Origin of the sequence: Gilliamella sp. wkB195 (assembly GCF_001690445.1) — a bacterium.
In the GTDB taxonomy this organism is placed as follows: Bacteria; Pseudomonadota; Gammaproteobacteria; order Enterobacterales; family Orbaceae; genus Gilliamella; species Gilliamella apicola_E.
Map to the genome: position 1 here is coordinate 57672 of NZ_LZGP01000035.1, position 42220 is coordinate 99891.

Annotated in this window: 34 protein-coding genes and 1 pseudogene (1 of these 35 running past the window's edge); 9 read left to right on the forward strand and 26 right to left on the reverse strand. The window is 35.5% G+C overall.

Annotation, left to right across the window (positions count from 1 at the left end):
* The 3 genes in view from hisA to hisIE are tightly spaced (each overlapping or abutting the next) and all read left to right on the forward strand, a layout consistent with a single transcriptional unit that may run on beyond the window.
* Positions 1–145 carry the 3' end of a 1-(5-phosphoribosyl)-5-[(5-phosphoribosylamino)methylideneamino]imidazole-4-carboxamide isomerase gene (gene hisA, locus A9G08_RS09545; RefSeq protein ID WP_065563509.1) on the forward strand. Its footprint begins 593 nt before the window's first position, so 145 of the gene's 738 nt are visible here — the last part of the coding sequence; the start codon falls outside the window, past its left edge; the stop codon is at positions 143–145.
* The gene (gene hisF, locus A9G08_RS09550) at positions 127–903 is read left to right on the forward strand and encodes an imidazole glycerol phosphate synthase subunit HisF (RefSeq protein ID WP_065563475.1); all 777 of its coding nucleotides are present in this window, start codon (positions 127–129) and stop codon (positions 901–903) included. The genes hisA and hisF overlap by 19 nt, the downstream gene beginning before the upstream one ends.
* Positions 897–1523: a bifunctional phosphoribosyl-AMP cyclohydrolase/phosphoribosyl-ATP diphosphatase HisIE gene (gene hisIE / locus A9G08_RS09555; RefSeq protein ID WP_065563476.1), complete on the forward strand. Its 627-nt coding sequence runs from the start codon at positions 897–899 to the stop codon at positions 1521–1523. Before hisF ends, hisIE begins: the two co-directional genes overlap by 7 nt.
* A gap of 75 nt (positions 1524–1598) precedes the next feature.
* On the opposite strand, the gene cysB is transcribed toward hisIE, so the two are convergent.
* The 3 genes from cysB to matP all read right to left on the reverse strand — a co-directional run bounded on the left by cysB (position 1599) and on the right by matP (position 5829).
* Positions 1599–2570, reverse strand: a complete 972-nt coding sequence (cysB, locus tag A9G08_RS09560) for an HTH-type transcriptional regulator CysB (RefSeq protein WP_065563477.1) — start codon at positions 2568–2570, stop codon at positions 1599–1601.
* 164 nt (positions 2571–2734) lie between these two features.
* The gene (gene topA, locus A9G08_RS09565) at positions 2735–5335 is read right to left on the reverse strand and encodes a type I DNA topoisomerase (protein ID WP_065563478.1); all 2601 of its coding nucleotides are present in this window, start codon (positions 5333–5335) and stop codon (positions 2735–2737) included.
* Positions 5336–5364: 29 nt separating this feature from the next.
* Positions 5365–5829, reverse strand: a complete 465-nt coding sequence (matP, locus tag A9G08_RS09570; protein WP_065563479.1) for a macrodomain Ter protein MatP — start codon at positions 5827–5829, stop codon at positions 5365–5367.
* 149 nt (positions 5830–5978) lie between these two features.
* On the opposite strand from matP, the gene A9G08_RS09575 reads away from it, so the two are divergent.
* The gene (locus A9G08_RS09575) at positions 5979–7661 is read left to right on the forward strand and encodes an amidohydrolase (protein WP_065563480.1); all 1683 of its coding nucleotides are present in this window, start codon (positions 5979–5981) and stop codon (positions 7659–7661) included.
* 54 nt (positions 7662–7715) lie between these two features.
* Here the strand turns inward: A9G08_RS09575 and A9G08_RS09580 are convergent, their stop codons facing one another.
* Both A9G08_RS09580 and A9G08_RS09585 read right to left on the reverse strand, forming a co-directional pair.
* Positions 7716–9122 carry a PTS fructose transporter subunit IIC gene (locus tag A9G08_RS09580; protein WP_065563481.1) on the reverse strand — a complete coding sequence of 469 codons (1407 nt, stop codon included), beginning with the start codon at positions 9120–9122 and terminating at the stop codon, positions 7716–7718.
* Positions 9115–9549, reverse strand: coding sequence for a PTS sugar transporter subunit IIA (locus tag A9G08_RS09585; RefSeq protein WP_065563482.1), 435 nt, complete (start codon positions 9547–9549; stop codon positions 9115–9117). Before A9G08_RS09585 ends, A9G08_RS09580 begins: the two co-directional genes overlap by 8 nt.
* Before the next feature lie 723 nt (positions 9550–10272).
* Here A9G08_RS09585 and A9G08_RS09590 point away from each other — a divergent pair.
* Together A9G08_RS09590 and A9G08_RS09595 are read left to right on the forward strand one after the other, a co-directional pair.
* Positions 10273–11157 carry an SDR family NAD(P)-dependent oxidoreductase gene (locus A9G08_RS09590; protein ID WP_218058467.1) on the forward strand — a complete coding sequence of 295 codons (885 nt, stop codon included), beginning with the start codon at positions 10273–10275 and terminating at the stop codon, positions 11155–11157.
* Positions 11154–12683 (forward strand): AMP-binding protein, encoded by a 1530-nt coding sequence (locus A9G08_RS09595; protein WP_065563483.1) that lies wholly within the window; start codon positions 11154–11156, stop codon positions 12681–12683. Before A9G08_RS09590 ends, A9G08_RS09595 begins: the two co-directional genes overlap by 4 nt.
* A 179-nt stretch (positions 12684–12862) precedes the next feature.
* On the opposite strand, the gene A9G08_RS09600 is transcribed toward A9G08_RS09595, so the two are convergent.
* The 8 genes and pseudogenes from A9G08_RS09600 to A9G08_RS09620 all read right to left on the reverse strand — a co-directional run bounded on the left by A9G08_RS09600 (position 12863) and on the right by A9G08_RS09620 (position 20320).
* Positions 12863–13306 carry a hypothetical protein gene (locus tag A9G08_RS09600; protein WP_065563484.1) on the reverse strand — a complete coding sequence of 148 codons (444 nt, stop codon included), beginning with the start codon at positions 13304–13306 and terminating at the stop codon, positions 12863–12865.
* 650 nt (positions 13307–13956) lie between these two features.
* The gene (locus A9G08_RS11920; protein WP_081299558.1) at positions 13957–14094 is read right to left on the reverse strand and encodes an SEL1-like repeat protein; all 138 of its coding nucleotides are present in this window, start codon (positions 14092–14094) and stop codon (positions 13957–13959) included.
* Between the two features lie 21 nt (positions 14095–14115).
* A pseudogene (locus tag A9G08_RS11925) lies at positions 14116–14276 on the reverse strand (tetratricopeptide repeat protein); the annotation flags it as partial.
* Positions 14277–14282: 6 nt separating this feature from the next.
* Positions 14283–14447, reverse strand: coding sequence for a hypothetical protein (locus A9G08_RS11750; RefSeq protein ID WP_176701545.1), 165 nt, complete (start codon positions 14445–14447; stop codon positions 14283–14285).
* Positions 14429–15040, reverse strand: coding sequence for a tetratricopeptide repeat protein (locus A9G08_RS09605; RefSeq protein ID WP_065563485.1), 612 nt, complete (start codon positions 15038–15040; stop codon positions 14429–14431). The genes A9G08_RS11750 and A9G08_RS09605 overlap by 19 nt, the downstream gene beginning before the upstream one ends.
* A gap of 326 nt (positions 15041–15366) precedes the next feature.
* Positions 15367–16566: a tetratricopeptide repeat protein gene (locus A9G08_RS09610; RefSeq protein WP_065563486.1), complete on the reverse strand. Its 1200-nt coding sequence runs from the start codon at positions 16564–16566 to the stop codon at positions 15367–15369.
* 324 nt (positions 16567–16890) lie between these two features.
* On the reverse strand, positions 16891–18519 hold the full coding sequence (locus tag A9G08_RS09615; protein WP_065563487.1) for an SEL1-like repeat protein: 1629 nt from the start codon (positions 18517–18519) through the stop codon (positions 16891–16893).
* Positions 18520–18826: 307 nt separating this feature from the next.
* Positions 18827–20320, reverse strand: coding sequence for an SEL1-like repeat protein (locus tag A9G08_RS09620; protein WP_065563488.1), 1494 nt, complete (start codon positions 20318–20320; stop codon positions 18827–18829).
* A 582-nt stretch (positions 20321–20902) separates the two neighbouring features.
* Between A9G08_RS09620 and A9G08_RS09625 the strand changes: the two genes are divergently transcribed.
* Positions 20903–22288 carry an APC family permease gene (locus A9G08_RS09625; protein ID WP_141673964.1) on the forward strand — a complete coding sequence of 462 codons (1386 nt, stop codon included), beginning with the start codon at positions 20903–20905 and terminating at the stop codon, positions 22286–22288.
* Between the two features lie 120 nt (positions 22289–22408).
* On the opposite strand, the gene A9G08_RS09630 is transcribed toward A9G08_RS09625, so the two are convergent.
* From A9G08_RS09630 to A9G08_RS09665, 8 genes are all read right to left on the reverse strand, one after another.
* Positions 22409–22672 (reverse strand): HPr family phosphocarrier protein, encoded by a 264-nt coding sequence (locus tag A9G08_RS09630; RefSeq protein ID WP_065563490.1) that lies wholly within the window; start codon positions 22670–22672, stop codon positions 22409–22411.
* 147 nt (positions 22673–22819) lie between these two features.
* Positions 22820–23755: a phosphatidate cytidylyltransferase gene (locus tag A9G08_RS09635; protein WP_065563491.1), complete on the reverse strand. Its 936-nt coding sequence runs from the start codon at positions 23753–23755 to the stop codon at positions 22820–22822.
* A gap of 38 nt (positions 23756–23793) precedes the next feature.
* Positions 23794–24252: a hypothetical protein gene (locus A9G08_RS09640; protein ID WP_065563492.1), complete on the reverse strand. Its 459-nt coding sequence runs from the start codon at positions 24250–24252 to the stop codon at positions 23794–23796.
* Complete coding sequence (locus tag A9G08_RS09645) at positions 24246–25550, reverse strand: phosphatase PAP2/dual specificity phosphatase family protein (protein ID WP_065563493.1); 1305 nt, start codon at positions 25548–25550, stop codon at positions 24246–24248. Before A9G08_RS09645 ends, A9G08_RS09640 begins: the two co-directional genes overlap by 7 nt.
* Positions 25551–25552: 2 nt before the next feature.
* Positions 25553–27304: a bifunctional alpha/beta hydrolase/class I SAM-dependent methyltransferase gene (locus A9G08_RS09650; protein ID WP_065563494.1), complete on the reverse strand. Its 1752-nt coding sequence runs from the start codon at positions 27302–27304 to the stop codon at positions 25553–25555.
* 3 nt (positions 27305–27307) lie between these two features.
* Entirely contained in the window at positions 27308–27925 is a 618-nt protein-coding gene (locus A9G08_RS09655) for a CDP-alcohol phosphatidyltransferase family protein (protein ID WP_065563495.1), read from the reverse strand.
* A gap of 20 nt (positions 27926–27945) precedes the next feature.
* Positions 27946–32220, reverse strand: coding sequence for an acyl-CoA dehydratase activase-related protein (locus A9G08_RS09660; RefSeq protein ID WP_065563496.1), 4275 nt, complete (start codon positions 32218–32220; stop codon positions 27946–27948).
* A 161-nt stretch (positions 32221–32381) separates the two neighbouring features.
* Positions 32382–33098 carry an epoxyqueuosine reductase QueH gene (locus A9G08_RS09665; RefSeq protein WP_065563497.1) on the reverse strand — a complete coding sequence of 239 codons (717 nt, stop codon included), beginning with the start codon at positions 33096–33098 and terminating at the stop codon, positions 32382–32384.
* Positions 33099–33731: 633 nt separating this feature from the next.
* Between A9G08_RS09665 and A9G08_RS09670 the strand changes: the two genes are divergently transcribed.
* Positions 33732–35138 carry an EmmdR/YeeO family multidrug/toxin efflux MATE transporter gene (locus A9G08_RS09670; protein ID WP_065563498.1) on the forward strand — a complete coding sequence of 469 codons (1407 nt, stop codon included), beginning with the start codon at positions 33732–33734 and terminating at the stop codon, positions 35136–35138.
* Between the two features lie 224 nt (positions 35139–35362).
* The gene (locus A9G08_RS09675; RefSeq protein WP_065563499.1) at positions 35363–36034 is read left to right on the forward strand and encodes an OmpW/AlkL family protein; all 672 of its coding nucleotides are present in this window, start codon (positions 35363–35365) and stop codon (positions 36032–36034) included.
* Positions 36035–36077: 43 nt separating this feature from the next.
* Here A9G08_RS09675 and A9G08_RS09680 read toward each other — a convergent pair whose 3' ends face one another.
* From A9G08_RS09680 to A9G08_RS09700, 5 genes are all read right to left on the reverse strand, one after another.
* Entirely contained in the window at positions 36078–38936 is a 2859-nt protein-coding gene (locus tag A9G08_RS09680) for a valine--tRNA ligase (RefSeq protein ID WP_065563500.1), read from the reverse strand.
* A 182-nt stretch (positions 38937–39118) separates the two neighbouring features.
* Positions 39119–39964: a pantoate--beta-alanine ligase gene (gene panC / locus A9G08_RS09685; protein WP_065563501.1), complete on the reverse strand. Its 846-nt coding sequence runs from the start codon at positions 39962–39964 to the stop codon at positions 39119–39121.
* An 18-nt stretch (positions 39965–39982) separates the two neighbouring features.
* Positions 39983–40825: a 3-methyl-2-oxobutanoate hydroxymethyltransferase gene (gene panB, locus A9G08_RS09690; protein WP_065563502.1), complete on the reverse strand. Its 843-nt coding sequence runs from the start codon at positions 40823–40825 to the stop codon at positions 39983–39985.
* Positions 40822–41664: a Rossmann-like and DUF2520 domain-containing protein gene (locus tag A9G08_RS09695; protein ID WP_065563503.1), complete on the reverse strand. Its 843-nt coding sequence runs from the start codon at positions 41662–41664 to the stop codon at positions 40822–40824. The genes panB and A9G08_RS09695 overlap by 4 nt, the downstream gene beginning before the upstream one ends.
* 218 nt (positions 41665–41882) lie before the next feature.
* Positions 41883–42182 carry a hypothetical protein gene (locus A9G08_RS09700; protein WP_065563504.1) on the reverse strand — a complete coding sequence of 100 codons (300 nt, stop codon included), beginning with the start codon at positions 42180–42182 and terminating at the stop codon, positions 41883–41885.
* Positions 42183–42220 lie beyond the last annotated feature (38 nt).

Genomic DNA, 42220 nt, shown 5'->3' on the forward strand with positions numbered 1-42220 from the left:
TTTTCAAGCTTCTGGTGGAATCGGACAGTTGAACGATGTAAAGGACTTAAAAGACAGTGGTGTTGCTGGTGTCATTGTGGGTCGGGCATTACTAGAAGGTAAATTTACAGTTCAGGAGGCAATTTCATGTTGGCAAAAAGGATAATACCTTGCTTGGACGTTCGTAATGGTCAAGTTGTTAAAGGCGTGCAATTCCGTAATCACGAAATCATTGGTGATATTGTACCATTAGCTAAACGCTATGCGGAAGAAGGTGCAGATGAACTGGTTTTCTATGATATCACTGCTTCATCTGATGGGCGTGTGGTTGATAAAAGTTGGGTGGCTAAAGTTGCTCAAGTTATTGACATACCCTTTTGCGTTGCTGGTGGTATAAAAACGGTTGAAGATGCTGGGCAGATTTTAACTTATGGGGCAGATAAAATTTCAATCAACTCCCCTGCATTAGCTAATCCAAACTTGATTACTCAATTAGCTGATTGCTTTGGTGTGCAATGTATCGTTGTTGGAATCGATACTTGGTATGATAAAGATTCAGATAGTTATCATGTTTATCAATTTACTGGTGATGAAAAGCGTACTGTAGCCACCAAATGGAATACAATTGATTGGGTACAAGAGGTCCAAAAGCGAGGTGCCGGTGAAATTGTATTGAATATGATGAACCAAGATGGTGTTCGTAATGGTTATGATCTTAAGCAACTTAAAACGATTAGAGAAGTTTGCCAAGTACCACTGATTGCTTCTGGCGGTGCGGGTTCTATGGAGCATTTTTTACAAGCTTTTAAAGAAACTAATGTTGATGGTGCTTTAGCGGCTTCAGTCTTTCATAAACAAATTATTAATATTGGCGAACTTAAACAATATTTAGCTCAACATGGAGTAGAAATACGATTATGTTAACTCAACATTCCCAAATACAGATAGATACAAAATCACTTGATTGGCAAAAAATCGATAATTTAATGCCAGTTATTATTCAGCATTATATTTCTGGTGAAGTGCTCATGCTGGGTTATATGAATCAGGAAGCTTTAGCTCAAACTCTAAGTAGCGGAAAAGTAACGTTTTATTCTCGAACTAAACAACGTTTATGGACCAAAGGCGAAACCTCCGGTAACTTTTTAAATGTCGTTAATATCTCAACCGATTGTGATAACGATACGCTGTTAATTTTAGTCAATCCGATTGGACCAACTTGTCATACTGGAACAAACAGCTGCTTTAAGAATTCTAAAACTGAATGGGGCTTTCTATACGATTTAGAACAATTACTTGGCTCTCGTAAGCAAGCTGATCCTAACACCTCTTATACTGCAAAACTCTATCATGATGGTACTAAGCGTATTGCTCAGAAAGTCGGAGAAGAAGGTGTAGAAACCGCCCTTGCTGCCACTGTACGAGATAAAGAAGAATTGAAAAATGAATCGGCAGATTTGATTTACCATCTATTAGTCTTACTACAGGATCAAAATCTATCACTCCAAGATGTGATTGGCATTTTAAAAGCTAGACATAAATAATATTAAAAAGAAACCAAGCGAGGCACAATCTTTGAGCTTGGTTTCTTAAAATACATTTCAAAATGACCTATCGGTTTATCTAACAGGTAATTTAACTCCATTAAACATAGCTTGCACTGCTACATTGTTTTCACAAAGACTAATTTTATCTATTGTTTGTCTATTTAAATGTGGAGAAAATTGACTAATAAAATCATACATATAATTACGCAAGAACAGAGATCGCGCAAAGACGATATAAGTTGTACTGTAAGGGAATATATGGCCGGCATTTAGCACCACAAATTCACAATCTGAACTTTCATCAACCGCCATTTTAGCCACAATGCCAACACCAACACCTAATTTGACATAGGTTTTAATCAAATCAGCATCAGTAGTGCTAAATACAATATTTGGGACTTGATTAGCTTTAATAAATGCCTGATTAAGATCGGAACCATCATTAGAAAAATCATAACTAACTAATGGATATTTAGATAGCTCATCAATTGTAACTAAACTGCTTTTAGCTAAAGGGTGATCTTTCATGACAATGACAGCTTGGTTCCAATGATAACAAGGTAATGCAATCATATCATCACTAAGATCTGATAAATCGGTCACGATAGCAAAATCAGCTTGTCCAGTTTGTACTTGCATCAGGCATTGAGGAGATGACCCTTGTTCCATATGAAGAGTGATACTCGGGTACTGTTGCATAAATTGTTGGATAACAAGAGGTAAAGTATAACGAGCTTGAGTATAAGTGGTTGTTATCGTTAATGAGCCTTGATTTGGTTGACTAAACTCTTTAGCTAAAATTTTAATATCTTGTGCTTTATTTAAAATTTCACGGGCTAAAGCTATAATCTGCTCACCAACTGGTGTAACTTCTGAAAGATGTTTACCTACACGGGTAAAGATTTGTACATTTAGCTCATCTTCCAATAATTTAATCTGCTTACTTATTCCAGGTTGAGAGGTATAAAGTTTTTCAGAGGTAAGCGATACATTGAGATCATTATTAACAACCTCAACAATATAACGCAGCTGTTGCAACTTCATGACAAAGGCTCCTTTAACTATATACCTTTCCCTTTTCTCAAAAAAACTTGAGGAAAGGGGTTTTTTAAGGTAATTCCCTTCACACCTTACCACATAAACGGCTTTTTATATTAAACAGCTACTGAACCTGAGCTATTCTTTATAAAATGATTAAGTGTTATTACCTATTTTTTACTATTAACCCATTTACCATGAACATATTGCATGACCCAACCAGTAGATTTGCCGTTAACTTCAGAAGTAACATACTGTTCTTTATTCTTTCGGCTATAACGAACAATACTTGGATTACCATTTGGATCATGGCTTGGTGCTTCAGTTAAATAAATAAATTTTTCTGGTAAACGATATTTAAAGCGTTGTAACTCTTCAACTAATGGTGCACGAGTTTCCCGTGATTTTGGGAAATTATGCGCTGCTAAAAATATACCTGATGCACCATCTCTAAGGACAAAATGTGCATCTGATTTAGTACATTGTAATTCAGGCAAATCAACTGGATCTTCTTTAGGAGGAGCCACATCACCATTTTTCAAGATTTTACGTGTATTTTTACAATCTTGATTAGTACAGCCCATATAGAGTCCAAAACGACCTGATTTAAGGTGCATTTCTGATCCACATTTTTCACATTCGATAATGGGCCCATCATAACTTTTTACTTTAAATGTACCCTTTTCAACCAAAGAACCATCACAAATAGGATTATTACCACAAATATGCAGCTTACGCTCATTATCAAGCAGATAGCTATCCATAGCGGTATGACATTTAGGGCAACGCTTAAGTGCTCTTAAGGCGTTGGTTTCAGCTGTTTCAGCTTCTTCCAAAATGTTTAAGGTTTCATGTTCTGGAATTAAGTTAATTGTCTGCTTACAACGCTCTTTTGGCGGTAATGCATAACCAGAACAAGCTAAAAACACGCCAGTTCCTGCAGTTTTAATCCCCATTTCACGACCACAATTAGGACATTTTATTTCTGGAGTTAAGACTAAAGGATTTAATTGCATTCCACCATGATCTGGATCTTGTTCAGCGATTTCAAGATGCTGGCTAAAATCTTCAAAAAATTGATCTAAAACTTCGCGCCATTCTTGTTTTTTATTAGCGATCTCATCAAGTGCATGTTCCATACGAGCGGTAAAATCATAACTCATAAGATCATTAAAATTTTCACTTAATCTATCGGTAACAATTTCACCAATTTTTTCTGCGTAAAAACGACGATTATCTAATCGTACATATCCACGATCTTGAATAGTTGAAATGATCGTTGCATAAGTAGAAGGACGACCAATTTCTCGTTTTTCCAACTCTTTTACTAAAGAAGCTTCATTGTAACGAGCAGGTGGTTTAGTAAAATGTTGATCTGGATTTAAGCTAAGTAACTCTAAAATATCTTTGACAGATACAGCGGGTAACATTTTATCTTCATTGTTTTTACTCAACTGAGATTGTACTTTTGTCCAACCATCAAAACGTAAAGTACGACCTTTTGCTTTTAAAGTAAAATCCCCAGCTTTAACAGTAACAGTAATTGAGTTATATTCAGCTGATGTCATTTGACAAGCAACAAATTGACGCCAAATTAGTTGATACAACTTAACAGCATCAACTTCAACATCACTCAGACTTGTAGCTTGTATATTAACATCAGAAGGACGAATAGCTTCGTGCGCTTCTTGTGAGTTTTTCTTACTCGTATAAACATTCGGTGATTTTGGTAGATATTTATCACCATAATTTTCACCAATATAATCTCGGACCATCGTTAATGCGTCTTGACTCAAATTTGTAGAGTCGGTACGCATATAAGTAATATAACCTGCCTCGTATAAACGCTGTGCTAACATCATTGTCTTTTTCACCCCGAAGCCAAGGCGAGTACTTGCAGCTTGTTGTAAAGTCGACGTAATAAATGGCGCAGTTGGATTACTTTTAGTTGGCTTTTCTTCAATATTGGTTACTTGATATTGTTTATTATTTAGCTCTGCTAAAGCAATATCAATAGCAACCCGATCTTTCGGTTCAAACGCATCATCTTTATAATGCGTAACTTGCATAGTTAGTTTTTCTTGATTAGCTGTTTTTAAGTCAGCATAGAGCTCCCAATATTCTTCAGGAATAAAGGCATGGATTTCACGTTCACGTTCAACAACTAATCGTACCGCAACGGATTGGACTCGACCAGCTGACAAACCTCTTGCTACTTTTTTCCAAAGTAATGGCGACACCATAAAACCAACTACGCGGTCCATAAATCGGCGTGCCTGCTGAGCATTAACACGATCCATATCAAGCATAGCAGGATGCTTAAACGCATTTTGAATCGCAGTTTTAGTGATTTCATTAAATACAACACGTCGATATTTATCATCATCACCACCAATAACATCTTTTAGATGCCACGCGATGGCTTCCCCTTCTCTATCCAAGTCGGTTGCGAGATAAATCATATCAGCATCTTTGGCTAACTTTTTAAGCTCATCAACTACCCGCTCTTTACCGGGTAAAATTTCATAATGAGCCTTCCAACCATTATAAGGATCGACACTCATACGATCGACTAAGATCTGCTTTTCAGATCGTTTTACTTTCTTCTCGGCTTTATCTTTACTGGTTTTTTCATTGCGGTGGCTACTACCACTAACTGGAAGATCTCGAATATGCCCCACGCTTGATTTAACCACGAAATCTTTGCCAAGATATTTATTAATTGTTTTTGCTTTTGCTGGTGATTCCACAATAACAAGGGATTTTCCCATAATTAAACCTATTTATCCTGTAGTTTAAGTTATTTACTGTCTAAATTAACATCAAGTAATGACAGTAAATCATCTTTAATTGTCGACACTTTACTTGCATACTGCTCTTTTTGCTCTGCATCTTCAATTAATTGTGTAATTGTTTGTGACAACGTACATCCCCGGCGTTTAGCTAAATTAGCTAATCTTTGCCAGACTAGAAATTCTAAATCAATAGACTTTTTACGTGTATTTTGCTGCTCGGCATTAAAATGTCGTTTTCGTCGCGCCCGAATGGTTTGCTTCATGCGGTTATCTAAATCGGGATTTAAATGCTGCTTAATCCAATCAACGACGGCTGTCGGTTTATGTTCTAATAACAATAGTTCATTTACGGCTTGTTGAGCTGCACTCTTTTCAACATAACGAGTGATAGGCTCCCCTTCTAAATGTCTTTTTACTAAATAGTGCCACTTCCAACCGCATTCAAGGTTTTCTAATTGTTGATATTTCATGAGCTCACCTTGTGACGCTGTAACTAAATATGTTAGTTGTAGCATAATCTTGACACACAATAAAGAAAATTATTGCATTTGACAAATTTTTTATAAATCTGCTATCGTTCGCCTATCATTTTGAACTTCTACTTAAGGAATTACAAATAATGGCAAAAGCCGATGTTATTTATATTAATGGTTACATTTACACTGCAGACGAGCATGATACCGTTTGTGAAGCGCTTGCAATTAAAAATGGCTATATTATTGCAACTGGTACCACACAAGAGATAAATAACTCCCAATATGTTGATAATTGTACAATAATTCATGATCTACTAGGTAAAACAATGATGCCTGGCATAATTGATGCTCATCTACATACCTTTTGGGGCGGTATGCAATTATCATCATGTAATTTAAATTATCAAAGTTTAACTGTTGATACTACCTTAGCCATTATTCAAGAATATTTAGATAATGATTCCGCAGACAATAGTAAAAACTGGTTACAAGTTCGTGGCTGGTTGCGCCAAGAAGTGTTACCAATCGGAACCGACATTACCCGCTTTGATCTTGATAAACTTAATACCACGCGCCCTGTAATTCTGTTTTCAAATGATTGTCATACGCTTGTTGCAAATAGTATTGCTTTAGAAAAATTTGGACTTGATCGTAATACGCCAGAGCCTTCTGATGGAAAAATTGGACGCACTGAAGATGGCGAATTAAACGGTATATTAGAAGATGCCCCTGCTATGCGCGCATTTGACAGCATCTCTAAAATTACCGATGAACAAGCAGTAAACATAGCTAAATTATCACAAACTGAATTAAATAAGCAAGGTGTAACGTCAGTTATGGATGCACGCATCACTGAAACACAAGCCGATGCATTTCTAAAATTACAACAACAAGATCAGCTCTCAATACGTTTATTTGGTGCACGTGAATTACCACCTGATGATGTCGGTTCTATTGAAGATATTCCTGCTGTTATTGATCGCGTTAAACAATTTGCTAAGCGTTATGATGATAAAAACTGGCAACCTAAACCAGGTATAAAAGTATCGCATACCAAATTATTTGTCGATGGAGTGATGCAAGCACCATTAATGACAGCTCGCTTACTAAAACCTTATCAATTAGAAAATGAAAAAGATCGCCTCGGTGATCTATATTATTCAACAGAGATGTTAGATGCATTAATACTCGAATCATCTAAAGCTGGATTTCATCCTCACATGCATACTGTTGGCGAAGGAGCAATTGAAGTTGTTCTTAACGCGATTGAAAAAATGCGAAAAACACTACCAGATGCAGATATTCGTCCTAGCACTGCACATAATGAACTCAGTGCAATGCATCAATTTGCTCGTTATAAACAATTGAAAACCAGTGTAGTATTTTCATTCCAATGGGCAGGCTGTAGCTCAGCAATGGTAGAACAATACGAAACCTTATTTGGTGCCGAACGCTATAATGGTTTAGAAGCCCACGGTCAGTATATAGATGCTGGAGTCACCTGTGCGTTTGGTAGCGATTGGCCAATTGATCCACTTAATGAATGGTATGATTTCCAAATCGCTATGACCAGACAAATTGACGCACAGCACCCTCGTTTAAATAGTGACCGCAATTTAACAGCAACCGAAGTCCTACGCTGTGCAACAATTGGCGCCGCTTATGTGTTAAAACAAGATGATTATATAGGCTCTATAGAAAAAGGAAAATTTGCAGATTTAATTATTTTAGATCGTAATCCATTTACCATTCCAGCAACGGATATTCAAAATGTCAAAGTATTAACGACGATTGTTGGAGGGAAAACAGTTTATCAACACGCCTAATAATCGTTAAAAAATTTATTACCCCGCCTATTAGTCGGGGTAATTTTTCAATGATTAATCAGCATCAACAATAACATCGCCTTCCACTGCTGGTTTTCGAGAAAAATGTAAAATCGCAGCAATAATAAATGCTCCGATAAACATATCAATGACATACCATAATGCACCTTTGGTTACACCACCTAACGCAACTAAACCACCAAATGCAACTAATGAATCAATACCATTAATCATGCCTAGCATTCCCGCAACCGCTGTACCAACAACGATCGCAATAATAACGCGTTTTGGATCTTTAGCCGCAAATGGAATCGCCCCTTCTGTAATACCAGCTAGGGATAAAAAGAACGCAGTAATACCAAACTCTTTTTCTTCCTTAGTATATTTAGAGCGAGACACAATCAAAGAAGAAATAGCCAATCCTAAAGGAGGAATTGCACAGCACATACGAAATACACCATTAGGACCGTAAACACCTTCTGCCATAGCTGCTAATGTAAAAGCTGTAGCTGCTTTACTACATGGTCCGCCCATATCTAGCGCTGCAAGAACACCAATTCCTATACCTAAAAATGCCGCGTTAACTTCAGACATGCCTTTTAAAGTTTCGACCATCGCTTTTACAAACCAATCTAGCGGATATGACAAGCCATAAATATAAATAGGAGCCATAACTAATAAGGTCACAGTTGGAATAATCATAACAGGCATAACAGAGGCAATAACTGGATGGACTTTAACTGTTTTAAACCATTTTACAAAATAACCAATTAAAACACCGAAAATCATAGCACCAATAAAGCCTGTACTTACATGATTAGCACCAATTGGATTATTTACTACATATCCCATAATAAATGCTGGAGCTAAAGCGGCATTTCCACCAATCGAATAAGCCATATATGCCGCAAGCACAGGTACCATCATTGCAAAGCCATAAAACGCAACTTGCTGTAAATCGGCAAAGAATTGATTACTTGGTAAAATAGTGTCACCAGTTACATGACCAGTCATTAACACTATTGAAAAAAGAATACCTGAAGCAATAATAACTGGTAAAAATTTACTGATACCAGTATTTAATGACCTAAATATTTCTTTTCCAATACTCTCCTTAACTTCTTTTTTAGATGATAGTGCTTCAGCATTGTTAAAAATATTAACCGTGTTTTTAACCGCTTCACCGGTGCTCACCTTAATCACATTTTTGAAAGGTTCTAACCTTTCAGCATTATCAATAGAAATATCTGTTGCTAACAAAATTACATCAGCACTTTTTAAATCTTGTTCTGTTAATACATTATCAATCCCTGCTGCGCCTTGTGTTTCGACCTTACAATCCCATCCTCGTTTTTTAGCTTCATTTTCAATTTTTTGTTTAGCAATATAAGTATGAGCCATACCCGCTGTACAGGCACATATGGCCACAATTTTTTTATTTTTTAGCGATTCTTTACTCATATAAACCTCGAATTAATTTTGCTACAGTTTGAATATCACTATTTAACAGTTCTTCAATAAAATCATCATCAGCCAAATTAGATGCCAATTTAGCAATTATTGTCAAATGCTCTTTATCCGCATTTTCTGGAGCGCCAATCATTACTACTAACTTAACTTTATTTTCATTATTCCAAATTATTCCTGGATTATACTTACCTACCACAATAAATGGTGTTTTCACTGCACCACTTTTAGCATGAGGCAAAGCAATATCTGTTAGTACATCTGTATCCATTTCTTTTTCATGATTCATAAGATCTTGGAAAAATTGTGTGACATTGTTTAAATACTCGTTACTGTTTTCTGCCATTAATTTGATCACTAATGATTTATCTTGAGCAAGATTATCAGTTAGTTCGACGGGAATAACCGGAATTAAAGCCATAAATAAGTCCTCTTGATAATTATTTAGTATAAAATTTTAGTAAAATAAAGATATACAAAACAAATATATAACGTTCATTTTTTATTGACACTTAATTTTTTGATTAAATAATTTGATCTAGATCACAAATATGAAATATTTAGAATTTATTAATGATTAAAATAATCATTAACTTCAATAGCAAATTCTTACACTGAATAAAACTAGTTGGTAAAGTTAACTGCTGAGCAGCAACCAATTATTGCGTTATAAAAGAAGTAAAAATTCTAGATGTTGAGAATAACATTCTAAAAATCTCACATGTACTTAACCAATTATCAAATATTAAGATAACATGCTGGCTTTTAAAATTTGTGCTGCATTGTAAAGTAAAGCTTGCACTCGAATTGCATAAGCAAAGATTTATAAATCAGTGAAATATGGAGTAATATTATTACAATTTAAAGCATCATCAAGGGTTTAAGCAATCATTTGTTTTCAGCAGATAATAATACTTGAACGTTTAAAAGAATAATCTTCAAGTTTATTAAGCTTTACATTCAACTCTGATGCAGCAAAATTTTTAATAGGGGAAAAGCAATCTAATAAATAACTTGCTTGAAATACTGACAGTTAGAAATTAATACAATAATTTCAAGTTTCTTAAGGAAGGTCTGTTTTTTATTTAGATATAAACTTTAAAATCAACTTATTTTAAAAAACATTAACTTGTTGACTGATTGAATGTTTACCTTATACTATGCGCAATTGTTTACCGGCAGTACAAAAATGTTCAACTCCTCAAATCTTCTTAATTGTGTACTCTTTCCAATCGTTAAGCCTAATTATTCAAAATTAAAATGCCAATTAGAAAATAAAGTGATTGTCATTACCGGCGCTAGCTATGGAATTGGTGAAAGTCTGGTTAATCTTTTAGCCAATATTCAATGTCATCTTATTTTAGTCGCTAGAACACATGATAAATTAATAAATATACAGCAGTCATTAGCTCACAAAAAAGCTAAGATTGATATATTTTCGGTTGATTTGCGCGAATCGGAACAATTGGATAATTTAATTACTAATTTACAGCGATACTCTGTTGATATCTTAATCAATAATGCTGGCAAATCAATTTGTCGGTCAATACTGCAATCATTATCACGTATGCATGATTTTGATAGAACGATGAAGTTAAATTATTATGCACCGGTCAAACTCTGCTTGGCGTTAATTCCCCAATTACAGCGTAATCAAGGGCAAATTATTAATGTTTCTGCCATAAACGTACTTTTAGCCCCAACGGCTAATTGGGCTGCTTATCAAGCCTCAAAAACGGCCTTTGACCAATGGTTAAGCTGTGCAAGGCCAGAATTGGAAAATCAGAAAATCAATGTTTCAACAGCTTATTTACCTCTTGTTAAAACACGAATGATTGAACCTACTAAGATTTATAAGAGATTTCCTGCCTTACAAGCTGATAAAGCTGCAGCCATAATCTGTCGTTTATTACAAACAAAAAAACATCAATATAAACCATGGTGGACCATTATAGTTCAACTTGCCTCATTATTTTTTAATAATATTTGGGTTAAATTGAACCGTTATTTTTTGAAGAAAACGCTATGATAAAACTTATTAAAGCGCTATATAAAAAGAAATTATTAACTTTACTAGGCATTTGGCACTTATTAAATAGCGTTCATATTGTTGGTATCAATTTAATGGCGTTGCTTTATGTTCGTCAAAAGCTTTCTCCTAACCAAATTGCAATCGATGAGAATGGTACTGGCACTGATTATCGCACTCTTTTTAATCAATCTCAGCACCTTGCCAAACAATTAGCGATTAATTTTAAAATAAAGCATCATCAAAAAGTCGCTATTATAGCGCACAACCACCTACTCTTAGTTCACACTTTATTTGCAATGACAAGATTAGGCGTTGATGTTTATCTTATTAATACTGAACTGTCGACAAATCAACTTAAGTCCATTCACGAAAATGTCGGTTTTGACTGGATAATTCATGATCCAGAAATAGAGTGTTTATCAAATGTAAAAAGCTTACCCATTTATCATGAAAGCCTTATGTCAATTCACTCTCTATTAGCTTCAACTTCAACAATTGATGTAAAAATTAAAACGACCCACTTCTCAAAAATTATAGTTTTAACGAGTGGTACAACAGGGCGTTTTAAATTAGCAGAACGCAACAGTAAGGCACAAAATTTTATTAGTCCATTTTGTCAACTACTGGTGAAACTAAATCTTTTCCGTTATCAAAAAATCTATATTGCAACGCCTATTTATCATGGGTTTGGTATGGCAAGTTTATGTATAGCTGTGTTATTAGGTGCGACAATGTTTTTAACAAAAAAATTTGATAGTCAAAAAGCATGCAGGTTAATTGCTAGTAACCAAATAGAGGTGGTCACACTTGTTCCTTTAATGTTAAATAGGATGCTGAAATGCTCTAAACATCAACTCACTAGTTTAAAATGTATTATTACCGGAGGCGCGCCAATTACAGCAATATTAGTTGATCAAGTCATTGCTACACTTGGAAAGATATTATTCAATTTGTATGGTACATCAGAAGCAGGCGTTTGCATGATTGCCTCGCCCGATGCTCTCTCTATCAAGCCAGAAACCATTGGTAAACCGCTGAGAGGATTATCAACAAAATTACAGAAGCAAAACAATGAATCACAAAAACACCATGAGCTGTTTATTAAATGTGCTTGGTCAACTGTAGGCAACCATTGGGTTTCAACAGGAGATTTAGTCTATCAAGATGCTGACGGTTATTACTTTTTAGCAGGTCGAGTTGATGATATGATTGTTTCAGGTGGTGAAAATGTTTATCCATATGAACTTGAACACTGCTTATCAACTCATCCGGAAATTAATGATGTAACAGTGATAAGTGTGCCGGATGAAGAATTCGGGCAAAGATTGGTCGCCTTTATTGTTTTAAATCCTAATACCGAACAATCCGAAACTAAAATACAGGACTGGCTTAAATCAAAAATAGCCCGTTATCAGATGCCAAAAAAAATCATTTTTATCGACGAACTACCTATGACAAGTATTGGAAAAATAAACCGTAAAAAATTACAAAAGCTATTTTTTAATCATTTAAGTAATGCATAACACTTAGTTAGCAATAAATGAACTGTTGTCCATTATTATATTCTAATAAAAATTTTTCTTAGAAAGGTATTATGAATTTGTAGGCGGCGCTATTTAACCTCTACTTTGAGTTACTCTTCTTGAAAAATAAGCCTGAAAAGTTGACTGGTTTATTTCTAGTTTTCAGTATTTATTTATGGTTAACGTCCTAAAAAAATATCTTTACTGGATCTAGAACCCTCATCTTTAATTTGTTTCTTCTTTTCTATTAAATAGTTATTTGCTTTGATATATATATCTTTATCGCATTCAATGTTTAAGATTAATTTATTATTACTTTTATTTATGACGAGAAAATGATTATCCTTATAATCAAAAATAATATTTTCTACCGATGTAGCACCTTTATTAAAATTAGATAAATTATAATAATATCTGAAAGTTACATATTGTTTTGAGATATGAATATAACCATACTCTTTTTCATCAACTTTAGCAAAAATTTTTAATGTTAAAGAATCCTCATCTTCAATTTTATCATATTTATAGGATTTTATATAAAACTTAGGGCTAGTAAATGAGCACGTAAATAACAAAGATATTATTAAAAAAGTTATAACTGAAATTACCTTAAAGATTCTCATTTCATTATACCTGCTGCTTGAGATGCATTATACATAGAACTTGCACATTGTCTTTTGAGCAAATTATATCCTTTTGTTGCATTTACCACATCATAATTATCAACATACATTTTTAAAATTAGACATTTGCATATCATCTACATCAAAACTTGTTCCTTTGGGACTAACGAACGAGAAAAACAAAACTTGAATTAAAAGAAAAATTTTTCCATTATGCCTATCCCTCTATTTTTAAATTTAAATCTTCTGGTGCTATGAAGATAGTTTCTTTGAAACCAACGCTTTTAGATGCTCCAACCGAACTTTCTTTATTATCTTTTTCAACTCACCAATACCCATCCTAATTAATATATCCATAGCTTTTCTAGATATTAAAAGACCGTCCCCGAAGGGATTAACGAGAGTATTATAATCATGCGTATAAGCATGAACTTTGGTTATCTTCCTTTTAGTTTTATGGGATCTTGGCTTATATTGGTTCCGGTATTACTGTCGTAATATCGGAACCGATTAGATAAGCAGAAGCGTTGAAACTTTAAAAGGATTATGCATTACCATTCTAACACGAGCTGCTTTACTCATTCCGTCAGTTTAAAAATCAGCACTGGCGAGATATCAACACCATATATCTCCTTATATAGAAATAATGTTTATTTCATTCCTTTATGAAGGATATAGCAACTTTCTTTAAATTTTAGCTCACAAGCTTGTTCAAAATACTTTTTAGCTAAATCACTATTTTTTTCAATTCTATCACCTTTATAATACATAACACCTAAATTATGCATTGCTTGAGTGTCACCATTATCTGCTGCTTTTGTGTACCAATATAATGCTTTTTTTTATCAACTTTGACGCCCTCACCTTCGTCATACATGCGTGATAAACCATATTGCGCAATAGAACCCCCTTGTTCCGCTGCCTGAGTAAGCCAATATAGCGTTTTTTCAGTATTTTCTTCGACGCCGTCGCCGTTCTAATACATAAATGCTAAATTAAACTGAGCATCTTTATCTCCCTGCTCAGCCTCAGTGTTACAAGCAATAAAAGCTTTATCAAAAGCTTTTTGTTCGAAATAGGTAGCGCAATTATTAGCGTAAGCCGTGGTCGATAATAATGCTGTTAATACAACATATACCAATATAGCGCTTTTTCTTTATTTCCTTCATGATCAAGCATCCAGGTTAAACCACTGTGCTCCGCATAAACAAACCCTTGTTTAGTAGCTTTAGTGTACCAATAGAGCACTTTTTTTCTATTTTTATCGAAATCGAACGACCGCCCTAATTCATATTGAGCAACAATAAATCCTTGCTCTGCTGCTTTAGTGAGCCATTTTTCACGTTCAAACCTTCTGGATAAATCATATTGTGCTTGAACAGATCCGGCTTCCGCTGCTTGAGTGAGCCAATAGAGTGCTTTTTCTTTGTTTTCCTCGACTCCCTCACCTTCTTCATACATGCGTGATAAACCATATTGCGCAATAGAAACCCCTTGTTCCGCTGCCTGAGTAAGCCAATATAGTGCTTTTTCAGTATTTTCTTCGACACCGTAACCGTTGTAATACATAAATGCTAAATTAAACTGAGCATCTTTATCTCCCTGCTCAGCCTCAGTGTTACAAGCAATAAAAGCTTTATCAAAAGCTTTTTGTTCAAAATAGGTAACGCAATTATTAGCGTAAGCTGTCGTCGATAATAATGCTGTTAATACAACAAATAGTACTTTTTTCATTAGTTTTCCTTAAATTCCTAAAATATAATAATTTTTTTTATTTTGCCTGCTGGCAAGAAAAGAACAAAAATACGCTTACTATCTATTACTTGTTAACAATGTACTTTTAAATCGCTTATCGGTATATGCAGTTGATAAAATGACTAACACGCCAACCCAATATCTTGAGCCGTATTAAAATGTCACTGTTAAGCTAATTTATATCAAAAAAGTGATTGTGTTAACAGAATAAATAACATTTTGAGTCTATATAAAAAAAGAACTGCCTTAATATATGAGGCAGTTCTTTTAACATGTTTCTAATTTGCATGACTTATGAATAATGTTTATTTGATTCCTTTGTGAAGGATATCGCAACTTTCTTTAAATTTTAAATCACAAGCTTGTTCAAAATACTTTTTAGCTAACTCGCTATTTTTTTCAATACCATCACCTTTATAATACATAACGCCCAAATCATGCATTGCTTCAGTGTTACCATTATCTACAGATTTTTTATACCAAAATAGTGCTTTTTCTTTATCGACTTCGATCTCGTATCCTTTGTCATACATATGTGCTAAACGATATTGTGTTTGACTAAGCTCTTTTTTCATTGCGTTACTGAGCCAATATACCGTTTTATCTTTATTAACTTCGAGACCGTCACCTTTGTCATACATTTCTGCTAAATCATATTGCGCTTCAGCAATTCCATATTCTGGTACATCGCTTTTTCTAGGTAACCTCTTACGTAGTTCTGCTATAACATCGTCACTTTCATTATTCAAAACTGCTAAATAATACTGCGCCTCAACAAATCCTTTTTTTACTGCTTTCGTGTACCAATATACTGCTTTCTCTTTATTGACCTCAACACTGTCTCCTTTATCATATCTCTTTGCTAACTCGAATTGCGCCCTACCATCCCCTCGTTCCGCAGCTTTTGTATACCAATACACCGCTTTTTCTTGATTGACTTCGACACCGAGCCCATAGTTATAAATGTTTGCTAATCCAATTTGTGCAGAAATAAGCCCCTGTTGCTCAGCTTTAGTATACCAATATAGCGATTTTTCTTTATTACCATGTTGCCCTAAATCATATTGCGCAACAACAAATCCTTGCTCTGCTGCTTTAGTGAGCCATTTTTCACGTTCAAACCTATTGGATAAATCATATTGCGCTTGAACAGATCCGGCTTCCGCTGCTTGAGTGAGCCAATAGAGTGCTTGTTCTTTATCGACTTCGACTCCCTCACCTTCTTCATACATGCGTGATAAACCATATTGCGCAACAGAAACCCCTTGTTCCGCTGCCTGAGTAAGCCAATTTAGTGCTTTTTCTGTATTTTTTTCGATGCCGTCGCCGTTGTAATACATAAATGCTAAATTAAACTGAGCATCTTTATCTCCCTGCTCAGCCTCAGTGTTACAAGCAATAAAAGCTTTATCAAAAGCTTTTTGTTCGAAATAGGTAGCGCAATTATTAGCGTAAGCTGTCGTCGATAATAATGCTGTTAATACAACAAATTGTACTTTCTTCATTAGTTTTCCTTAATTTCCTTAAATATAATAATTTTTTTATTTTGTCTGCTGGCAAAAATAGAACAAAAATACGCTTACTATCTATTACTCGTTAACAATGTACTTTTAAATGACTTATGGGATATGGAGTTGATAAAATGGTTAACACGCCAACCAAATATCTTTAGCCGTTTTAAAAAGTCACTGTTAAGCTAATTTATATCAAAAAAGTGATTGTGTTAACAGAAGAAATAACATTTTGAGTCTATATAAAAAAAGAACTGCTTTAATATGTGAGGCAGTTCTTTTAACATGTTTCTAATTTGCATGACTTATGAATAATGTTTATTTGATTCCTTTGTGAAGGATATCGCAACTTTCTTTAAATTTTAGCTCACAAGCTTGTTCAAAATACTTTTTAGCTAACTCGCTATTTTTTTCAATACCATCACCTTTATAATACATAACGCCTAACTGATGTATTGCTTGAGTGTTACCATTATCTGCTGCTTTTTTATACCAATATAGTGCTTTTTCTTTATCGGATTCGATACCGTCACCTTGGTCATACATACGTGCTAACTCATATTGCGCAGCTGTATGCTCTTCTTGCGCATCACCATCCCATAGTTCAGCGACTTTTGTGTACCAATATAATGCTTTCCTTTTATCAACTTTGACCCCATCACCTTCAGCATATATACTTGCCAAAGAATATTGCGCCCCAACAAACCCTTCTTCCTCTCCTTGAGCTTGAGAAAACCAATATGACGCTTTTTCCTGATTGACTTCGACACCATCTCCTTGGTCATACATATATGCTAACTCTAATTGCGCAGAAATATCCCCTTCTTCAGCTGCTTTTGTGTACCAATATAATGCTTTACTTTTATTAGGTTTGACCCTATTGCCTTCGGCATACATATGTGCCAAATCAGATTGCGCTTCAACAACCCCATATTCTTGTCTTTCTCCTTGAGCTTTAGCTCGGGAGTACCAATATCGTGCTTTTTCTTTATTGACTTCGATACCCTCACCTTGGTCATACCTATATGCTAACTCTAATTGCGCAGAAATATACTTTCCTTCCGCTAATTTGGTATACCAATATAGTGCTTTTTCTTTATTGATTTCGCCATCTATACCTTGGTCATACATAAGAGCTAACTCATATTCTCCATCAGCAAGTCCTTCTTCCACTTCTTCAACTTTAGAGTACCAATATGCTGCTTTTTCTTTATTGATTTCGACACCCTTACCTTGGTCATACATATATGCTAACTCAAATTGCGCAAATTCATACCCCAGTTCCGCTGCTTGAGTGTACAAATAGAGGGCTTTTTCTTTATCGACTTCGACACCATCTCCTATTTCATACATACGTGCTAAATGATATTGCGCCTCACTAAGCCCCTGTTCCATTGCTTTAGTAAACCAATATAGGGCTTTTTCTTTATTGACTTCGACACCGTCACCTCTATAATAAAGAAGCGCTAAATCATTTTCCGCCTTATCAAACCCATGTTCTGCTGCTTGAGTGAGCCAATATAGCGATTTTTCTTTATTGACTTCAATACCGTTATCGTCAACATACATAAGTGCTAACTGATATTGCGCCTCAAGAAATCCTTGTTCCGCTGCTTTTGTGAACCAATAGAGTGCTTTATCTTTATCAATGCCGACACCATACCCATTGTTATACGTTTGTGCTAAATCATATTGCGCCTTAACATGGCCTTGTTCCCCTGCTTCTGCGTACCAATAGAGTGCTTTTTCTTTATTGTCGGCACCTATACGTTCGTCATATATAAGTGCTAAATTATACTGAGCTTCCCTATCTCCTTGATCAGCCTCAGTGTTACAAGCAATAAACGCTTGATCAAAATTGTTTTGTTCATAATAGGTCGCGCAATTATTAGCGTAAGCCGTCGTCGATAATAATGTTGTTAATACAACAAATTGTACTTTTTTCATTAGTTTTCCTTAATTTCCTTAAATATAATAATTTTTTTTGTCTGCTGGCAAAAATAGAACAAAATACGCTTACTATCTATTACTCGTTAACAATGTACTTTTAAATCGTTTATCGGTATATGGAGTTAATAAAATGTTATCATATCAACCAAATATCTTGGGCCTAATTAAAAAGTCACTGTTAAATCAATCTATATCAAAAAAGATTGGGATAACAGAATCAATGACATTTTGAGTCTGTATAAAAAATTGTCTTAATATATAAGACATTTTTAGCATATATATTTTCAATATGAATTAATCGTGTTTATTTCAGGGAATTATAATCATCACATCCTTTATCAAAACCAAGCGAACAAGCTTGCTTAAAATACCTTTTTGCTAACGCTATATCTTTTTTTACTCCGTCTCCGTGGTGATACATAAGTCCTAAATTATATTGCGCTTCACTATACCCTTGTTCCGCTGCTTTTGTGTACCAATATAATGCTTTCTTTTTATCAACTTTGACCCCATCACCTTCAGCATAAATACTTGCCAAATAATATTGATCTACCATAAACTCATCTTCCTCTTCTTGAGCTAGAGATAGAACTTGAGCTTGAGAATACCAATATAGTACTTTTTCTTTATTAACTTCGACACCAACTCCTTGGTCATACAAATAGGCTAACTCTAATTGCGCAGAGATATCCCCTTGTTCCGCCGCTTTGGTGTACCAATATAGTGCTTTTTCTTTATTGATTTGGACACGATCTCCTTGGTCATACATACGTGCTAAATTATATTGCTCATCACCATTTCCTTGTTTGGTAGCTTTAGTATACCAATCTAGCGATTTTTCTTTATTGACCTCAACACCATCTCCTTGGTCATAGATATATGCTAACTCTAACTGCGCAAAAATATGACCTTGTTCCGCTGCTTGGGTGTACCAACTCCGTACTTTTTCTTTATTGTTTTCGACACCATCTCCGACTTCATACATACGTGCTAAATTGTATTGCGCGTCACCATCCCCTTGTTTGGCGGCTTTGGTATACCAATATAGCGCTTTTTCTTTATTGACCTCGACACCATCTCCGACTTCATACAAACGTGCTAAATTAAATTGCGCATAACTAGCGCCTTGCTCAGCGGCTTTAGTATACCAATATAATGTTTTTTCGATATTTCTTTCGAGACCTTCCCCTTTGTAATACATAAGGCCTAAATTATATTGCGCGTCACCATACCCTTGTTTGGCGGCTTTAGTAAACCAATATAGGGCTTTTTCTTTATTGACTTCGACACCGAATCCTCTGTTATACATAGCCCCTAAATTAAATTGTGCATTACTAAGACCTTGTTCAGCGGCTTTAGTATACCAATATAATTCTTTTTCAATATTTTGTACGACGCCTTCCCCATTACCATACATAACCCCTAAATTATATTGCGCTTCACTATGCCCTTGTTCAGCGGCTTTAGTATACCAATATAGTGCTTTCTCTTTATTGACTTCGATATCCCATCCTATGTAATAATTATATGCTAAATCAAATTGCGCTTGAGCAAATCCAGCTTCCGCTGCTTTTGTTTCCCAATATAGTCCTTTTTCAATATTTTCTTCAACGCCATCGCCGTTGTAAAACATTAGTGCTAAATTATACTGAGCTTCCCTATCTCCCTGCTTAGCCTCAGTATTACAAGCAATAAAAGCTTTATCAAAATCTTTTTGTTCATAATAGGTAGCGCAATGATTAGCGTAAACCGTCGTCGAGAATAATGCAGTTAATGCAACAAGGGGGATGTTTTTCATAAGTTCCCTAAATTTCCTTAAATATAATAATTTTTTTATTTTGCCTACTGACAAGAAAAGAATAGGCTTACTCTCTATTACTTTTTAACAATGTACTTTTAACTGGCTTATGCGTATGTGGAGTTGAAAAAATTGTTAACACGCCAATTATTGGATCACATAAAAATGTCACTATTATTAGAAAAGTATTTAACCATAATATTCCTATAAATATATTTTCTCATTACTTTATATCAAATCCTTAATATTTCCCTTTCTTCAGAAATTAAAAATGCGATTTATTTTTATAGGCAAATAACCTTGGTTTAATCTATTTTTATTCTTATTCATAATAGAGAGCTTAACCTAAATATAAATCACTTTCTTTGAGTCTAAAAAATCTATTTTTATTAAGAATTGTTCAGAAATAATTCATATTAAATGGTTAAATCCAGAATTTACTAAATTAAATGTCAATATAATAAAAATTAGCTTGCATAATTATGATAATGTGGCAGAATTCCCTGCCGCTTCAAGCGGGTAAAAGGCAAAACTATACTTAGTAGTTTTTTATTGTTTTTTGGGACAGAGGAGCAAAAATAAATCATGTCCGCAATAAAAATGAAACGAGTTTTAACCACACCTGCATTAATTGCATTTGGTTTAGCTTATATGGTTCCTTTAGGGATCTTTACCACTTATGGGGAAGTTACCGTTGTCAGTAATGGACACTTACCTATAGCCTACATCATCACCCTTGCCATGATCTTTTTCACAGCATTGAGTTACTGCCGAATGGCAAATAAACTCCCTATTGCTGGTTCGGCGTATACCTATGTACAACGAACTTTTGGTGGAAAAGTTGGTTTCTTAGTTGGTTGGGCACAAATTCTTGATTACCTATTTTTACCAATATTAAATTATTTGGTTTTAGGAATATATCTACATGAGCACTTTGAGAATATTCCAGCCTATGTATTTGTATTAGTATCGATTATGGGTGTCAGTATATTAAATTATCTTGGAATCAAGTTAATCAATTGGGCCAATATCACTTTAAATTTATTTCAAGCGTTATTTATCGTATTGTTTATTATTATAACGTTAATAAATGTTGATTTAACACCCGAAGCGATGCTCAAACCAATATCAGTTACACCAGATGACTTTAGTGGTTTATTTTCCGGAGCCGCCATATTATGCCTTGCATTTTTAGGTTTTGATGCAATAGCGACACTGGCTGAAGAATCAAATGAAGCGAAAAAAACCTTACCAAGAGCTATTATTGGCACCGTACTTATTGCTGGTTGTATATTCCTAGTTGTTTCCTATTGTGCGCATTTAGCGTATCCGCAATGGACTGATTTTGTTGATAATAGAGATACAGCGAGTTTGGATGTAATGCACAGAGTTGACAGTATAAGTCATTTAACCAATATTCTTGGCAATTTTGGTAATGATTTTATATATAATTTCTTCCAAACAGCATATTTAACTGGTGTGTTTGCCTCAACAATGACAGCACAAACTAGTGTGTCTCGAATTTTTTATGCTATGGGACGTGAAGGTGTATTACCTAAACGAATCTTCTATAGAATTCATCCACGTTTTAGAACACCTTACTTATCAATAATTTTTGTTTCTATTTTTTCATTATTCTCTTTGGTTCTTGATTTAACCTTAGTGATATCGATGATAAGTTTTGGTGCATTAGTCGCTTTTACCTTTGTCAACCTATGCGTTATCAAAAGCTACTTAGGTGGTGAAACCAAGAAAACAGTGTTGATGCTATTAAAATATGGACTAATGCCTGCAATTGGTTTACTACTTTCGTTGTGGCTATGGACTAGCCTTGAATCGACAGCAATGATGGTTGGATTGATATGGTTGGCTTTTGGATTCTGTTATTTACTTTATTTAACTCGATTTTTTACAACAACATTACCATCAATTGATCATTCGGAATTGGATTCAATTATCAAAGATTAGATAATTCTATTAGGTCTACTTAAAAGTATTTAGTTCATGCCCTTTAAAAATAATCCCGTCGACCAAGGTCGACGGGATTTTCATTTTTAAGTAATAAAACTTGATTAAAATCGCTTAAAATTATTCACCAAAACCTGTAGCAAATAATTCACGGATTTCATCCATAGCTGCATTTTCATCTTCACCATCACAGATGATTTCAACAGTTGAACCACCTTTAACGCCAGCACCAAGTAAACCCATCATACTTTTTAATTTAATAGCTTTATCGTTATAAACAAGTTCAATTGATGATTTATAACGACCAGCTAATTTAACAAGTGTCGTTACTGGGCGGGCATGTAAACCAGTTGAATTTTTTACTACCATTTGCTCTTTTAGCATATTATATGTCCTTACTTATATCTAACGTTAATACGATACCTGTATTTATATCATAAATTCATTTTTTTTGCTCTTTTTTAGCGTTAATTTTTGAAATTTATTCATAACATTCTGATTATTAATAGCTGTTTATTAATAATACTAAAATTACTCTACCCAGAAATATCTCACCACATGGAAAAAAATTGGAGCAGCAAAACAGATTGAATCGAAGCGATCAAGTATTCCTCCATGACCACCTATAAGCCTTCCCCAGTCTTTTACACCCCGATCACGTTTGATGGCAGACATCACTAATCCCCCAAAAAAGCCCAAGAGTGTAATCATTAGCGAAATTAAACCCGATTGCAGAAAAGTAAAAGGCGTGATCCAAAACATACATGCCCCAATAAAACTGGCTGATAAAATACCGCCAACAAACCCTTCTATCGTTTTTGCAGGTGAGACATTTGGGCTAATTTTATGTTTTCCAAATAATTTTCCAAAAACGTATTGCAATACATCTGATAGCTGAACGACGAGTACCAGATAAGCGATTAACAACAGGTTACGACCTTGATAATTTTCGATGTCTAACACTAATAATGCTGGCACACATGAAATACAATAAACCGTAATCATCAATCCCCATTGTACATCCGCTATTCTTTCTAAAAAATTTCGGGTCGATCCTGTAATCGTAGCAAATATTGCCAGGAACAAAAATACATAAACTGGAATAAAGATACTGAATAGACCATACCAAGCATAAGCGACCAAAATATATTGCACAGGTAAAGCGATACCAAATGCAAAAATTAATGCAAAATAGTCGTAGCGGTTAATCGGCGCTAAAATAAGAAATTCACGTAAAGCTAAGCCCGAAACAATAAAAAACAAAAATATCACTGCCAATTGACCTAACCAAAAAGCTCCACCAATAATGGCTACCATCACCCACCATGCATTAATTCGAGCATTTAAATTATCAATACTGGGGGATTTGAAGCGGTATTTTAGAAGCTGACCAATTATCGATGCCACTAACAAAAACAAACCGATGCCCAAAAACAATAAAAATGTATCATATTGATAATGGGACATCTTAATTCTCCTTGTGTGTAATGTTACAAAAAAATCCGTTAATTATTGATAATACCATTAATGACAGCAAAAACGATTAAACAATTTTGTAATAAAAATAAAATTATTTGGAATCTTAACAGCGATAAAACTCCCTTTTGGCGATCATCCACTGTCCTTAATGTTGGAGCATTAATGAGTTTTAAATTGATTAACGCCTTATCCATCGCCAACAACTCATTTTGCAAATGGTCTGAATGATTGGCTAAATATTCAAATAACTTTTTATCAAAAGCGACTCTTATAGCGTAATATTTACTTATTAAACCAAGGAGAAAAATAATCAAACAAAAAATGGTTAAAGCCCCTTCCCCAAAACTTATCAAAGCAACAAAAGCACCCAATACTGATAAAAGCATAGAATAAATATCAATCTGTCTGCTAATTGATAAATAATGACAAAATATCTCCAAATCGGTTTTGCTGATACTATTTTGCAATGGGTCCGAACTTAACATCTCCCTATCCCTTCTTTAATCGTTGAAAACCAATTGGATAAAATCAATTGTTGTTGGTTAGATATAACAATCGAATTCCGACAGGCTTTTACTTTATTTATTGCTTCTTGTAGATTATTGGCTCTTTTCGTCCATAATAACCACGCAATCACAGCGGTTGCACTTCTAGAATAACCTAAAGCACAACAAACTAATAATTTACCTTGTTGATGATAAAGTTCAATAGTTTTCGCGGCTTGTTGACACTCTTCCTGCGAAAGTGGGGTCATATCTAAAACGGGAATAAGAGTATATGCACCTTTAAAATGCCCAATTGGTAACTCGGCGCACAAATCTACCACGGAATTATAATGATTTTGCTTTAAGCTTTGACTGGATGGAATGCGGCCTAAATAAACTTCATCAACGATCAAATCATCAGTTTGATGTCTGATTGTCCATATCCTTGAATTTAGCCACATAATGATAAAATATGGGAAAAAAAGCAAAATAACGGGAAGCTTAAAATGGCCATTTTGTTGTTTTTGAAAGTCTGATGAGAACAAATAGTTAGCAGCAACCAATAACAAAGCACCTGCCAACCATAATAGAGCCCATACAGAATAATAGACAACAACGGCCAGTGATAACAAGCTCAAGCCAAAATAAATCAAAGCCCAGCAATAGCTTGACGATCGATGTTTTATCTGTTTTTCTCTCTTATCCGGCCATAACCAAATACAAAAACACCCAACCCATAATCCAGTTGGAATATCAAAAAAATGATGCTGCCAAGTGGTTAAAACTGAAAGTCCAATTAACAAGCACCAAATATGTAAAAGATAACGACTCAATCCACGAAAATAGTTAGCGTAAAACTGCCATAAAATTACTAATAACGTAATATGTAATGAAGGAGCTTGATTAAATGGCTTATCAAATCCCATCAAAATATCAAACATCAATCCAAAAAATCCGTCCAAAGCCGGACGATCAAAATAGAATTTCAGTGGAAAAAGCAAAAAACAAATAATACAAATGACTTGCGCCGTTAACAGCCGTAAACCAAGAGTCTTAAGAGATTGCCATGAAGATGTTAGTAAAATGGCAAAACCATACATGAGATCGATAGACCAATAAGGAACAATCGTCCATGGCCAAAGTGGAATATTACGCTCCCAACTAAAAAACAGACTCGGTACCCCCTCACGTTGAGACGTAAACCAGTTAGCAAAATTGTAACTAGTAAAAAAGAACACCGATAAACCGACTAACCATATACACTTATAAAAGTTAAGTCGGTTATATACTTTTAACATAATTAATTCGAATTTCGTTGTGCAAGCGAAACGGTAAAAATACCCCACTGATCTACCAACATGGTAACTTTAGTAAATCCAGCTTCCTCAACTAACTGATCCATCTCAAGCTGAGTCCGTCGTCGCATAATCCATGCTTTCCCTTCTCGATGAGAGGTTAAAGCTCTAGCAATAAATTCAAGTTGAGGATGCCAAGGTTGATTGGTATAAATTAAATATCCCCCTGCTGGAATCACATCGGACAACCCTAACAAAGATTCACGTAATAACTGATTATCATCAAACAATTCATATAAACCTGAAACCACCGCTAAATTAGGTTTTGGAGATAGTTGTGACAGTTCATTACGACTAAATGCATCACCTTTTTCAAAACGGACAATATCACTTAAACCTTGTTGTTCTATGAGTATACGCCCATCACGAATATTGATATCACTATAATCACGTAATAAAACCGAATTTGGTTTATGGGCAATTTGATTAATCGTTTCAAGAATGTAGCGACCATGTCCTGCAGCTATATCAACAATGTTGACTTCATCAGATTGTAGCTTTTCAATAGTTTGCTTTAACAATTGCTCTAAATGGTTTTTACGTTGTCGAATACCCCGCCAGCCAATAGATTGCAAATAGAGATAATCAAAAAATTGACCGAGTTTAGAGGAACCAGAAGGTTCATTTCGATAAACATAATCTAGTGTACTACCCGAATCAAATCCTGTTTCTAAGCCTAGCTTGATACCATCCGACATTTTACCAGCATGTTTTAAGGTCGCTCGAACACACTTCCAATACCATGACTTAATCCATCCAGAAGGCGGTAATGCTAATTTATCGGTTTCCATGCGAGTATAACCAACTCGATCAGCATTTGTTAATACCGGAACATTGGGTTGATTTGCAAAACAGCCTTGTATAAACCGCCTCGCCCTATCGATAGCCATGTAACGATCTTTCTCGCCAAACGTATCGTGGTAAAATTTTGGTAAGATATGGAACTCTTTTTGGTTTGTTCCCAAATTATCATAAAAAATTTTCTGCGGTTTACGACGCACCACAAAATCAGAGCCAGAAACGAGTAATTGAGTGGGAACAGTAATGGCGTTGGCATCTTTAACAATTCGATCTGATACCGCATAAAGATCAAGCAATAATCTAACTGAAATAGGTCGAGTAATTAATGAATCTTTATTAAAAGATTCAGCCCGACTAACATCATGCGTTAATAAATTCGGTTTGACATAACTATTTACGAAAAAATTTCCTTTTAGATTATACAGTAACTTAAGTCCTGGCACAGCTAATGGTACATATAACTTAACGCTAAATGCGGGTGATCCTAAAACCAAGGCGCGAATATTTGGCACATAATCATGCACCCAAGCGCTTGCAATTACCGCTCCCACACTTTGGGCGATAACGGCAATATCTTGCATACTCAAAGAGTATTCCTCAATGATATGCTTAATAAAACAATCAGCATCTTTAATTAGCGTGGCAAAATTGGGAGCATCACCACGCTCACCTTCTGATTGACCGTTTCCTCTCGCATCCCAAGCAAAAATATGAAAGTCAGGTAAATCAAGTTCATCAGCCAAATGGGCTACTCGTCCAGAGTGTTCATGACCTCGATGAAAAAGTACAATTGCTTTTGAAGTCATTTGATCATTAGTCTCGACAGCTGGCCAATAACGATAGAATAATTGACAACCATCATGACTAATAAATGTTTTTTGCTGCTGTTCACGCATAAGCTAATCCTTGATACTTGTTGATTCTTGCAATCCCTTCCTAACTCTATTAACTACCGTAATTAATAACAAAAAGATAATTAGCCACAATACAGTATTAAGCCAATCAAGTGGTAACAAATAGGTAGAAATGCCTAAACTTATTAGGCTAAAAACAAAAGCCCGATCACTTTTACCCATGGGGCCATCATAACGTCGTGTGCTACCAATCATCACACCGAGTACTCCAGCAAACTCAGTTAAAAAAGATAACAAAACGACTAAAATAACTAAACTGTTATTGACCTGATTCAATTGAGTAAAGATTAATAGTAATACAGAATCAGAAACCACATCACAAATCTCGTTTAAATAAGAACCAAGATTTGATTTTTGGTTATATTCTCTTGCTAGCATACCATCAATCGCATTGAGTGCCATCCGAATAAACATCCATAATGGTATTAACAAAAATAACCATACATGATCTGCAAAATAACCAACAAACATAGCAACTAATATCGACCCAACACAAGCACCTATTGTCACCTGATTGGCAGTTATTTGTGAATCATAGAGCAACTTCACATAAGGACGAAGCAATGCTTGAAAGCGCGATTTTAATTGATAAATAGAAAACATTTTCGTCCCTTAATACATAATTAAACAATACGTTGTAATTGAGTATACTTTAATGAACTCACCATAAAATGCAAACGGTTAAGCACATTAACTTCACCTGCGCCATCATCAAAATCCAAATAAAGCAAATTAAGTTTTGGATTAAGGTCACGCATACGTTTCTCTACCCCTTTTGAAACAACATGATTAGCAATACAGCCAAACGGTTGAAGACTAATCACATTATTAATACCGTGTTGAGCAAAAGTCATAATACCAGCTGGAATTAACCAACCTTCACCATATTGATTAGCTAAACTAAGAATTTCTTCCGCTTTTGTCGCCATATCACGAATATTGTGGAATGGTTGATAATATTTAAATCCCGACAAAATCTGATTAGTTTGATCAATGTACTTCTGCGCTACTTTTTCAAAAAAGTGAACAAAATAAGCAACAAAACTCTTGTTAATAATATAATTATCAACATTACTATCATAGTTAACAAAAGACTGAGCAAAAAACTCGATCATTGGCGGAATAACCGGTTCTATTCCCTGTTCGACTAGCCAATCTATGCTATTTTGATTTCCGAAACCGTTATATTTAACGTAAATCTCCCCAACAATTCCAATTTGAGGGCAATCTTTATTTAAGATTTCGATTTGATTGAAATGATCGACAGCTTCTTTTAACAGCAAAAAGATCGCCTTTTTGCCTTTATGTTGATTGATAATTTGCTGTAACTTTCTAATATAAAGTTCTTTTAACTGATTAGCTTGCTGTTTATATTTTGCTCTAGGCGCAATCGAATAAAACATCTTTGAAATCGAATCGGCAAACAGCATAGCAAAAAAAGTTGCTGGTAATGTTTTCAGCCAGTTAAGTTTAAAGCCTGGTTGTTCGATTTCATTAATATTACCTGTACTTAGCGACACAATCGGAATATCTTCATAACCATTACTAATCATTGCTTTCTTAATTAAAGAAAGATAACTACTCGCCCTGCACTGGCCTCCTGTTTGGGTAATACCGATAGCCACTTCATCACGCTGATATTTACCTGAATTTAGCGCTTTAATAATATCTCCAACAATAATCGTTGCTGGATAACAAATCTCATTATTACAATATTTAAGTCCCCACTCGACCGAACTTTTGTCTGGTTTTGGAAGGATTTCAAGCTTATAGCCAGACAAAGCAAAAATTGGAGGTAACAATGGAGAATAAAAATCTGAAATAAATGGCGCCAATATAGTACGGCGCTGTTTGTCTTGCTTAGCAAAAATAGTCGTATTTTTACGCTTAACTATTTTTAATGGTTGTTGATGATTCATGCGGATTGATTCAATAATCGAACGCAAACGCAAACGTACTGAGCCAGTTGCGGTGATCTCATCGACACGAATAATCGTACATGTTTTACCTTTGGATTCTAAAATCGCCTTACACTCATCGGTAACAATTGCATCAGGACCACACCCAAAAGAGTTAAGTTGCACAAACTGAATATTTTTGGGTTGCTCAGCAACAAAACTTGCTGCTGCATACAATCGATTTGGATAACTCCATTGTGAACAGATTTGTAACTCTGGCGATAATCGACTGATTTCACCCAACACGGAATCCTCGGTTATGACATCACAACCTAACGCATTTAAAATCTCAGGTGTTTTATGATTAATTAAACTATCGCTATGGTAAGGTCTACCCGCTAAAATAAACACATAACGACCAGTCTCTTTAGCATTATTCAACACCTCAACAGCTTTTTTATTCAGTGATTGTTTATATTCAGCTTGAGCAACTAGTGCATCTGCAAAAGCCTGACTCGCCACGTTTTTAGGAATACCGAGCGACATTAAATAATTGATACATCCTTTTTTCAGTAACTTCTGATCACTAAAATTAATTACTGGATAATCCAACGGCACATTATATTTCGTCTTTGGATTGATCGCGCTATTTACTACCTCAGCATAACTACTCACAATCGGACAGTTATAACTATTAATTGCATTATCAAAATGGTCAGACTCAAATACCACCATCGGCATAAAAATGCGATCAACCTTCTGCTCGATCAACTCCAAAATATGGCCATGAACAAGTTTGGCAGGAAAACAGATACTATCTGACATCACGGTACCTGCCCCTTTCTCATAAAGATCATATGTCGAATAGGGTGAAAGCGTCACATTTATTCCACTTCTAGTTAACAACGTATGCCAGAATGGAAAATTTTCATATTGCCCTAAAACACGAGGGATTCCGATATGGAGTTTAGCGTCAACATTATGCGTATTAGCTCTATCGAATAACAATGCATTCTTATAATCAAACATATTAAATGCATTTTTATTTTGATGCTGATTATTGCTTAAAAATCGCTCACACTTATTACCGGAATAATAACGTTGACCATTAGCAAAGCGATAAATCATAATATCGCAATTATTCTCACACCCCTTACAACGTGAAGGTTTAGCTTTATTATCTTCAGCTTTCTGTAGATTATCTAAGCCAATAAACTGCGAAGGGGTTTGATTATTTATATAATGATTTTTCGCAACTAGCGCTGCACCATAAGCCCCCATCAATTCAGGAATATTGGACGTAGCGATTTGAGCACCAGTTAATTGCTCTAAAGCACGAAACACAGCAGGATTCTTAAAAGTACCACCTTGAACCACAATATGATCGCCAAGCTTACGCATATCATGAAGCTTAAGCACTTTATGAATCGCATTTTTAATCACCGAAAAAGCAAGTCCAGCTGAAATATCGCCAACAGTCGCATTTTCACGTAGTGCTTGTTTCACTTTAGAGTTCATAAATACCGTACAACGCGTTCCTAAATCACAAGGATTATTGGATTTACACGCTGCATCAGCAAAATCGATAGTATTGGAATTAAGGGATTTAGCAAAAGTCTCAATAAATGAACCACAACCTGACGAACAAGCTTCGTTAAGCTCAATATGATTCACCACGCCATTGGCTATAAAAATGGCCTTCATATCCTGACCGCCAATATCCATGATGAAACTCACCTTAGGATCGATATGTTTAGCCGCGGCAAAATGAGCCATTGTCTCAACCAAACCATCATCGATGGCAAAAGCTGCTTTCAACAACTCCTCACCATAACCAGTAACACCAGTACGAACAATTACAATCTCTTTACCAGATGCCTCAATCTCATCCTTAAGTACCGTTAACCCTTTAATTAATGCCTTGATTGAATGACCATTATTGGGTGCATAATAGGTAAAAAGTAGCTCATCATTCTCACTAATTAGCGTAATCTTAGTAGTTGTTGAACCACTATCGATACCTAAATAAGCGTTTTGCTTTTGATAAGAGGTTAAAGCTAGGCGAGGAATTTCGATATATTTGCGTTTTTGTTGCCAATCATTAAATGATAGCGACTGGTTAAATAACGGTTTTAAGCGAAAAGATTGATTGACTTGAATCTTATTTGACGCACTTAGCCTATCAATGAAATCATTGATAGTAAGTTCACTACGTTCAATAGCATGGATTGCCGCTCCCCAAGCCGACAATAATGTAGGATGCTCTGTAGTAACAATTTGTTCCTCATTTAACTTTAACGTTTCTAATGCGGCTTTGCCTAAAGTTGGAATAAATGAAAACGGCCCGCCAATCAGCATCACTTTTGGCACAATATCATAACCACGCGCTAGCGTATTCACTAACTGAATACAAACTGCATGTAGAACAGAGTATGCAATATTTTCTTTGGAAACATTACGGCTAATTAAATTTTGCACATCGGTTTTCGCAAACACACCGCAACGAGAAGCGATGGGGTAGACTTTATCGTGTTTGGTTGCAAGCAGGTCAAATTCCTGCACAGGGGTATTAAGTAAAGTTGCCATCTGATCGATAAAGGCACCGGTTCCTCCAGCACAGCTCCCATTCATACGAATATCGGGCGGACGATCAGGAAAAAAGAAGATCATCTTACTATCTTCCCCACCGATATCAATTAGAGTTCGCACCTCAGGATATTTTCGTTGTACTACTTCCGATGCTGCTACAACTTCCTGAATAAAAGCGATACCGGCCTTCTCAGAAATCCCCATCCCAGCAGAGCCTGTCACCTTAACCGACACAATAGCATCATCACCAATCTGCTGTTTAATTTCATCTAAAATGGATAAAGTGGTATTAACAATATGGGTGTTATGACGAACATAATTGGTATAAATAAAATTATCCTGTTCATCGAGTACAACACACTTAGCTGTTGTAGAACCAACATCCAATCCAAGCCTATATATTTTTGGCATAAACAAACTCACATTTTGCAAAATTAGACTTAACCAATAATAGGATTACAAATAATAATTATTATTCTTTTATAAAATTATTATAGCGAAATCTTTCAGATTTTTAATCAATTTGTTAGGGAAATGACATTTTGGATGTTTTGAATAGGATCAATATCGAGTTATACTTTCTCTAGCCCTTGCTTAGCGATAGCAATTACATTCTTCAGATCGACACCTTGTGCTTTTGCAGCAAAAATACAACCGCAATAACATTGACGATAAACATCGTACTCCTTACAAAGTTCGATAGAACGCTTATAACCATTATTCTTTTTGAAATCGGAAGGTAAATAATTAACTGAAAAAATTTCCTGAATTTCGAAACCAAGTTGGTTGATTTTTTGACTATTCTTTTTAGGACTCAGCGTTAACGCACTAGCAAAATAATCAAAGCCCAACTCTTGCGCCTTAATCGCCGCCAAATCTAACCGCATCTTATAACAAAGATGACACCGCTCACCACCTTCTGGCGCATCACGCAAATGCTCTACCTGTTTAATAAACTCAGCCGGTTGATAAGGTGCTTCTAAAAACTGCACCTGGTTGCCAGTCTTTTGATTAAAGTCAGCAATAAACTTCTGTTGAACGACACTGCGATACTCATATTCCACGCGGGGATGAATATTTGAATTGGCAAAATAGATCGTGATATCAGCATACTGTGCTAAATATTCCAGCACATAAGTGCTACATGGTGCACAGCAACTATGGATTAACAACTTAGGTCGAGCCGCTGCCAACTGCCAATCAGCAATCACTTCTTTTAAAATTGAATCATAATTCACTTTATTATGAGGATTTAATTTTTCGAGAATATCTTTGGCGTTGATTAACATTCGTACTCTTTAACGTTTGCTTAAGTAAATAATGGAAAATAAGGCAGCTATAATATAGCGAACTGAAAAAGCGTTCAAGTTTAAGGCGAAAAGATTGCTTTTTGGAGAACATTAAAGCTTCAAAAACCCCGCTCCTCAACTTTTTTGGATGATTATCTCTTCTTATCTCAACATTACTTTTTAAACACTTAAAAAAGATTTATGACCTTTACTTAATTATGTATTGAAATTTTACTATAGCCAAATCATATTTTAATGGATCAAGTTTGATCTTCACGCACTGAAATCATATAAAGATAAGCTATCTTTTTACATAATCACTATAAATATGTAGTGAAAATTTTTATCCTTTTATAATATGGTGAGTAAGATTTAGTTACTTAGAAAAAAGCATCTTCTTCAAGCACCACTTATAACAAGTTCTCTAGAGAAACGGCAATAAGCAGCACTAAAATTACCTAATCATTTAATTTTTAATCTTAAATATCATAGATTAAAGAGACAATGCACTGACAATGTTGAGTATTATATCAATTAAAATTGATAGCCATTTTTTTAAAACATAATTTCATTTTTATCACATAAAGGCGTTATAATAGCCACAAATTATCGAATAAAACTTTAGGCCTTAAATTGGATGTTCTAAGTCGATTGAAGAATCTTCAACTTTATAAAAAACGACGTTCAAACAATGTGCTATTCTGGCGCGAAATATATCCTTTAGCAATGCCAATTCTGATTGAGAATTTGTCCGTCATTTTAATGGGTATATTCAGTACATTTTTAGTAAGTTGGATTGGTAAGGCCGAGATGGCTGCCGTCGGTTTGGCCGAAAGTTTTAATATGATTGTGATGTCCTTTTTTATGGCGGTTGCACTCGGAACTTCCGTCGTAGTTGCGTTTAGTTTAGGACGACATAATCGTAAAAAAGCAGTAGTAGCAGCAAGACAATCTATTACGCTATTAGTAATAATCTCAATTTTACTATTTTTGTTCGTTGAGTTTTCAGGCTATTGGATTGTTGAGATTATTGCCGGTAAGGCTGATCCTGAAGTTAAGGAATTAACACTAACCTTTCTAAGATTAACCGTTTTAGGTTACCCCGCCCTTGCCTTTATTTTAGTTGGTTGTGGCGCTTTGCGTGGCGCTGGCAATACTAAAATTCCAATGTATTTAAATATCCTTATGAACATTCTGAATCTATCGATTAGTTATGTACTAATTTATGGTGCTTTCGGTTGGCAAGGACTTGGGTTTATCGGTGCAGGTATTGGTTTAACTACATCTCGTTATTGTGGGATGTTTTTTATTTTGTTGGTGTTGACCATCAAACCAAGCCGGGCATTATTTATCCCACTTCGCAGTTATTTTCATTCATTTAATGGCAAGATACTGATTGATATTTTAGGGATTGGTATTCCGGCTAGTGTTGAGTCGGTGATGTTTAATATTGGAAAATTACTCACGCAGACCTTTGTTGCTGGCATGGGCACATCGACTATTGCGGCAAACTTTATCGCGTTTTCAATTGCTGGATTGCTTAATTTGCCAGGTGGAACACTTGGCGCAACCTCAACCATAATCGTTGGTAAGCGCATTGGTATGGGGCAAATCTATCAACCAACACGGCAACTTAAGTATATCTTTCATTTAACCAGTTTATTACTCTGCTTTTTAGCGTTTTTATCCATTCCGTTCGCTGGATTATTAAGTTCGCTCTATACCGATGATCAAGAAGTTATCGAAATTTCCAAACATTTACTTTGGTTTAATGCCTTATTTACCCCATTCTGGGCGTCATCCTTTGTTTTGCCATATGGTTTTAAAGGGGCGAAAGATGCTAGCTATACCATGTGGGTCGCTATCGGCAGTATGTGGATGTGCCGTATTGTAGTGGGCTATATTTTTGGCGTTTATTTCGGCTTTGGTGTGATTGGTGTTTGGTTTGGTATGTTCTTAGATTGGATCATACGAAGCATCTTCTTTTATCATCGACTTATCAGTGGCAAGTGGCTTTGGCGTCATCAAAAGCGAATTTAAATCAAATTGACCTATTGAATCTGAATCAATTGAACAAAAAGCACTATTAATTAATTCATCTAAAAAATCTACCATATCATTACTCATGTTATGGTGCTAAGATATTCATCAATACCTTTAGGTAATTGTCAATCCTTTAAAGCTTTATATTAAAAAACGGTCTGTTAATGAAGCATATATCACGCTCAGTTAGCAGTTTATATAAATATAATAAGGAGATAAAAATGAGAGTATCGTCAATTGCTATGCTAGTTACTTTCGGATTAGCAAGCTCAGCCGCTCTGGCGCATAGTGCCGACCAAATTATCATCCGTGGTGGTCCTGCCTATGTTCATCCTCAAGATAAAAGTGATCATGTTAAAGTAGGTGGTGCAAAGAGTGATCTTAAGGCTAAAGCCGATAATGACACGCAACTAGGCCTGAATTTTCAATATATGATTACTGATAATTTTGCCGTTGAATTATTAGGTGCCACACCTTTTAGTCATCAAGTTAAACTTGGCGGTGGTAATTCTACTGGTTTATCCGGTGCTCATTTAGGAAAAATTAAACATTTACCACCAACATTGAGCGCACTGTGGTATCCGCTTGATAGTAGCTACGAGTTCCAACCTTATGTTGGCCTTGGTGTTAACTATACTTTCTTTTTTGATGAAAAACTTAGTGGTGAAGCTAAGAAAGCAGGCTTTCATGGCTTAGACTTGGATAATTCCTGGGGCTGGGCTGCACAAGTGGGTACTGATTATTCTTTAGATGAGAATTGGCTGATTAACGCGCAAGTCCGTTATATCGATATTGAAACTAAAGCTAAAACTCATTTAGGTAATACTAAAGTTACGGCAAAATATGATCTTGATCCTTGGGTTGTAATGCTCGGTGTCGGTTACAAGTTTTAATCATAAAAAAACCTCTCATATGAGAGGTTTTTTATTGATGTCCTTAAAGACTTTTTATTGCTTCATACTGCTCTTGTAATTTAGCTTTGTCAGCAACATAGCCTTGTTGTTTTTCTTTCTCTTTAGCCACTACAGCTGCTGGTGCTTTATCAACAAAGCTGGCATTGGAAAGCTTGTTATCAATACGTGCAATTTCGCCTTCAATGCGAGCTATTTCTTTTTGAAGTCGAGCTAGCTCATCATCTTTATTGATCAAACCAGCCATTGGAATAAGTAGCTCTGCACCATCAACTAATTTGGTTACCGATAATGGCCCTGCTTCACCTTCATCTAACAAGACAATTTCTGATAATCTTGCTAAAGACTCTATAAAGGTGACATTGTCACTAATAATGCGATGCACCGTCGGTGATGCTTTTCTGATCAATAATTGTAACGGTTTGCTTGGCGCAATATTCATTTCAGCACGAATATTACGAACAGCGATAACGGCATCTTTAATCCAATTGATATCAGCAACTGCTTCATTATCAACTAATTTGCTATCAAAGGCTGGCATTGGTTGTAACATAATAGTATCTGCTTTGATGACCATTAATGGTTTTACACTTTGCCAAATAGCTTCAGTTATAAATGGAATGATTGGATGAGCCAAACGCAAGAGTGCTTCAAGGACTGTTACTAAAGTATGACGAGCTGCTCGTTGTTGATTTTGCTCGCCATTAGCTAATACTGATTTGGTTAACTCCAAATACCAGTCACAGAACTGATTCCAAGTAAATTCATATAAGATATTAGCCGCTAAATCGAAACGATAAGTATCAAATGCTTCGCGGTATGTTTTCACCGTTTGATTAAACTCCGCTAAGATCCATTTATCCGCTAATGAATACTCTAAATCACCACCTTTAAATCCACAATCGTGATCTTGAGTGTTCATTAATACATAACGGCTAGCATTCCATAGTTTATTACAGAAATTACGATAACCTTCTAAACGTTTTAGATCCCAATTAATATCACGACCAGTGGACGCCAGTGCGGCTAAAGTAAAACGTAATGCATCAGTACCGTGGGCTTCAATGCCATTAGGGAACTGTTTTTCAGTACGTTTGGCAATTTTTTCAGCAAGCTGTGGTTGCATCATGTTACCAGTACGTTTTTCTAATAAATCGGTAAGTGATATCCCATCAATCATATCTAAAGGATCAATAACATTCCCTTTAGATTTTGACATTTTTTGCCCTTCTTCATCACGAATCAAGCCAGTTACATAAACTGTTTTGAAAGGTACTTGAGGTTTGCCATGTTCATCTTTGATGAAATGCATCGTCATCATAATCATTCTTGCGACCCAGAAGAAGATGATATCAAAACCAGTTACAAGAACATTAGTTGGATGGAAAGTCGCTAAATCATCTGTCTTTTCTGGCCAACCTAAGGTTGAGAATGTCCACAGCGCTGATGAGAACCAAGTATCAAGTACATCATCATCTTGTGATAACTCGATATCAGCAGATAGACCGTTTTCACGGCGAACTTCAGCTTCGTCACGACCAACATAGACATTACCTTGATTATCATACCAAGCCGGAATTCGGTGTCCCCACCATAATTGGCGCGAAATACACCAATCTTGGATGTCATTCATCCATGAAAAATACATGTTTTCGTACTGTTTAGGTACAAATTGAATATCGCCATTTTTTACGGCAGCTATTGCTGGTTCAGCTAAGACTTTAGCGCGGACATACCACTGATCGGTTAACATTGGTTCAATGACCACGCCACCACGATCACCATAAGGAATGGTGAGATCATGTGGTTCAATTTTTTCTAAAATACCTTGAGCTTCACACTCTGCAACAACTAATTTACGTGCAGCAAAGCGTTCTAAATTTTGGAATTGTGTCGGAATCTCAGTTGAGTAAGCGGTGCTTGACTCACCATTAGTATCAAATACTTCTGCTTGCGTACGAATCTCACCATCAAAGGTAAAGATATTAATCATCGGTAGTTGATGACGACGCCCTACTTCATAGTCATTAAAGTCATGAGCAGGTGTGATTTTTACACACCCCGTACCTTTTGTCATATCCGCATGTTCATCGCCAACAATAGGAATACGACGATTGACAAAAGGTAATATAACAAATTTACCAATGAGATCTTTATAACGAGGATCTTCAGGATTAACCGCCACACCAGTATCACCAAATAGTGTTTCAGGACGAGTCGTTGCGACAACAAGATAATCTTTACCATCTGCCGTTTTTGCACCATCCGCTAATGGGTAGCGCAAATGCCACATTGATCCTTTAACTTCACGATTTTCAACTTCAAGATCTGAAATTGCCGTGCGTAATTTTGGGTCCCAATTCACTAAGCGTTTACCGCGATAAATCAAATCTTCTTGATAAAGTCTTACAAAAACCTCTTTAACAGCATTAGAAAGGCCTTCATCCATCGTAAAACGTTCACGATCCCAATCAACAGAATCACCTAAACGTCTCATCTGCTTAGTAATACTTCCACCTGATTCAGCTTTCCATTGCCAAATTTTTTCGATAAAAGCATCTCGACCATAATCATGGCGAGTTTTATTTTCTTCAGCGGCAATTTTACGTTCTACCACCATTTGGGTAGCAATACCTGCATGGTCAGTACCTGATTGCCAAAGCGTGTTATTACCTTGCATACGGTGATAACGAATTAATGCATCCATAATAGTTTGTTGAAATGCATGTCCCATATGCAAACTACCCGTTACGTTTGGTGGTGGAATAGCAATGCAATAACTAGGCTGAGATTTGTCACCATTAGGCTTAAAGTAACCACTTTCTTCCCAATGTTGATAGATAGGTTGTTCGATTTCTTGTGGATTATAAGTCGTATTTTTCATAATAAAGGCATCAATCCTAATTCAAGGCATAAAAATGGCTATTATTCTACAGTAAAAAGACATAACAATAAATTGCTAGACGAATAAAGTCGTTGATTAAATCGATTTTCCTAGAAGGTAGGAATATGGTAAACAAAAGATCGCCGGTCGATAAGCGATCTTTTATCTCAATAAATGGATTGTTAATGATGATAAATAAAATTATCGATCAATCTAGTTTTACCAATATAAACCGCTAAAGCGCATAGACTATCTTGCTTTAATACATCAACATTGGTTAACGTTGCAAAATCAACAAATTCAATATAGTCAATTTTAGCTAATGGTTCATTATTTATAACGTTTTGCATGGCCTTTAAGATGGTTGCAACTGATTTTTCACCCGCTTTGATCATTTGCTTAGCCTGTTCAATTGAACGATATAAGCAAATAGCGGCTAGGCGTTCTTGTTCAGACAAATAGCTATTGCGCGAACTTTTAGCCAGTCCATCACTTTCACGCACAATCGGGCAACCAATAATTTCGATGGGAATATTGAGATCTTGTACCATTCGTTGAATGACGGCTAATTGTTGCGCATCTTTTTGTCCAAAATAGGCACGATCAGGTTGAGTAATATTAAATAGTTTGGTGACAACTGTACAAACACCTTTAAAATGTCCTGGTCGCTTTTTTCCACAAAGCGCATCAGTTAAACCATTAACATTGACATAGCTATTGAAATTCGCATCATACATTTCATCGGCGGACGGCCAAAAAATCAAATCAACGCCCATTTGCTGACAGGCTTTTTTATCTCTTTCTAAATCACGCGGATAGCTAGCTAAGTCTTCTTTAGGTCCAAACTGCATTGGATTAACAAATATGGTAACAATGACTCTTTGATTATCTTTTTTAGCGCTAGCCATTAAGCTTTGATGACCTTCATGCAGATACCCCATAGTCGGAACTAAACCAATACTTTCGCCATTGTTACGCCATGATTTAACCTGATCGCGAACTTCATCGATAGTGGTTATAACTTTCATGTTTATTATCCTTTCAAGCTAGTTTGAAAATTCAGATTTGAGTTTGGTCATGATCTCATCATCAATAGCAAACTCATGAATAGGTGCAGGGAATTGTTGCTGTTTAACTTCTTGGCAATAATCCGCAAAAGCCTGTTTCATTTGATCACCCATTGGGGCAAAAGATTTAACAAATTTGGAGGATACACCATCATACATAGATAACATATCCTGATAGACTAAAACTTGCCCATCACAACCATGACCAGCGCCAATTCCAATAGTAGGAACACTAACAAGTTCAGTTATAAATTTAGCTAAATCAGCAGGTACACATTCGAGTAAAATTGCCGCAGCGCCTGCCTGTTCAACAGCTAAAGCATCTAAAATAATCGCTTTGGCTGCTTGATAATTCTTACCTTGTACTTTGTAACCACCTAATGCTAATACTGATTGTGGCATTAAGCCAATATGGGCAATGACAGGTATTGAGGCTTGAGCGATCATCTTAATATGCTCACAAAATGCTTGTCCACCTTCAAGCTTCACCGCCTGAGCATTCCCTTCTTGTATCAATCGTCCAGCATTATGCACGGCATCATAAACAGATGCATGGTAAGACATAAACGGTAAATCGGTTACAACCAATGCTTTTTTAGCACCTCTGGCCACGGCTTTAGAGTGATGGATCATATCGTCCATAGTGACTGATACTGTGCTTTCATAACCCAGCATAACCATACCTAATGAATCACCCACTAATAGACAGTCGACACCGCTATCATCCATCAATTTTGCTGTCGTATAGTCATACGCGGTTAGCATGGTGATCTTTTCTTGATTTTGTTTGCGTTGTTGTAAAGTCAAAATTGTATTTTTCAAGGTAACAGTTCCATTTCTAATTGATGATAATCCCTATCCGGATGTTTTTGACGACTGATATTAAGCAAAATAGTCGATAATTGTTGATAAATTGGTTTGAGCTCATCTGGCATTGCCATCATATGTTGCTTAATGGTTTCAATATCGTTACGCTCCACAGGTCCAGTTAATGCATCTATGACTCCCGCTTTACAAATGTTGTTGGCATTACCAAGAAATAGCGGATGCCAAGCTTGTTCAATAAACTCTTTATCTAATCCACATTGATTAAGTAAATCTACACCTATTTGTACGAGAGCTAGCACTTGATTACTTAGCATGACACAAGCAGCATGATATAGTGGCTTTTTATTTGCTGAAAGAATTGCTAAGCGATTAGGCAATAGCGCTAAAAAACGTTGTAATTGGTCGATAATAGCTTTATTTGCTTCGAGCGTAAAAGAGACGTCCGACATAGTATTATAGCAATCGAACTTATCATAAATAGCATATAAAGGGTGTAATGAAAAAGCGAATGGATGCACAACTTTATTTTGCTGAAATATGTGTGATGTCAATAAGCCACTACAATGACCAATCCATTTATTGGAAATAGGTAATTGACATAATTCATGCCAGACAGAAGCAATTTGACCATCAGCTACTGTCACCAATAAACAATCGCAATTATTCACTAAATCAGCTAAAGATGAATAAGCATAAGATTGAGTAAAATCACTAGCTTGTTTAGCGTGTTCATAAGTTCGGCTATAAAAACCTGCAACTTGTAAACCCGATAAACTAAAATATTTCGCTAGTGTGCATCCAACTTTACCAGCTCCGATAAAACCAATATTCATTATTAATAACAAAATTTAAACAAAGCGGCATTATAGCCTAATTTGATTGAGATTCAATTTTTAACCCAAAAACAAGCAAATATTCAAGAATTACTTGCTAATCAAACCTAAAAAACCCCGCTCCTCAACTTTTTCGATAATTTTAAAAAGCAATATAAGCGATTGAGAATGATAAAAATAGTTATTTTTCAGGATAGTCAGTTAATTCTTCTTTTTTCTTAATCTTTTTTATCTTTCCTGCTTTCTGAATTGAGTTGACGTTTATCTTCTTCCAATTTTTTATTTTGCTTTGATTCTTCATAGTTTTTGTAAATATGATATAAAATAATACCAACTGCAATGGCGAATAGTAAAATGATAATTATAGAGGCATCATCTCCGTCGCTCCCCCTTGATTGATGACTAGGAGAATAATGCATGTGAACTCGTGGGATATAAGTTCTGTTATATCCAATCCCATACGCATTTTGTATCAGAGTAATTAAAAAAACTAAAGCTACTATTATTTTTGTTTTCATTATTTATACATCCCTGTAATAACGAAGTGATCTTATTT

Bases quoted from the DNA above. Each gene is read 5' to 3' on its own strand.
- A9G08_RS09575 (WP_065563480.1), top strand. From the start codon at position 5,979: ATGGCAAAAGCCGATGTTATTTATATTAATGGTTACATTTACACTGCA.
- A9G08_RS09630 (WP_065563490.1), bottom strand. From the start codon at position 22,672: ATGCTAAAAGAGCAAATGGTAGTAAAAAATTCAACTGGTTTACATGCC.
- A9G08_RS09645 (WP_065563493.1), bottom strand. From the start codon at position 25,550: ATGTTAAAAGTATATAACCGACTTAACTTTTATAAGTGTATATGGTTA.
- A9G08_RS09665 (WP_065563497.1), bottom strand. From the start codon at position 33,098: ATGTTAATCAACGCCAAAGATATTCTCGAAAAATTAAATCCTCATAAT.
- A9G08_RS09580 (WP_065563481.1), bottom strand. From the start codon at position 9,122: ATGAGTAAAGAATCGCTAAAAAATAAAAAAATTGTGGCCATATGTGCC.
- matP (WP_065563479.1), bottom strand. From the start codon at position 5,829: ATGAAATATCAACAATTAGAAAACCTTGAATGCGGTTGGAAGTGGCAC.
- A9G08_RS09585 (WP_065563482.1), bottom strand. From the start codon at position 9,549: ATGGCTTTAATTCCGGTTATTCCCGTCGAACTAACTGATAATCTTGCT.
- A9G08_RS09620 (WP_065563488.1), bottom strand. From the start codon at position 20,320: ATGAAAAACATCCCCCTTGTTGCATTAACTGCATTATTCTCGACGACG.
- A9G08_RS09610 (WP_065563486.1), bottom strand. From the start codon at position 16,566: ATGAAGAAAGTACAATTTGTTGTATTAACAGCATTATTATCGACGACA.
- panC (WP_065563501.1), bottom strand. From the start codon at position 39,964: ATGAAAGTTATAACCACTATCGATGAAGTTCGCGATCAGGTTAAATCA.
- topA (WP_065563478.1), bottom strand. From the start codon at position 5,335: ATGGGAAAATCCCTTGTTATTGTGGAATCACCAGCAAAAGCAAAAACA.
- A9G08_RS09635 (WP_065563491.1), bottom strand. From the start codon at position 23,755: ATGTCCCATTATCAATATGATACATTTTTATTGTTTTTGGGCATCGGT.
- A9G08_RS09650 (WP_065563494.1), bottom strand. From the start codon at position 27,304: ATGCGTGAACAGCAGCAAAAAACATTTATTAGTCATGATGGTTGTCAA.
- A9G08_RS09680 (WP_065563500.1), bottom strand. From the start codon at position 38,936: ATGAAAAATACGACTTATAATCCACAAGAAATCGAACAACCTATCTAT.
- A9G08_RS09600 (WP_065563484.1), bottom strand. From the start codon at position 13,306: ATGAGAATCTTTAAGGTAATTTCAGTTATAACTTTTTTAATAATATCT.
- hisF (WP_065563475.1), top strand. From the start codon at position 127: ATGTTGGCAAAAAGGATAATACCTTGCTTGGACGTTCGTAATGGTCAA.
- A9G08_RS09700 (WP_065563504.1), bottom strand. From the start codon at position 42,182: ATGAAAACAAAAATAATAGTAGCTTTAGTTTTTTTAATTACTCTGATA.
- A9G08_RS09695 (WP_065563503.1), bottom strand. From the start codon at position 41,664: ATGAATATTGGTTTTATCGGAGCTGGTAAAGTTGGATGCACACTAGCG.
- A9G08_RS09640 (WP_065563492.1), bottom strand. From the start codon at position 24,252: ATGTTAAGTTCGGACCCATTGCAAAATAGTATCAGCAAAACCGATTTG.
- A9G08_RS09595 (WP_065563483.1), top strand. From the start codon at position 11,154: ATGATAAAACTTATTAAAGCGCTATATAAAAAGAAATTATTAACTTTA.
- A9G08_RS09655 (WP_065563495.1), bottom strand. From the start codon at position 27,925: ATGTTTTCTATTTATCAATTAAAATCGCGCTTTCAAGCATTGCTTCGT.
- A9G08_RS09590 (WP_218058467.1), top strand. From the start codon at position 10,273: ATGTTTACCTTATACTATGCGCAATTGTTTACCGGCAGTACAAAAATG.
- A9G08_RS09605 (WP_065563485.1), bottom strand. From the start codon at position 15,040: ATGAAAAAAGTACTATTTGTTGTATTAACAGCATTATTATCGACGACA.
- hisIE (WP_065563476.1), top strand. From the start codon at position 897: ATGTTAACTCAACATTCCCAAATACAGATAGATACAAAATCACTTGAT.
- A9G08_RS09615 (WP_065563487.1), bottom strand. From the start codon at position 18,519: ATGAAAAAAGTACAATTTGTTGTATTAACAACATTATTATCGACGACG.
- A9G08_RS11920 (WP_081299558.1), bottom strand. From the start codon at position 14,094: ATGCATAATTTAGGTGTTATGTATTATAAAGGTGATAGAATTGAAAAA.
- cysB (WP_065563477.1), bottom strand. From the start codon at position 2,570: ATGAAGTTGCAACAGCTGCGTTATATTGTTGAGGTTGTTAATAATGAT.
- A9G08_RS09660 (WP_065563496.1), bottom strand. From the start codon at position 32,220: ATGCCAAAAATATATAGGCTTGGATTGGATGTTGGTTCTACAACAGCT.
- A9G08_RS09675 (WP_065563499.1), top strand. From the start codon at position 35,363: ATGAGAGTATCGTCAATTGCTATGCTAGTTACTTTCGGATTAGCAAGC.